General features: G+C 33.5%; 38 protein-coding genes (1 of these 38 cut by a window edge). 25 read left to right on the forward strand and 13 right to left on the reverse strand.

The features are described from left to right. From K8Z87_RS04820 to K8Z87_RS04880, 13 genes are all read left to right on the forward strand, one after another. On the forward strand, positions 1-152 hold the final stretch of the coding sequence (locus K8Z87_RS04820; protein ID WP_227476350.1) for a DUF6090 family protein. Its footprint begins 610 nt before the window's first position; the window shows 152 of its 762 coding nt (coding positions 611-762); the start codon falls outside the window, past its left edge; its stop codon occupies positions 150-152. A 90-nt stretch (positions 153-242) separates the two neighbouring features. Further along, the gene (gene pcaF, locus K8Z87_RS04825) at positions 243-1,448 is read left to right on the forward strand and encodes a 3-oxoadipyl-CoA thiolase (protein ID WP_227476351.1); all 1,206 of its coding nucleotides are present in this window, start codon (positions 243-245) and stop codon (positions 1,446-1,448) included. A 95-nt stretch (positions 1,449-1,543) separates the two neighbouring features. Continuing rightward, the gene (paaZ, locus tag K8Z87_RS04830) at positions 1,544-4,081 is read left to right on the forward strand and encodes a phenylacetic acid degradation bifunctional protein PaaZ (protein ID WP_227476352.1); all 2,538 of its coding nucleotides are present in this window, start codon (positions 1,544-1,546) and stop codon (positions 4,079-4,081) included. 1 nt (position 4,082) lies between these two features. After that, positions 4,083-4,835: an enoyl-CoA hydratase/isomerase family protein gene (locus K8Z87_RS04835; RefSeq protein WP_227476353.1), complete on the forward strand. Its 753-nt coding sequence runs from the start codon at positions 4,083-4,085 to the stop codon at positions 4,833-4,835. Between the two features lie 94 nt (positions 4,836-4,929). Beyond that, positions 4,930-5,526 carry an acyltransferase gene (locus K8Z87_RS04840; protein WP_227476354.1) on the forward strand — a complete coding sequence of 199 codons (597 nt, stop codon included), beginning with the start codon at positions 4,930-4,932 and terminating at the stop codon, positions 5,524-5,526. Positions 5,527-5,613: 87 nt separating this feature from the next. Further along, positions 5,614-6,936, forward strand: coding sequence for a dihydrolipoamide acetyltransferase family protein (locus K8Z87_RS04845; RefSeq protein ID WP_227476355.1), 1,323 nt, complete (start codon positions 5,614-5,616; stop codon positions 6,934-6,936). An 87-nt stretch (positions 6,937-7,023) separates the two neighbouring features. Then, entirely contained in the window at positions 7,024-8,082 is a 1,059-nt protein-coding gene (locus K8Z87_RS04850; protein WP_227476356.1) for a branched-chain amino acid aminotransferase, read from the forward strand. Between the two features lie 92 nt (positions 8,083-8,174). After that, complete coding sequence (locus tag K8Z87_RS04855; RefSeq protein ID WP_227476357.1) at positions 8,175-10,250, forward strand: alpha-ketoacid dehydrogenase subunit alpha/beta; 2,076 nt, start codon at positions 8,175-8,177, stop codon at positions 10,248-10,250. A gap of 62 nt (positions 10,251-10,312) precedes the next feature. Beyond that, positions 10,313-11,110: a hypothetical protein gene (locus K8Z87_RS04860; RefSeq protein ID WP_227476358.1), complete on the forward strand. Its 798-nt coding sequence runs from the start codon at positions 10,313-10,315 to the stop codon at positions 11,108-11,110. 72 nt (positions 11,111-11,182) lie between these two features. Further along, positions 11,183-12,223 (forward strand): zinc-dependent alcohol dehydrogenase family protein, encoded by a 1,041-nt coding sequence (locus K8Z87_RS13980; RefSeq protein ID WP_227476359.1) that lies wholly within the window; start codon positions 11,183-11,185, stop codon positions 12,221-12,223. A gap of 3 nt (positions 12,224-12,226) precedes the next feature. Continuing rightward, positions 12,227-13,648, forward strand: coding sequence for an amidohydrolase family protein (locus K8Z87_RS04870; RefSeq protein WP_227476360.1), 1,422 nt, complete (start codon positions 12,227-12,229; stop codon positions 13,646-13,648). A 6-nt stretch (positions 13,649-13,654) separates the two neighbouring features. Continuing rightward, the gene (locus tag K8Z87_RS04875) at positions 13,655-15,025 is read left to right on the forward strand and encodes an amidohydrolase family protein (protein WP_227476361.1); all 1,371 of its coding nucleotides are present in this window, start codon (positions 13,655-13,657) and stop codon (positions 15,023-15,025) included. A 59-nt stretch (positions 15,026-15,084) separates the two neighbouring features. After that, positions 15,085-16,335: an amidohydrolase family protein gene (locus K8Z87_RS04880; RefSeq protein ID WP_227476362.1), complete on the forward strand. Its 1,251-nt coding sequence runs from the start codon at positions 15,085-15,087 to the stop codon at positions 16,333-16,335. Positions 16,336-16,395: 60 nt separating this feature from the next. On the opposite strand, the gene K8Z87_RS04885 is transcribed toward K8Z87_RS04880, so the two are convergent. The 5 genes from K8Z87_RS04885 to K8Z87_RS04905 form a co-directional block, all read right to left on the reverse strand. Next, positions 16,396-16,587 (reverse strand): cold-shock protein, encoded by a 192-nt coding sequence (locus K8Z87_RS04885; RefSeq protein ID WP_227476363.1) that lies wholly within the window; start codon positions 16,585-16,587, stop codon positions 16,396-16,398. A gap of 128 nt (positions 16,588-16,715) precedes the next feature. Next, positions 16,716-18,362: a SulP family inorganic anion transporter gene (locus K8Z87_RS04890; RefSeq protein ID WP_227476364.1), complete on the reverse strand. Its 1,647-nt coding sequence runs from the start codon at positions 18,360-18,362 to the stop codon at positions 16,716-16,718. A 133-nt stretch (positions 18,363-18,495) separates the two neighbouring features. Continuing rightward, positions 18,496-19,092, reverse strand: coding sequence for a DUF4136 domain-containing protein (locus K8Z87_RS04895; protein WP_227476365.1), 597 nt, complete (start codon positions 19,090-19,092; stop codon positions 18,496-18,498). Between the two features lie 19 nt (positions 19,093-19,111). Next, positions 19,112-21,097, reverse strand: a complete 1,986-nt coding sequence (locus K8Z87_RS04900; protein WP_227476366.1) for a urocanate hydratase — start codon at positions 21,095-21,097, stop codon at positions 19,112-19,114. A 132-nt stretch (positions 21,098-21,229) separates the two neighbouring features. Beyond that, complete coding sequence (locus K8Z87_RS04905; RefSeq protein ID WP_227476391.1) at positions 21,230-21,388, reverse strand: DUF5522 domain-containing protein; 159 nt, start codon at positions 21,386-21,388, stop codon at positions 21,230-21,232. Between the two features lie 98 nt (positions 21,389-21,486). On the opposite strand from K8Z87_RS04905, the gene K8Z87_RS04910 reads away from it, so the two are divergent. From K8Z87_RS04910 to hemL, 3 genes are read left to right on the forward strand one after another with little or no spacing between them, the layout of a single operon-like run. Then, positions 21,487-22,398: a 1-aminocyclopropane-1-carboxylate deaminase/D-cysteine desulfhydrase gene (locus K8Z87_RS04910; protein WP_227476392.1), complete on the forward strand. Its 912-nt coding sequence runs from the start codon at positions 21,487-21,489 to the stop codon at positions 22,396-22,398. 1 nt (position 22,399) lies between these two features. Continuing rightward, positions 22,400-23,233: a glucosaminidase domain-containing protein gene (locus K8Z87_RS04915; protein ID WP_227476367.1), complete on the forward strand. Its 834-nt coding sequence runs from the start codon at positions 22,400-22,402 to the stop codon at positions 23,231-23,233. Further along, entirely contained in the window at positions 23,233-24,516 is a 1,284-nt protein-coding gene (gene hemL / locus K8Z87_RS04920) for a glutamate-1-semialdehyde 2,1-aminomutase (protein ID WP_227476368.1), read from the forward strand. Before K8Z87_RS04915 ends, hemL begins: the two co-directional genes overlap by 1 nt. A gap of 54 nt (positions 24,517-24,570) precedes the next feature. Here hemL and K8Z87_RS04925 read toward each other — a convergent pair whose 3' ends face one another. Beyond that, positions 24,571-25,017, reverse strand: coding sequence for a hypothetical protein (locus tag K8Z87_RS04925; protein WP_227476369.1), 447 nt, complete (start codon positions 25,015-25,017; stop codon positions 24,571-24,573). 185 nt (positions 25,018-25,202) lie between these two features. Here K8Z87_RS04925 and K8Z87_RS04930 point away from each other — a divergent pair, with 185 nt between their 5' ends. Both K8Z87_RS04930 and K8Z87_RS04935 read left to right on the forward strand, forming a co-directional pair. Next, positions 25,203-26,081, forward strand: a complete 879-nt coding sequence (locus tag K8Z87_RS04930; protein WP_227476370.1) for an alpha/beta hydrolase — start codon at positions 25,203-25,205, stop codon at positions 26,079-26,081. A 37-nt stretch (positions 26,082-26,118) separates the two neighbouring features. Continuing rightward, positions 26,119-26,862, forward strand: a complete 744-nt coding sequence (locus tag K8Z87_RS04935) for an alpha/beta hydrolase (protein ID WP_227476371.1) — start codon at positions 26,119-26,121, stop codon at positions 26,860-26,862. A gap of 53 nt (positions 26,863-26,915) precedes the next feature. Here the strand turns inward: K8Z87_RS04935 and K8Z87_RS04940 are convergent, their stop codons facing one another. Beyond that, entirely contained in the window at positions 26,916-29,417 is a 2,502-nt protein-coding gene (locus tag K8Z87_RS04940) for a zinc-dependent metalloprotease (RefSeq protein ID WP_227476393.1), read from the reverse strand. A gap of 127 nt (positions 29,418-29,544) precedes the next feature. Continuing rightward, positions 29,545-30,615 carry a TlpA disulfide reductase family protein gene (locus K8Z87_RS04945; protein ID WP_227476372.1) on the reverse strand — a complete coding sequence of 357 codons (1,071 nt, stop codon included), beginning with the start codon at positions 30,613-30,615 and terminating at the stop codon, positions 29,545-29,547. A 103-nt stretch (positions 30,616-30,718) separates the two neighbouring features. On the opposite strand from K8Z87_RS04945, the gene K8Z87_RS04950 reads away from it, so the two are divergent. After that, positions 30,719-31,198 carry an MORN repeat-containing protein gene (locus K8Z87_RS04950; protein WP_227476373.1) on the forward strand — a complete coding sequence of 160 codons (480 nt, stop codon included), beginning with the start codon at positions 30,719-30,721 and terminating at the stop codon, positions 31,196-31,198. A 73-nt stretch (positions 31,199-31,271) separates the two neighbouring features. On the opposite strand, the gene lysS is transcribed toward K8Z87_RS04950, so the two are convergent. After that, positions 31,272-32,963 (reverse strand): lysine--tRNA ligase, encoded by a 1,692-nt coding sequence (lysS, locus tag K8Z87_RS04955; protein ID WP_227476374.1) that lies wholly within the window; start codon positions 32,961-32,963, stop codon positions 31,272-31,274. A gap of 174 nt (positions 32,964-33,137) precedes the next feature. On the opposite strand from lysS, the gene K8Z87_RS04960 reads away from it, so the two are divergent. Then, positions 33,138-33,296 (forward strand): YqaE/Pmp3 family membrane protein, encoded by a 159-nt coding sequence (locus K8Z87_RS04960; protein ID WP_227476375.1) that lies wholly within the window; start codon positions 33,138-33,140, stop codon positions 33,294-33,296. 17 nt (positions 33,297-33,313) lie between these two features. Next, positions 33,314-34,012: a lipoyl(octanoyl) transferase LipB gene (lipB, locus tag K8Z87_RS04965; protein WP_227476376.1), complete on the forward strand. Its 699-nt coding sequence runs from the start codon at positions 33,314-33,316 to the stop codon at positions 34,010-34,012. 141 nt (positions 34,013-34,153) lie between these two features. Here lipB and K8Z87_RS04970 read toward each other — a convergent pair whose 3' ends face one another. The 4 genes from K8Z87_RS04970 to K8Z87_RS04985 all read right to left on the reverse strand — a co-directional run bounded on the left by K8Z87_RS04970 (position 34,154) and on the right by K8Z87_RS04985 (position 38,894). Next, positions 34,154-34,678, reverse strand: a complete 525-nt coding sequence (locus K8Z87_RS04970) for a hypothetical protein (protein ID WP_227476377.1) — start codon at positions 34,676-34,678, stop codon at positions 34,154-34,156. 93 nt (positions 34,679-34,771) lie between these two features. Continuing rightward, positions 34,772-35,821 carry a nucleoid-associated protein gene (locus K8Z87_RS04975; protein WP_227476378.1) on the reverse strand — a complete coding sequence of 350 codons (1,050 nt, stop codon included), beginning with the start codon at positions 35,819-35,821 and terminating at the stop codon, positions 34,772-34,774. Between the two features lie 68 nt (positions 35,822-35,889). Continuing rightward, positions 35,890-38,259, reverse strand: coding sequence for a ribonuclease HII (locus K8Z87_RS04980; RefSeq protein WP_227476379.1), 2,370 nt, complete (start codon positions 38,257-38,259; stop codon positions 35,890-35,892). Positions 38,260-38,291: 32 nt separating this feature from the next. After that, positions 38,292-38,894, reverse strand: coding sequence for a ribonuclease HII (locus K8Z87_RS04985; RefSeq protein ID WP_227476380.1), 603 nt, complete (start codon positions 38,892-38,894; stop codon positions 38,292-38,294). Between the two features lie 204 nt (positions 38,895-39,098). Here K8Z87_RS04985 and K8Z87_RS04990 point away from each other — a divergent pair, with 204 nt between their 5' ends. The 4 genes from K8Z87_RS04990 to K8Z87_RS05005 all read left to right on the forward strand — a co-directional run bounded on the left by K8Z87_RS04990 (position 39,099) and on the right by K8Z87_RS05005 (position 46,505). Beyond that, positions 39,099-42,143, forward strand: coding sequence for a SusC/RagA family TonB-linked outer membrane protein (locus K8Z87_RS04990; RefSeq protein WP_227476381.1), 3,045 nt, complete (start codon positions 39,099-39,101; stop codon positions 42,141-42,143). 11 nt (positions 42,144-42,154) lie between these two features. Further along, positions 42,155-43,651: a RagB/SusD family nutrient uptake outer membrane protein gene (locus tag K8Z87_RS04995; RefSeq protein WP_227476382.1), complete on the forward strand. Its 1,497-nt coding sequence runs from the start codon at positions 42,155-42,157 to the stop codon at positions 43,649-43,651. Between the two features lie 19 nt (positions 43,652-43,670). Further along, positions 43,671-44,471 (forward strand): hypothetical protein, encoded by an 801-nt coding sequence (locus K8Z87_RS05000; RefSeq protein WP_227476383.1) that lies wholly within the window; start codon positions 43,671-43,673, stop codon positions 44,469-44,471. A 117-nt stretch (positions 44,472-44,588) separates the two neighbouring features. Continuing rightward, a complete protein-coding gene (locus K8Z87_RS05005) occupies positions 44,589-46,505 on the forward strand; it encodes a putative porin (RefSeq protein ID WP_227476384.1) in 1,917 nt (638 codons plus the stop codon). The last annotated feature ends 159 nt before the right edge of the window (positions 46,506-46,664 follow it).

Genomic DNA, 46,664 nt, shown 5'->3' on the forward strand with positions numbered 1-46,664 from the left:
GTGAATATATTTCTAAAGTAAATGAGCCTCTTACTACGGCCACATTTGAAAATAGTTATGTTATAAAAAAGAACTTGGCTGGAAACCTTAAACAAATGAAAACCAGTTGCGATAGTATAATTGCAACTTTAAAAAAATTAGATAATGATTAATGATTGTAGATTGCTGATTTTGGATTTTAGAGATATGAGTAAGTACTTCAAAAATCAAAAATCGTTAATCTACAATCTCAAATAATAAAAATGGAAGCATATATCATAGATGGTGTTCGCACACCAATAGGAAATTACAAAGGCACATTATCTGCTGTTCGTACAGACGATTTAGGAGCAATCGTTATAGAAGAGATTGTAAAACGAAATCCTAATATTCCAAAAGAAGCCTATGATGATGTCATTATGGGTTGTGCAAACCAAGCAGGTGAAGACAACCGTAATGTAGCACGAATGTGCTCGCTTTTAGGAGGCCTACCTTTTTCAGTTCCGGGAGAAACTGTTAATAGATTATGTAGTTCGGGATTATCAGCCATTATACATGCCAACCGTGCAATAAAAGCAGGAGATGGAGAGGTATTTATTTCTGGTGGTGTGGAGAATATGACACGCGGACCCTACGTAATTGCAAAACCATCGACAGGATTTGGTGGCGATTCTAAAATGTATGATTCTACCTTCGGATGGCGTTTTATAAACCCTAAAATGCATAAATTATACGGAACTGATGGCATGGGGAATACTGCCGAAAATCTGGTAGAGAAATATAATATTTCAAGAGAAGACCAAGATAAGTTTGCGTATTGGAGTCAGATGAAAGCTGCTAAAGCACAAGAGAACGGAAGGTTGGCAAAAGAGATTGTAACGGTTGAAATTCCACAACGTAAAAAAGACCCCATTCAATTTTCTAAGGATGAATTTGTAAAACCAAACACATCATTAGAAGTTTTAGGAAAATTAAGAGCTGCTTTCAAAAAAGAAGGAGGTAGTGTAACTGCAGGAAATTCATCAGGATTAAACGATGGTGCCGCAGCAACTATAATTGCATCCGAAGATGCCGTAAAAAAATACAACCTAAAACCATTAGCGCGAATCGTAAGTTCTGCAGTAGTGGGTGTAGAACCAAGAATTATGGGAATAGGGCCAGTTCAGGCATCTAATAAAGCATTAGAAAAAGCAGGACTAACAATGGATGATATAGATGTCATTGAATTAAATGAAGCTTTTGCTGCACAAGCATTAGCGTGTACACGTGCTTGGGGCTTAGCAGATGATGACCCTAGATTAAATCCTAATGGTGGTTCCATAGCTATTGGTCATCCTTTAGGAGTAACTGGAGCGAGAATTGCGTATTCAGCAGCTTTAGAATTAAAAGAGCAAAATAAAAAATATGCTTTAGTAACCATGTGTGTTGGTGTTGGGCAAGGTTATGCTGCTGTTATAGAAAGAGTATAGAAATTAACGATTGAAGATTGTCGATTGGAGATTTAAGAAGTGAGAAGGGTTTCAAAAATCAAAAATCGTTAATCAACAATCTCAAATAATAAATGATGAACAAGATTCAACATTACGTCCAAGGAAAATGGACAACAGGAAAAGAAGAAGGAACACCAATTCTAGATGCTGTAACTGGTGAAGCATTCACAAGTATCGCTATCGAAGGATTAGATATTCCAGAAATTCTTCAATATGGAAGAACAAAAGGAGGCGAAGTACTTCGCAAAATGACTTTTCAAGAGCGTGGTAATATGCTCAAAAAATTGGCATTGTATCTCACAAAAAGAAAAGATGCTTTTTATGAATTGAGTTATAGAACTGGAGCTACTAAAGTGGATAGTTGGATTGATATTGAAGGTGGTTTTGGTAATCTTTTTGCAAATGCGTCTTTACGAAAATTGTTTCCGAATCAATCGTATCATGTAGAAGGTGATGCCATCGATTTGTCAAGAGGGGGTCGTTTTATGGCACATCATATTATGGTGCCTAAAAAAGGAGTGGCAGTACATATAAATGCTTTTAACTTCCCAGTTTGGGGAATGCTTGAAAAATGTGCGGTCAATTGGATGGCAGGAATGCCTGCTGTAGTTTTACCAGCACCTTCTTCATCCTATTTAGCAGAGGCTGTTGCCAAAGAAATTATCGATTCTGGTATTTTACCAGAAGGAGCACTTCAAATTATAAACGGAACCGTAAAAACAATATTAGATACCGTAGAATCTCAAGATGTGGTCACCTTTACAGGGTCTGCTTCAACTGGGCGTTTATTAAAAGCGCATCAAAGATTAATACAAGAAGCTGTACCATTTACGATGGAAGCTGATTCCTTAAATGCATCTATTTTAGGTGAAGATGCTGTTCCTGGCACACCAGAATTTGATTTATTTATTAAAGAGGTCAGAAAAGAAATGACCGTTAAAGCTGGTCAAAAATGTACTGCTATTCGTAGAATCATTGTGCCAGAAAAATTGGTTGAAGATGTTCAAATTCAATTAGGCAAAGCATTAGACAAAGTAACCATTGGTGACCCAAGACTAAAAGAAGTACGAATGGGTTCTTTAGTGAGTCAACAACAAGTGCAGGCAGTAAGAGATTCTGTAAACGATTTAGCTAAAGAAGCGCAAATTGTTTATGGTAATTTAGATACAATAGAAACTATCGGTGCTGATGCAGAAAAAGGCGCTTTTATAAGTCCGATTTTACTAAGAGCTGACCATCCTTTTGAAAATACAGTTATTCACGAACGTGAAGCATTCGGTCCAGTAAGCACCATAATGCCTTATAAAAATTTAGACGGAGCCATTACATTAGCACAAATGGGTAAAGGCTCACTAGTGTCTTCTATTGCTACTAATGATGATAAAATTGCAACCGATTATGTCGTAAATGCTGCGTCTCATCATGGGCGAATACTAGTACTTAATAGAGAAAGTGCTAAACAAAGCACTGGCCATGGTTCACCTTTACCATATTTGGTACATGGAGGTCCAGGGCGCGCTGGTGGAGGTGAAGAAATGGGTGGCATGCGTGGTATAAAACATTATTTGCAGCGTACGGCAATTCAAGGTTCGCCAACTACTATTACTGCAATTACAGGTATTTACCAACAGAATGCAAAATATAAGGAAGCAGAACAGCATCCATTCAAATACCATTGGGAAGACATTGAAACTGGGATGTCAATGAAAACCCATAAACGTACTTTAACAGATACAGATATACAGAATTTTGCCAATTTAACTTGGGACCATTTCTACGCACATACAGACATCACATCTTTAGATGGAAGCATTTTTGAAAAGCGAACTGCGCATGGTTATTTTATTATATCTGCAGCGGCAGGATTATTTGTCTACCCAAACAAAGGTCCAGTTGCGGCGAATTACGGTTTAGATAGTATTAGATTCTTAAGACCATTGTATCATAACGATACGATTTATGTACGATTAACTTGTAAAGAAAAAGTGGACCGTGATGTAGCTTCGGCAGAGCATCCAAGCGGAATTGTAAAATGGCATGTTGAGGTGTTTGATGCTAATTTTGAAAATAGACCTGAAAGTCAAAAAACAGATAAAGATAGTCCGCTAGTTGCAGTTGCTACCATTTTAACAATGGTTCAAAAGAAACAAGAAACATTTGTTGAAATGACTGATGAAAAGATTAATGAATGTCTATCAAAACTCACTGAAAATAGCAAAGCAAATTGGGGAATGATGACGCCGCAACATATGATTGAACATTTGGAGTATACTTATAAAATTGCTTCAGGAGAAATTCAAGATTTTGAGATTGCAACACCAGAGAAGATTTTAGAAAAGGTAAAAAATAGCCTTTGGAACTATGAGCCTTTTCCTAAAAACAGTCAATTTCCATTACTAGAAAAAGATAAATTAGACGATTTAAAACATAAAGATTTAGCAACAGCAATTGAGAAGTTTAAAGCACAAAGAAATTTATATGTAGACTATTTTAAAGAAAATCCAGATGCTATTTTAAAGAATATGGTATTTGGTGAATTAAATAAATACGAGTGGTATTTATTAGAGCGCAAGCATTTGAATCATCATTTTGAGCAATTTGAATTAATATAACATGACACAACCATACGTAAAACAAACCTTAGAAAACGAAGTAGGATACATCGAATTTTTTCATCCTGCTCATAATTCGCTACCAGGAAATGTGTTAGCTGAATTAGCACAAACAATTACTGATGCAGGACAAAACGATGCTATTAAAGTGATTGTATTAAAAAGCGGTGGAGATCGTACATTTTGTGCTGGAGCAAGTTTTAAAGAGTTGATTAATATTAATGATGCGGCAACTGGAAAAGTGTTCTTTTCAGGATTTGCCAATGTAATAAATGCCATGCGAAAATGTCCGAAGTTTATCATCGGTCGTATCCAAGGTAAAACCGTGGGTGGTGGCGTAGGTCTTGCAGCTTCAACAGATTATTGTATGGCAACAAAATTTGCAGCCATTAAATTAAGCGAACTTAACATAGGCATTGGACCTTTTGTGGTTGGACCAGCAATTGAGCGCAAAATGGGATTAAGTGCGATGTCACAAATAGCTATTGATGCAAACTCATTTTATCCACCAGAATGGGCAAAACAAAAAGGCTTATTCACGCATGTTTATGAAAGTACAGAAGCGCTAGATGAAGCGGTAAAAGCAACAGCAGAACATTTGTGTACTTACAATACAGAAGCTATGTTAGAAATGAAAAAGGTGTTTTGGAAAGGTACAGACGATTGGGATGAGTTATTAGCAGAACGTGCTGCAACTAGCGGTCGATTAGTGCTGTCTGAGTTTACAAAAGAGAAATTGAAAGGATTTAAATAATTATCGATTGAAGAATGTCGATTGGAGATTTTGGAAGTATGAGTGAGAAATTCGAAAATCAATAATCCTTAATCAACAATCTTAAATAAATAATATGATATATAGCTTTAAAGGATATACACCAGTAGTACACGAAACGAGTTTCGTACATCCTTTGGCTGCCGTAACTGGTAATGTCATTATTGGTAAAAACTGTTATATAGGTCCTGGAGCTGCCATTCGTGGTGATTGGGGACAAATTATTTTAGAAGACGGTGTTAATGTTCAGGAGAATTGTACAGTACATATGTTTCCAGGGAAATCGATAACTCTAAAAGAGAGTGCTCACGTTGGGCATGGTGCCATAATACACGGTGCTAATTTAGGTCGAAATTGTCTCATTGGTATGAACACAGTGATTATGGATGATGCCGAAATTGGTGACGAATGTATTGTAGGTGCAATGGCATTTGTAAAAGCAGAAACTAAAATTCCAAAGCGAAGTTTAGTAGTTGGTAATCCCGCTAAAGTGATTAAAGAAGTGAGTGATGAAATGATTGCTTGGAAAACAAAAGGAACACAATTGTATCAGCAATTACCTGCCGACTGCCACGAAAGTTTAAAAGAAGTAGAACCTTTGAGAGACGTACCCGATAATATGAAATTGCAAGATAGTATGTATGATACGTTACGTGATTTTATGAAAAAATAGAATTGTTATTCCGAGGGAAATGAGGAATCTCATAAAGAGATTCTCACATCATTTCATTTCTCGTAATGACAAATAGAAAAATTAAAAATGTCAAAAGTTGAATTAAAAATGCCCAAAATGGGCGAGAGTATTACAGAAGGAACTATTATCAATTGGTTGATTAATGAGGGTGATAGCTATGAAGAAGGCGATATTATCCTTGAAGTAGCAACCGATAAAGTAGATAATGAAGTTCCAGCTACTGAAGATGGAATATTGGTAAAAATACTATTTCAAGCAAAAGATGTTGTACCAGTTGGAGAAGTGATTGCAATCCTTGAAGTTTCAGAAGAAACTAAATCAACCAAGCCTAAAACAGATGTCACGTCGAGTACGGTCACTGAGCAAAGTCGAAGTGCAGTCGAGCCTTCACAAAAGAAAAAAGAAATCAAAAAACCTAAACAGGTAAAACCAGTTTCAAATTCATTTTCCGTTTCAAATTCTAATACCTTCTTTTCACCACTAATTATTTCTATAGCAAAAGACCATCATATTAGTTTTGAGGAATTGGCACGTATTCCTGCTACTGGAAATGAAGGGAGATTACGTAAAAGTGACGTATTTCATTATATAGAAGAAGGAAGACCATTTAAATTTGCTCAACCTGTTGCAGAACCAGACCCAACTGCATATCGTATACCACAATTAAATTTAGATAAAGGTAAAGGCAAGATCATTAAAATGGACCGTATGCGCCAAATGATTGCAGACCATATGGTGTATTCAAAGCATACATCACCGCACGTCACGGCATATGTTGAAGCAGATTTAACCAATATGGTAAATTGGCGAAATGCAAATAAAAAAGCGTTTCAAGATAAATATGGAGAACGTTTAACTTTTACACCTTTATTTGTTGAAGCAGTAGCGAAAGCGGTTAAAGATTTTCCTAATATCAATGCCTCGGTTGATGACACTAATATTATCGTAAAGGAAGATATTAATATAGGTATGGCGACAGCTTTACCTAGTGGAAACCTTATTGTTCCAGTAGTAAAAAATGCCGATACTAAAGATTTAAAAGCTTTAGCAGAAAATGTAAATGAGTTAGCTGGAAAAGCACGAGAAAATAAATTAAGCGGAGACGATATTCAAGGGAGTACATTCACAATATCTAATGTAGGAACATTTGGAAGTTTAATGGGAACACCAATTATCAATCAACCAGAAGTCGCGATATTAGCTTTAGGGATTATTAAAAAACGCGCAGAAGTGATTGAGAAACCTGAAGGTGATACTATAGAAATTCGAAGTATGATGTACTTGTCTTTGTCATTCGATCACCGTGTCGTCGATGGCTTTTTAGGAGGTAGTTTCCTAAAACGTGTTGCAGATTATTTTGAAGAGTTTGATGTGAATAGAAGTATATAAATTAGACTGTCATTCAGAGCGAAGTGAAGAATCTCTCGAAGAGATTGCGACGTCCTTCGTCCTCGCAATGACAAAAACAAAAATATTATGAGTTACAATATCAATATAACAAAAATCGAAAAATCAAAAGTATCAGATTTAGATTTTAATAACATCCCATTAGGAACAACATTCACAGACCATATGTTTATCTGTGATTATGATAATGGACAATGGGGCAACCCTAGGATAGAGCCTCTAGAAACAATTCCAACACATCCTGCAGCAATGGCATTGCATTATGGTCAAGCTATTTTTGAAGGAATGAAGGCTACTGTAGATAAAGATGGAAACCCTATGTTATTCAGAGCTAATAAAAATGCAGCACGATTAAATACAAGTGCAGACCGAATGGGAATGCCTAATTTTCCTGAAGATTTATTTGTAGAAGGCTTAAAACAACTTGTAGATATAGAGCGTAATTGGATACCGCCACAAGAAGGAAGTGCATTATATTTAAGACCATTTATGTATGCTGATGAACCTTTTATTGGTATGCGAGCGGCTACACATTACAAATTTATCATTATTGCGTCACCATCAAATGCTATGTACAGTAATCGCATTAAATTATGGGCAGAAAAGCAATATATAAGAGCAGCAAATGGCGGAACAGGAGAAGCAAAAGCAGCAGGTAACTACGCCGCCGCCATACGTCCAACAGAATTAGCCAAAGCAAAAGGCTACGATCAGGTATTGTGGTTAGATGCTAATGAGCATAGATATATTCAAGAAGTAGGGACTATGAATATATTTTTTATGATTGACGGAAAGTTTATAACCCCTAAACGAGATGGATCTATTTTAGACGGTATCACTAGAATGAGCGTTATAGATGTTCTAAGAGATAAAGGTTATGAGGTCACTGAAACAATGATTACTATAGATGAAATTAAAACCGCATCTCGTAGTGGAACTTTGCAAGAGGCTTTTGGTACAGGTACGGCCGTTGGTATTGCCTATATTCAAGAGATTGGTTTAGACGGTGAAGTAATACACGTTTCAGATCAAAGCCCTGTAGCAAATGATGTTAATGACACTTTAAATGCTATAAAAACAGGGAAAGTAGAGGATAAGTTTAACTGGATGACCAAAATTAAAAATTAACCTCTATTAAAGTTTTATAATCATTCTGTTAAATGCAGAATGCTTTCTGAAATATAAAACCTCAAAAATAAGTTTCTGCCTTAGTAGAAATAATGAATATGGATAAAAAAATATTAGAAAAAGGATTTTCAAACCTGTGTACAGCAAAAGCACTAACCGAGTTATACGAAGCTAATTTTAAACAAGTTTCAAAATATGTACACGCCACTTCACGTGGTCACGAAGCAATTCAAACTGCTTTAGGGTTGCAATTATTACCACAAGATTATGCATTTCCTTATTACAGAGATGATGCAATGTTGTTAGCATTAGGAATGCAACCTTATGATGTAATGTTACAATTGTTAGCAAAAAAAGAAGATCCGTTTTCTGGAGGACGCACCTACTATTCGCATCCAAGTTTAAAAGATATAGATAAACCAAAAATACCGCATCAATCTTCAGCTACAGGTATGCAAGCTATACCTGCAACAGGTGTAGCAATGGGAATGCAGTATATTGAGAAACAAGGTTTAAGTAACCCTAATGTCATTCAGAACGATAGTAAAGAATCTCAATTAAATCCAATTTCAGTATGTTCATTAGGCGATGCTTCAGTTACCGAAGGCGAAATCGCAGAAGCATTTCAAATGGCAGCATTAAAACAGATGCCTATTTTATATTTAGTGCAAGATAATGGTTGGGATATTTCAGCAAATGCAGCAGAAACAAGAGCGCAAAATGCCTATGAATATGCACAGGGATTTCACGGATTAGAAGCGATTTCTATAGATGGTGCTAATTTTACAGAAAGCTATGAAGCTCTAGAAAAAGTGATTGCTACCATTCGTAAAGAACGTCGTCCGTTTTTGGTACACGCTAAAGTACCTTTACTAAATCATCATACTTCTGGTGTGCGAATGGAATGGTATCGTGACGATTTGGAAGAAGCACGCTCTCGCGATCCATATCCTGTATTAAAAAAACAATTAGAAGACGCTGGGATTTCTTTAAAAGATATTGAAGCCATAGAAGTTGAAATAAAAGCAAAAGTGCAATCTGATTTTGAACGTGCTTTACAAGCCGAAGATCCACAACCTGAGGATTTATTTACTCACGATTTTGCACCAACACCAATTACCGAAGAGGTAGGAGAACGTTTTCCTAAACGCGACGAAAAAGTGGTGATGGTAGACTGTGCATTATTTGCTGTAGAAGAATTAATGAGAACCCATAAAGAATGTTTAGTCTACGGACAAGATGTTGGTGGACGATTAGGTGGTGTATTTCGCGAAGCTGCAACTTTAGCACAAAAATTTGGAGATGACCGTGTATTTAATACACCAATTCAAGAAGCATTTATAGTTGGGTCTACAGTTGGAATGTCTGCAGTAGGTTTAAAACCAATAGTAGAAGTACAGTTTGCAGATTATATTTGGCCAGGGCTTAATCAATTGTTTACCGAAGTAAGCCGTAGTTGTTATTTATCTAACGGAAAATGGCCTGTGAGTATGATTCTTCGCGTGCCAATTGGTGCATATGGTAGTGGAGGCCCATATCATTCATCTTCAGTAGAAAGTGTAATAACTAACATTAGAGGTGTTAAAATAGCCTACCCAAGTAACGGAGCTGATTTAAAAGGGTTGATGAAAGCAGCCTATTACGATCCTAATCCGGTAGTGATTTTAGAGCACAAAGGCTTGTATTGGTCTAAAGTACCTGGAACCAAAGGAGCAACGTCTATAGAGCCTGCAGAAGATTACAGATTACCTTTTGGTAAAGCCAATGTTTTACAAGAAATCTGGAAACAAGAAGATAAAGAAACTTTAACTGTTGTAAGTTATGGGATGGGTGTGCATTGGGCAATGAATGCTACAAAGGGAATGAGAGATCAAGTTGAGGTAATAGACCTGCGTACTTTGTTTCCATTAGATGAAGACACGATTATGAAATCGGTTAAAAAAACAGGAAAGTGTTTGGTAGTTACTGAAGAGCCTACTAATAATAGTTTTGCAAGAGCATTGTCTGGGCGAATACAAGAAGAATGTTTTAAGTATATAGATGCACCTGTAATGACTATTGGTAGTGAAAATATGCCAGCAATTCCTTTAAACTCTACTTTAGAACAAACGATGATACCGTCTACAGAAAAGGTAAGAACAAAGATTGAAGAGATATTGAATTATTAAATAGAGGACTTTGTTTTTTAATACAAAGATTTCAGTAAATTTATCTGCTAAAAGCTATATTGATGAAATCTATAATTAAAAAGTATGTTGTAGTAATTACTTTATTACTATTAATATCAAGCTGTAAACAAACACAATCTGAAAACACTTTAGAAGAAAAACAACTAAACGAAGTTTTGGTTATGGGGATGATCCACGGTGGTCACCTTACCGATAGCGTATATACTACAGCTTACGTGGAAAAACTAATTAGAGAAATCAACCCCGATTATATCTTAACAGAAATTCCACCAGATCTTTTTGAAGCTGCTATGGAAGGATTTAAACGCGATGATAGTATTTCTGAACCTCGTGTGATGCGTTTTCCTGAATATACAGATGCCGTATTTCCGTTAACTAAAGAAATGGATTTTGAGATTATTCCAACGGCAGGCTGGACCAGACCTATGGCATTAGAGCGTAGTCAAAAACTAAGAGCTATTAGTGAAGATCCAAATCGTGCAGACGATTGGGCAGCATATAGAAAAGGAAATCGTGAATCAGACTCTATATACCGAGCAACAGGAAAAGTAAACGACCCCTATTTTATTCATACCGATGAGTACGATCGTATTCAAGATATTGCATTGCAACCTTATAACAAGTTGTTTAATGTAGAGCTTGGTCTTGGAGGTTGGGAGAATATCAATATTGCACATTATTGGCATATTGAAAAAGCGCTAGAAAAACACCGCTACAAAGGAAAACGTATTTTAATTACGTATGGCGCAGGACATAAAGGTTGGTTCTTAAGACAGCTTCGTAAGCGTGACGATATCAAATTATTAGATATGAAACCTTTTTTAGATGCCATTCAGTAATTCTAAATAAAGAGATGTCTGTTCAAGCGTAGTCGAGAACTAATCAATTTTAAAAAAGAGATAATATAGCGAGTGAAAGCAGCCGTTTTTGAAAAATTCCAAGGACCAATAACGGTTCAAAATGTTAAAGACCCAATACCAAAAAATGATGGTGTGGTTATAAAAGTAAGTGCTACAGGCTTGTGCCGTAGCGATTGGCACGGATGGATGGGACACGATAGTGATATTGATTTACCTCACGTACCTGGACACGAACTAGCGGGAACTATTGAAACAGTTGGTAAGGATGTAAAAAACTTTAAAGTAGGTGATCGTGTAACCGTACCTTTTGTTTGTGGTTGTGGTATTTGCGGGCAATGTATTTCAGGAAATCATCAAGTATGTGATACACAATCGCAGCCTGGTTTTACACATTGGGGTTCGTTTGCAGAATACGTCGCTTTAGATTATGCAGACACAAATTTGGTAAAGCTGCCTAATGAAATTGATAATGTCACTGCAGCAACTTTAGGCTGTCGATTTATTACATCTTATCGTGCTATTGTAGCACAAGGAGAAGTAGCTGGTGGTCAATATGTGGTAATTCACGGTTGTGGTGGTGTAGGACTTTCAGCTATTATGATTGCAAATGCTTTAGGAGCGCAAGTGATTGCTGTAGATATTAATGAGGACACACTAAATTTTGCAAAAGAAATAGGCGCAGTAGAAACTATAAATGCTAGTAATCATCCAAGTGTAGTTGAAGAAATTAAATCCATCACTAATGGCGGTGCGCACGTTTCTATGGATGCTTTGGGAAGTGCAACTACCTGTTTTAATTCTATTTCTGGTTTGCGAAAACGAGGTAAACATATTCAAGTTGGTTTGATGACAGGAGATCATCAAAATGCTAAAGTGCCTATGGTTAAAATACTAGCAGATGAATTGGAAGTGATAGGAAGCCACGGAATGCAAGCGTTTAAATATCCCGAAATGTTAGAGATGATTAAAAACAGGAAATTACATCCAGAAAAATTAATCGAACGTACCATTAGTTTAGAAGAAGCAACGACAGAATTACCAAGAATGAATGCGTTTAAGAACAGAGGAGTATTAGTGATAGATAGTTTTTAAAAAATGAAAAACCCATTACTTTTTAGCTTATTGATGATATTGTTTTTTGGTTGTAAAACTGAAAACAAGAAGACGTTCGATATGATAGTAACCAATGGGAATATCATTAATATCGAAACAGGAGCAATTGAGCAACAAGATATTTTTATCAATGAAGGTCGTATCGTTAATATAAAACCAGCAGTAGAGTATTCTAATATCACTTCAGAAAAAATAATTGATGCTACAGGTAAATACGTCTTACCAGGGTTTTGGGATAATCACGTACATTTTAGAGGTGGAGATACCTTAATTCAAGCCAATAAAGACTTTCTAAAACTATTTATAATGAATGGCATTACAACCGTTCGTGATGCAGGTGGCGATTTAACACCATCGGTTTTAGAATGGAATACTCAAATTGCTAATAATGAATTAATGGGGCCTACAATTTTCACTTCTGGCCCTAAATTAGATGGACCTAATGCAACTTGGGCTGGTTCTTTGGTGGTAACTAATCCAAAAGATGTATCAAAAGCTCTAGATTCATTAGAAGTATTAAAAACCGATTTTGTAAAAATATACGAAAGCCGAATTTCTAGAGAAGCATACTTAGAAACAGTGAAGCAAGCGACCTCTAGAGGACTCATCACTTCAGGGCATATGCCGTTTACTGTTGAGCTTACAGAAAATATTGAAGCTGGTATAGGCGCAATTGAACATTTATATTATGTGTTAAAAGGATGCTCTTCAAAAGAGCAAGAGATTACACAAGCCATTATAAATAGAGAGTATGGTTTTTGGCAATCGATGGCTAAACTCATTGCAACCTATGATGAGTTTACAGCAGAAAATACATTCAAACAATTAAAGGAAAATAATGTTTACGTTGTACCTACACTTCATATAGGAAATGTATTGAGTTACTTAGATGAAGAGGACCATACTAATGATGCGTATTTAAAATTAATGCCAGCAGGAATTATTACAACTTACCAAGGTCGAATTAATAGCGCTTTAAATGGTTCTGAAAAAGCACGACAAGATCGAAAAGCTTTAAATTCATTTTTTAAAAAATTATCAAAATCATTAAATGATGCAGGCGTTAGTTTGTTAGCTGGTTCAGATAGCGGTGCATTTAATTCATTTACCTATCCAGGTATTTCATTGCATAAAGAATTGGAAGCTATGGTTAATTCGGGAATTTCAAATTTAGAAGCACTACAAACATCAGCGTATAATGGATCTAAATTTTTAGAAAAAGGTGAAGATTATGGTACAATCGAAACTGGTAAAAAAGCAGATTTAGTGGTTTTAAACGCAAACCCATTGATAGAAATTACACAAACTAGAAATATTTATAGAATTACTAAAAACAATCAAATATACAATCCGCAGACTATTGCAAAAACTATTGACTGTGAAGATTGTATTATTCAAAATTAAACACGAATGCGAAATTTTATTTTTTTAATAGGAACATTAATCTTGTGTTCTTGTAATCAAACACAGGTTAGTGAAACAGCAATTTTAATAACAGATACAAATGTACTTAATGTTCGAAACGGTGCTATCGTTGAGCATAGATATGTTGTTGTTGATTCAGGGAAAATTAAAAGTATTTCTGAAGCTGTTGAAAATCAAAATGCTTATAAGACAGTTATTGACGGAACAGATAAATTTTTAATGCCTGGGTTAGCAGAGATGCATGCACACATCCCGCAACCTTCAACTAGAAACCCTGAAATAGTTGATGAAACTCTGTTTTTGTATTTGTCTAATGGTATTACGACTATTCGCGGAATGCTAGGTCATCCGTCTCATTTGGAGCTTAGAGAGAAAGCATTGAATAACGAAATATTATCCCCTCGAATTTACACATCTAGTCCATCATTAAACGGTAATACTATTAGCACTAAAGAAGAAGCCGTTGAAAAAGTAACACAATATCAAAAAGAGGGTTATGATTTTTTAAAAATACACCCGGGAATTCAACTAGACGTTTTTGATACAGCTGTAGAAACAGCTAATAAAGTAGGTATTCCATTTGCAGGTCATGTACCTGTTGATGTTGGTGTACGTCACGCTATGGAAAGTGGTTATGCATCCATAGATCATGTGGATGGGTTTTTAGAAGGTTTAGTCCCACAATCAGCTAATGTAGATCCTAATGCAAATGGATTTTTCGGTTATGCATTTACACCTTTAGCAGATGTGAAATATATGGATGAACTGGTAGATATGGCAAAAGAAAATGAGGTTTGGATCGTTTCAACACAAAGTCTTTACGAGCGTTGGTTTGCGCCTATAAGTGGTGAAGAATTATCTAAGCAACCAGAAATGAAATATATGGCTGCATCTACATTAAAAAACTGGATAACTAGAAAAGCGCAATTAACAGAAACTGATGATTTTGATGTTGAACAGTGGCAACAATTCAATACAATTAGAAGACAGTTGATGAGAAAATTACAAAATAAAGGTCATGGTATGTTATTGGGTTCTGACGCACCACAATTATTTAATGTTCCAGGATTTTCTATTCATCATGAAATTGATGGCATGAGGCGAGCTGGTTTAACACCTTTGCAAATTATACAATCCGGAACTATCAATCCAGCCAAATACTTTAATGAAGAAGGTACTTATGGGGAAGTTAGAGTTGGTGTTGATGCTGATTTAATTCTGCTGAATGCAAATCCTTTACAAGATCTTAAAGCGTTAAAAGATTTTACAGGTGTTATGGTAAGAGGACAGTGGTTATCAAAAGAAAGTATCGACGCTCGTTTAACAGAAATTGCTAAAGCAAATACTAGTAAGTAGATAATGAATCCTGCAAGGTTTCAATAACCTTGTAGGTATAATAAAAAATGATTTTAAAAATGAATATAAAAGTAATAATCACAATAGCATTAGGGTTTGCTCTTTCCGCTTCTAATTCACAAACCCTGTTAAAACCAGATCGTATTTTTGATGGGAACGAAATTCATGAAGGTTGGGTAGTTTTGGTAGAAGGAAATCGCATTACACAAGTTGGACCTGAAAATCAAATAAAAATTCCTAGACACACACAAACCATAGATTTAAAAGGAAAAACGTTGATGCCAGGTCTTATTGAAGGACATTCACATATATTATTACATCCATATAATGAAACGACATGGAACGATCAAGTATTGAAAGAATCCCCTGTAGAGCGTTCAATTAGAGCAGTAAACCACGTGAAGAATTCATTGTTTGCAGGAGTCACAACCATGCGAGATCTTGGTGCTGAAGGTGCAGGATATAGTGACGTGTATGTTAAAAAAACCATTGAAGAAGGTATTATTGTTGGACCTCGTTTGTTGGTTGCAGGACCAGCGGTTGTAGCTACAGGTGCTTATGGACCAAAAGGGTTTCACGATGGTGTACATGTACCTCTTGGAGCAGAAGAAGCTAGTGGTAATGATGTGATTAAAACGGTACGTCGTCAATTGGGTAATGGTGCAGATTTTATAAAAATCTATGCAGATTACCGTTGGAAACCTGGAGCACCATCAAATCCTACATTTTCTTTAGAAGAAATAAAATTAATGGTTGAAGCTGCAGAAAGCGCTGGTAGTTATGCTGTGGCTCATGCAAGTACACCAGAAGGCATGCGTCGTGCCATTCTTGGTGGTGTAGAGACCATTGAGCATGGTGACGGGGCAACAGCTGAGATTTTACAACTTATGAAAAAGAATAAGGTGGCACTTTGTGCAACTGTAGCAGCTGGTGATGCTATTTTGCAATACAATGGTTGGAATAAAGGAAAAGATCCAGAACCAGATAGAATTATACAAAAGAAAGAATCATTTAAACTTGCTATGGAATCTGGTGTTGATATTGTATTTGGTGGCGATGTTGGTGTGTTTCCTCATGGTGAGAATTATAAAGAATTAGAACTTATGATTGATTATGGGATGAAACCAATACGAGCTTTACAATCGGCAACATCTGTAAACGCACGCGTGTTTCATTTAGATAATTTGGGTAATATTAAAAAAGGGTTTTTAGCAGATATTATTGCTGTTGATGATAATCCCATCAAAGATATTAAAGCAATGCGAAATGTGTCTTTTGTAATGAAAGATGGTGTGATTTATAAAAATTAATTAAAAATAAAGAGCCTATCGAATAGATAGGCTCTTATTAAAAAGATTGAAGATATATACTTATATAACTTTAACATTAATTGCATTTAATCCTTTTTTTCCTTCTGCTAAATCAAATTCAACATTGTCTCCTTCTCTAATCTCATCAACTAAACCAGAAATATGTACAAAATGCTCTTTGTTGTTTCCTTCTTCTGTGATGAATCCAAAACCTTTAGAGTCATTAAAAAATTTTACTGTACCAGTACTCATATTAAAATATATTAAATTAAGCTGCGAAAGTAGTCTAATTAATTGATATTCAATTAATTTTAAATCTTTATTATGAAATAAGTAGCTAATTAGCTAAACCTTAGTAATTAGGGACAATAATTATTGAACTAAATTTTATATTCAGATAAAGGTTTTGTGAATTTTTCAGGGTTAGCAGCCAAGTGATAGCGAGGATCATCAATGTCTTCGATAATTACTTCTTCAAATTTAGGGCTAGCTTTTCGTAATAAAACTTTACAATCTTTACTTAAATGTTTTAATGTAATAGATTTACCTTCGGCCTCATATTTATTGACTAAATTAAAAATAGCTTCTAAAGCAGAGTGATCACTAACACGAGATTCAACAAAATCAATTTCAACCTTATCAGGGTCATTTTTTACATCAAACTTTGAATTAAAATTTTGAATAGAGCCAAAAAATAATGGTCCCCATATTTCATAAGTCTTAGTACCATCTTCTTGCATACGCTTGCGTGCCCTAATCATTGTTGCATTTTTCCAAGCAAAAACTAAAGCAGAAATAATAACGCCAGCAATAACAGCAACAGCTAAATCTTTCCATACAGTAATTGCAGAAACAGCAATTAAAACAATAGCATCTGATAAGGGGATCTTACGAATAATTCTAAAACTAGACCATGCAAATGTTCCGATAACGACCATAAACATTACACCAACTAATGCGGCAATAGGAATTTGTTCAATTAAAGGAGCTCCAAACAAAACAAAGCAAAGTAATGCTATTGCAGCTACAGCTCCAGATAATCGTCCTCGGCCACCAGAATCTACATTAATAATAGATTGCCCAATCATAGCACAACCTCCCATACCACCAAATAAACCGTTTAATATATTAGCTCCACCTTGAGCAATACATTCTCTGTTTCCATTTCCTCTGGTTTCGGTCATTTCATCTATAAGATTCAATGTCATTAATGACTCTATTAAGCCTACTGCAGCTAAAATAAAAGCGGTTGGAAGAATGACACTTAAAAAATGACCATCTAGCGTACTAAATAATCCAAAAATTTGATCTTGAAACGATGGTAATCCACCTTGTAAACCTTTTCCGCCACCATCAGTTATAAAAGAACCAACAGTACTAACATCTAATTTTCCTAGAATTGTAATTGCTGCAACAACTATTATGGCGGTTAAAGCAGCAGGTATTTTTTTTGTGAGTTTTGGCAAGCCAAACATTATACCCATTGTTAATACTACTAAGCCTAGCATAATAAGCAATGGTGTGCCAGACATAAATACTTTTTCCCCATTTATATTTTCTTTGAAAAGGCCAAGTTGTGATAAGAAGATAACAATAGCCAATCCGTTAACAAACCCCATCATTACAGGATGTGGAATTAAACGTACAAATTTCCCTAGTTTTAATACTCCAGAAAGAATTTGTATGCCACCAACAATTAATAAAGTAATAAATAGCCACTGTAACCCTAAATTTTCTATTGGTATATCTAAAGTTAATCCAACTTCATTTCCTTTTTTAATTAAATGAACCATAACAACAGCCATAGCTCCTGTAGCACCAGAGATCATACCAGGGCGTCCACCAAATAGAGCAGTAATAATACCCATCATAAAAGCACCATATAACCCAACTAATGGATCTACACCGGCAACAAAAGCAAATGCAACTGCTTCAGGAACTAATGCTAATGCAACGGTTAACCCAGATAGAATATCGTTCTTTGGGTTTTGTGTAAAATTCTTCCTTGTAGTATGGCCTAATATCATAATTTCTATCTCTGAAAGTCGGCAAAGATAGTTTATTATAATGGATACTTAAAAATGTAGATTAAAATAGGGAATAGAAACAAAAAGGGCACTCAATTTTGAGTGCCCTTTGGATATATTATGGTTTGTAATTCTATTTAGTCTCAGGTTCTGGAGGAAACTGAGTCATCATTTCTGTAACAAATGTTTTAATGCGAGCTTCTTTCTTTTCTACATTTTTAGTTACCAAATGTCCTGTACCTGATCCTTGCCAGATTAATTCTTTTTTATCAGTGTCTATAAAATCTATAAAAAGAATACCTTCAGTTCTAGTAGATACATTATTGCCAAAACCGCCGCCATAAGGACCGAAACCTCCAAAGCCTCCAAAACGACCAAAGCCACCAAAACCTCCGAATCCATAAGGGCTAAAACCTCCAAAACCAAAGCCGAAGTTATTGTAAAGATCTACACGTTGGTTTGATTTTGTAAATATGCTTATTAGCATATCTGGATCTTCAGATTTTGTTAAACCTTTAGCTAATAATTCTGTTTCAATAGCCTTTAGAATACGTCTTTTGTCTAAATCACTAATTTCAGCTTTGTCAATTCCGGGTTTGAAAAAGGCAAAGGTTTTATAGTTGTCAAAAGAAGTTTCTTGGTCGTAGTCTGAAGCTACACGCACGGAGCTACAGGAAGATACAATTGCAAAAAGCATTGCAATAGGTAAAAGTTGTACTAATCTTTTCATAATAAACATTTTTTTTGAGTTAGTATTCATTTAATAAATCGTCATTGACAATATTCGGTAATGTAACTTTTAAATTAGGTTCATTGGCCATAGCACGTTTTATAGCAAAAATAGCTTCATCGTTTCTAGCCCAACTACGTCTAGCAATTCCGTTATTTACATCCCAGAAAAGCATTGATTTTAAGTTATCTTCCGATTCTTTACTACCATCAAGAATCATACCAAAACCACCATTTATAACTTCTCCCCATCCAACACCTCCGCCATTATGTATACTTACCCATGTTGCTCCTCTAAAACTATCACCGATAACATTATGGATAGCCATATCCGCAGTAAAGCGAGAACCGTCATAAATATTACTAGTTTCTCTATACGGAGAATCAGTTCCAGACACATCATGATGGTCACGACCTAAAATAACCATACCAATATCGTAATTTTTTATGGCATCATTAAACGCTTTTGCAATTTTAACACGTCCTTCGGCATCTGCATATAAAATTCTGGCTTGAGATCCTACCACAAGTTTGTTCTCTTGAGCACCTTTTATCCATTGAATATTATCAGACATTTGTTGTTGAATTTCTTTAGGAGAACTCTTTTTTATTTCTTCAAGAACGGCACAAGCTATAGCATCTGTTTTCTGTAAATCTTCAGGTTTTCCCGATGCACAAACCCAACGGAACGGACCAAAACCATAATCAAAACACATAGGTCCCATAATATCTTGTACATAACTCGGATATTTAAAGTCAGTACCATTTTTTGCCATGATATCAGCACCAGCTCTTGATGCTTCTAATAAAAAAGCGTTTCCGTAATCAAAGAAATATGTGCCTTTTGCAGTATGCTTGTTTATAGCATTAGCATGTCGTCTTAACGTTTTTTGTACTTCAGTTTTAAAATCTTCAGGGTTATTTGCCATCGTCTGATTGGCCTCTTCAAAAGAAAGGTCAACAGGATAATAACCGCCAGCCCATGGATTGTGTAATGAGGTTTGATCGCTTCCTAAATCGATATGAATATTTTCTTTATCAAACGTTTCCCATACATCTACAATATTTCCTAAATATGCAATTGATACAGTTTCTTTGTCAATTATAGCTTTTTTCACACGATTTACTAAAGCATTTAAATTTGTGATTTTTTCATTAATCCAACCTTGATCTAATCGAATTTGAGTAATTTTTGGATTAACTTCTGCACAAACTGTAATACAGCCAGCTATATTTCCTGCTTTAGGCTGAGCTCCACTCATACCTCCTAAACCAGAAGTGACAAACAAGCTGCCTTTAGGGGATTTCTTTATTTTTCTAAATCCATTTAAAACTGTAATTGTGGTGCCATGAACAATGCCTTGTGGGCCAATATACATGTAACTTCCTGCGGTCATTTGTCCATATTGCGTTACTCCTAATGCATTAAATTTTTCCCAATCGTCAGGTTGAGAATAATTAGGAATCATCATGCCGTTAGTCACAACAACTCTAGGAGCTTTTTTATGAGATGGAAATAATCCAAGAGGATGACCAGAGTACATTACAAGTGTTTGCTCATCGGTCATTTCGCTTAAATATTGCATGGTTAAGCGATATTGCGCCCAGTTAGAAAATACTGCTCCATTGCCACCATAAGTTATAAGCTCGTGTGGATGTTGAGCAACTGCCGAGTCTAAATTATTCTGAATCATTAACATAATACCGGCTGCATGTCGAGACTTTGCTGGGTATTCATCAATAGGTCTTGCATACATTTTGTAATCTGGACGAAAACGATACATGTAAATACGACCATACTTTTCTAGTTCATTTTTAAATTCAGGAAGAAGCGTTGCGTGATGCTTTTTATCAAAATAACGAAGTGCGTTTTTTAAAGCCAATTTCTTTTCATCAGTATTTAAAACAGCTTTTCTTTTAGGGGCATGGTTTACTTCAGTGTCGTATGTTTTTGCTACGGGGAGTTTATTTGGAATACCTTCTTTAATTTGAGATTTAAATGACATAGTTGCATTTTTAATTTAATAATTAGTGCTTTTAAAAAATCTAATTACATATATTTAAAAGATGATGAGTTGAAGCTATTGATCGATGTGTTTTGAAAAAACATCTCAAATTCACTTTTAAGTATTTGATTTTTATTTGCGCTTAGTTGAAGAATTATAACCGTATGGGCAATGTCTACAGCCACTTTCGCAACAATAACCGCGTTTTAAATGGTATTGTTCTGTAAAACAACGATAACCTTCTGGGGTTACATAATAATCGCCATCTTCAACAGGTATAAGCTTTTTCATATGTGGCAAAGATAGTACAAATTGGAATAATAGTGCTAAGCCTTTAATTGCCATTAAGCATGAGTTTTGAAATTATATGCATTATTTTTGAAGTTAGAATGGAAGCATTACAAACATCGTTTATTCAGAAAATAGATATACAGCATAAATTAGGAATTGAGCTTTATATGAAGCGCGAAGATGTATTGCATCCGTTTATTTCTGGGAATAAATTTAGAAAATTAAAGTACAATATTCTTGAAGCTAAAAAACTGAGAGAACATACACTTCTTACTTTTGGAGGCGCATACTCAAATCATATCGCAGCAGTAGCTTATGCAGGGAAAATAAATGGTTTTAAAACCATAGGAGTGATTCGAGGAGAAGAATTAGAAACCAAGTACATGTCTAATTCTACCTTACGTTTTGCTTATGATTGTGGTATGCATTTTTATTTTGTGACAAGAACATTGTATCGGCAAAAAACAGATGCAGATTTTAAAACACATTTAAAAATTAGATTTGGTGATTTTTATACTATTCCAGAAGGTGGAACAAATGCATTGGCTATAAAAGGCTGCGAAGAGATTTTAAATAAAGAAGATAATCTCTATGATTATATCTGTTGTTCTGTTGGAACAGGCGGAACATTTTCAGGCATAATAAACACTTCAGAGAAACATCAAAATATATTGGGATTTCCTGCGTTGAAAGGTGATTTTTTACAAAATGATATTCGTAAATTTGCATTGCAAAACCATTGGAAACTTATTACGGATTATCACTTTGGCGGTTATGCGAAAATAAATGAAGAATTAATAACGTTTATTAATGATTTTAAATCGAAATATAATGTACAGTTGGATCCTGTTTATACAGGAAAAATGATGTATGGGATATTTGATTTATTGGCTAAAGGTTATTTTCCTAAAAACTCTAAAATTTTAGCCATCCATACAGGTGGTTTACAAGGGATAAAAGGGATGAATGAAAAATTAAAAATGAAAGATTTGCCTTTAATAGCAGTATAAAATGAAGATACGAATAATACTTATAATTTTTGCAGTTATGTTATCAAGTTGTGGCTCTAAAAAAGGAATTGTAACTAAGAAAAAAAATAACACTACAAAAACAGAATCTACTACCATCACTAAGTCTTCAGAAGAAGAAAAGGTAAAGGATGAAATTAAAGAAGAAATTACAACAAAACCAACTCCGTCAAAAGTAAGAACATCAGTAGAAAAATATATAGATCAATATGCATCTATTGCTATGGATGAGATGCGTAAATCAAAAATACCTGCAAGTATTACGTTAGCTCAAGGTATTTTAGAATCGGGTTCAGGAAATGGCCGCTTGGCAAAAGAGGCAAATAATCATTTTGGTATAAAATGTCATGGTTGGAAAGGAGCTAAAATATATCATGATGATGACCGCTCGCAAGAATGTTTTAGAAAATATAAAGAAGCTGCATCGTCTTATAAAGATCATTCCGAATTTTTAACCAGTAGAAAACGGTATTCAAAATTATTTGAACTTAAAATAGATGATTACGGAGGTTGGGCTAAAGGTTTAAAAGCGGCAGGTTATGCTACAGATCGAAAATATCCTCAAAAGCTTATAGATCTTATTAAACGTTATCAATTGTATAGGTATGATGATGAAGTTTTAAATAGAGTGGCTTATGGTTCTGGAAAAGGTCCTGTAATAGTTATTAAAGGAATTCGCCATATTGTTTCTAAAGGAGATACGCTGTATTCAATATCTAAGAAATTTGGAATTACTGTTGAGCAGATAAAAAAAGACAATAATTTAACTTCAAATGACTTGTCTGTAGGACAAGTTTTAATAATAAACAAAAATTAATGCTATACCAAAGAAGTAGTGCTTTATTTAAAGAAGCGCAAGAGGTGATTCCTGGTGGTGTAAATTCACCAGTAAGAGCTTTTAAAGGAGTAGGAGGCACTCCTATTTTTGCAAAATCGGCAAAAGGAGCTTATGTGTATGATGAAGATGGAAATCGTTTTATAGACTATATCAATTCTTGGGGGCCAATGTTATTGGGTCATGCGTTTCCGCCAGTTGTAGATGCCGTAATTGATAAAGCTAAAGCAGGAACATCTTTTGGTATGCCTACAGCATTAGAAACGGAAATCGCTGAATTGGCTGTTTCTATGGTGCCAAATATTGATAAAATTCGTTTTGTTAACTCTGGAACAGAAGCATGTATGAGTGCCATCCGTTTAGCGAGAGGTTTTACGGGAAGAGATAAAATTATAAAATTTTCGGGCTGTTATCATGGCCATAGTGATTCTTTTTTAATCGCTGCTGGTAGTGGTGCTAGTACATTTGGTACACCAAATAGTCCGGGAGTAACACAAGGTACAGCAAAAGATACACTTTTGGCTGATTATAATAACCTAGAACATGTTGGGCAGATTATAGAAGCTAATAAAAATGAAATTGCAGCTATTATTATAGAGCCAGTAGCTGGCAATATGGGTTGCATTCCTCCAGGAGGAGGTTTTTTAGAAGGATTAAGAGATTTGTGTGATGCAAATAATATGCTACTGATTTTTGATGAGGTAATGACAGGATTTCGTTTAGCAAAAGGCGGAGCACAAGAATTATTTGCGATTAATGCAGATATTGTTTGCTTTGGAAAAGTTATAGGCGGAGGATTGCCTGTTGGTGCTTTTGCGGCACGTAATGAAATAATGAACCATTTAGCGCCATTGGGTCCAGTATATCAAGCAGGGACTTTAAGTGGTAATCCATTGGCTATGGCTGCAGGACTTGCCATGCTAAAATCTATTGATGCAGATAAAGAATTATTTAACCGATTAGAGGAAAAAACGAAGTATTTACATAAAGGTATTGAAACCATTTTAAATGATTCTGAGATAGCGTTTACTATAAATAGAATAGGATCAATGATCTCAGTACATTTTCATGAAGGTGAGGTGTTAGATTTTAAAACAGCTGCTAATGGTAATAATGAGACATTTAAAAGATTCTTCCATAGTATGCTCAATCAAGGTATTTATATAGCGCCTAGCGCATTTGAAACATGGTTTATAACAGATGCTTTGAGTTATGAAGATATAGATGAGACTATTAAAGCTGTTTCAGAGTTTGCAAAATCATAATAAAATAAAAAGCGTGCTTTAAGCACGCTTTTTATTTTACGAAAGACTAACTAACTATTTTCGTTTACCACCTTTTCTCTTTCCTCTAGGACCTTTATTGTTTTGTCTAACCAATGAACGTTCATATTTTTTGTACTGTTCGTCATTTAATATGTTTTTCATTTCTCGTTTTAAGGCAATTTGAGTATCAACTCTTTCTAACCGTAATTGCTTGCGTTCTTCTATTGTAGGCTTTTTTTCTGAAGCTTTTAATGTTTCTAATTTAGCTTTACCTTCAGTTAAATGTTTTACTAATACAGCTTCAACTTGTTGCTGTTGCTGATCAGATAGGTCTAAACGAAGTGTCATCTGTTTAGATTGAAACTTTGCCATGTCTTCAGGTGATAAATTGGCACGCTTTTCTTTATTTTGTTTAGAATGATGTTGTCCTTTTCTATGTCCTTGCTGTGCTATACTGGTTAATGTAAACAGTGAAATAGCGATAACTAATAATTTTTTCATGATGTGTTTGTTTTATTTGCTATTAAGACTAGCAAACATTTAAATCGTTTAAAAGAGTTGTCGCTTTTAACACAATTTTTAACAATCGTTAATTGCTTAATAATGATAATGAAGTTCCTATTGCAGATTACATTAAAAAAGAAGATAATCAATAATTTGTATCTTGTTAAGATAAATAACTTTTAATGACCTATTGGGTTTCAACACTTTTAACACTATTAGCAATATATGCAGGTATTAGTATTGCCTTGTATTATTTGCAAGACTACATGTTGTTTAAACCAGAAAAGCTATCTAAAGATTTTCAGTTTAATTATGAAAATCAAACCTATGAAGAGCATAACCTTGAAACTAGAGATGGTGCCACTATAAATGGCATTCGGTTTTTTCCAAAAGGAAAAAGCAAAGGTGTGGTTTTGTACTTAAAAGGAAATTCTAAAAGTATAAAAGGTTGGGGAAAGTTTGCTGTAGACTTTACGCGTTTAGGCTATAATGTGATTATGGTAGATTATCGTGGTTTTGGCAAAAGCACAGGGAGACGCTCGCAAAAGGCAATTAAACGCGATTTGCAGTTAGTTTACAATAAAATCAAGGAAGTCACTTCAGAAGATAGAATAGTGCTGTATGGACGCTCTTTAGGCTCGGGTTTTGCAGCAAAATTAGCTTCTATTAATAATCCTCGTATGCTCATTTTAGATGCGCCATATTATAGTTTAACGAAAGTAACATCACGTTATATGCCTTTTATGCCACTATCTCTGTTAATAAAATACCCATTACCAACATATAAATGGTTAAAATATGTGCGATGCCCAATCCATATTATTCATGGTACACAAGATAAATTAATTCCTTTTAAATCTAGTGTAAAACTATCTCAGGTCAATCCTAAACTAACTAAGCTGCATTCGGTCATAGGAGGTGGTCATAAAAATTTAAATAATTTTGAAGCCTATCATCAGATGCTAGACGAAATTATAAATTCTAAACCTAAAGAAATAGATTTAAAAAGTACAAGTATAAATGTCATTCACAGTTCAAAAAACGCAAAGAAACAGAATTAAAAAGTTCGTATATCTTATACTTGGATTATATATTATTATGGGAATTTCATTATCCTTTTTTCAAGAAAAATTATTGTTTCTCCCTACGGTTTTAGAACAAGATCACAAATTTAAATTCTCTCAACCTTTTGAAGAATTATTTTTAAAAGCTAATGATGGTTCACAACTTAATGCTTTGCATTTTAAAGTAGAAAATTCTAAAGGTGTGATTTTGTATTTTCATGGAAATGCTGGTGATTTACAACGTTGGGGTGAAATTACACAACATTTCACACGGTTTAATTATGATGTTTTGGTTATGGATTATCGTGGTTTTGGAAAAAGTACAGGAGCTATTAGTGAAACTGCTTTGTATGAAGATGCTCAGTTGTTTTACAATTATGTTTCAAACATATATTCAGGTGACGATATTATAATCTATGGGCGTTCTTTGGGTACAGGAATTGCAACTAAAATAGCTTCAGAGAATAAAATTAAGCATCTTATTTTAGAAACTCCTTATACAAGCATTACTGATATAGCTAAGCATCGTTTTCCGATTTTCCCTGTAAAACTTCTATTAAAATATAAAATGCCAACATATCAATTTATACGAAATGTAGATAGCCCAATAACAATTTTTCATGGTACTGAAGATAAGGTAGTGCCATATAAATTCGGAAAAAAACTAGATGATTTAAACTTGCCTAATCTAAATTTTGTAACTATTGATAAAGGTGAGCATAATAATCTTATAGAATTCAATTCATATCAACAAAAAATTGAAGAACTTCTAAAATAAAAAAGGCTTCAAAATTATTTTGAAGCCTTTTCTGTGATTTAAATTTTAGAATCTTACTTAGGGTCTAAAATATCATTTACACGCTCTATAGCATCTGCAATATGGATTCGAGTTAATCGATCTCCACCACCTGAAGAACGTAAAGCAGAACGTAAAGATTTTAATTCAGCTCTTACTACGGCTCTAATGTCAGATTGACTTACATTAACTTGAGTGCCAAAAGAGAATCTAAATCCACCAGGTGCTGCAGCTCTAGCAGGAGGAGGATTCATTATAGATGCCATACGATCTATGTAAGCACGTTGTAAATTTCTTCTGTACGTATCGATAGAGCGACCTCTAGATAATTCGCTAAACACACCACGTCTTAAATCTTGCATCATATTTAAGAATGTATAGGCGTCTCTACCATTAATAGTTTCGTTTTCTATAAGACGTTGCATTCTTCCAGTATTAAGAATGCTGTTTAAAGTTCTTGTTTGCGTACCTCTAAGGCGTTCTATAGCTCCAGCATTTTCAATCTTATTAAAGATGTTATTGTCCATTAACCATTCAGGTGTAGTAAACAATTCTTTTTGAAGGAAATCCATAGCTCTTTTTTGAGTTGCTTTATCTACATGCGTAAATACAGCACCTTCTTGATCATAAGTTTTATTCATCTGAATGACACCACCGATGTTTCCTGTTACGTGACCCATATATCTGTTGTATTGTCCTAGTACTTGACCATACATTGTACCTAAATCACTATAGTTTTTACCATCTTCAGCAGTCCATTCAATTAAATTAGGAACGATACGCTTAAGATTTAAAATTCCGTAATGACTTGCTAACATAGAATCATCACCTAAATCTTCAGTTTGAGATGTAGGATCGATAACTCCAAATTGCTGTCCGCCAAAACGGTAATTAGGATCTCCAGCATGTTCAAGAATCCAGCCATCTAATGTTTTCTTTTCGTCTTCTGCAGTTTTAGCATCTAAAATAGGACGGTATCCCCATGAGATAGAATATTTATCATAAATACCAATATTAGGCATTAAAGCAACATCACCATCACCTGGTTGCGCAACGTAATTAAAACGGGCATAATCCATAATAGAAGGAGCAGTACCATATTTCTTAGTAAACTCAGGATCTCTTAATTTTTCAACCGGATAAGCAACACTACTACCCATATTATGAGGTAAACCTAATGTATGACCAACTTCGTGAGAAGATACAAAACGAATTAAACGACCCATAACTTCATCTTTAAATGCAACACCACGAGCATCAGGATTGATGGCAGCAGTCTGTACAAAGAACCAGTTACGTAATAATGTCATTACATTGTGGTACCAGTTAATATCACTTTCTAAAATTTCGCCAGAACGTGGATCACTTACGTGAGGTCCATTTGCATTAGGAATTGGAGATGCTAAATAACGTACTACAGAATAACGTGCATCTTCAGGAGACCATTCTGGGTCTTCTTCTGGAGTAGGTGGAGTTTTAGCAATAATTGCCTCTTTAAAACCAGCAGCTTCAAAAGCGACTTGCCAATCTTCAATACCTTGTTTAATATATTTCACCCATTGTTTAGGTGTAGCTCTATCAACATAGTATACAATTTGTTTTTTAGGAACTACAAGCTCTCCTCTTTTAAACTTAGCAATATCTTCATCTCTAACTTCTAATCTCCAACGATCCAAGTATCTTACAGATTTACTTTCTTGTGCGTCTAAACCATAATCTGTTTGACTACGCGCAAACCAACCTACACGTTGATCAAAATAACGACGTTTCATTGGTACTTTAGGTAGTAAAATCATAGAGTTATTGATCTCTAAAGTAATAGCACCTGTATTTGCATTAGATGGAGGACGACCCGCAGCATAAGTTTTTACGTGACGAGACTCAACATTTGTTGGGTAACTTTTTAAACTTTCTATGTATGATAATTGAGGATCAACTCTTGTAATTCTGAATGGTGTTCTTCTATTTTGAGGAAGACCTAAAGCTTTTACATCTCTTGTAAATAAGTTAGTAACATCAATTACAGTTTTAGTAGAATCTTTACTAAAGGCTTTAATTGGGAAGGTCGCTAAAACAGGTTCAAGATTAGAGTTTACAACAGCTTCATGAACAGGGAGTGAATCTGCAGCAACAACTCTGTGAGATACAACTCTTAATAATACTTTTTTACCTTTCTTTTGCCAGCGTAAAACTTGCTCGCTTAATTTACCTCCACCGAAGCCTAAACCAGAAGCAGTTTTAGCAATACGGCTTACCATAAGCATTTCGCGTTCAAAAAGAGAGTCAGGAATTTCATAGAAATACGTGTCGTCTATTTGATGAATATCAAAAAGACCTTTATCAGTCTTTGCTTTTTTAGTAATGACCTTACCATAAGGTTGAATATCATTTTTTCCAGGACGTTTTGCTGGTGGCTTTTTAGCAGCAGCTGATGGTGCTGGAGCTTTTGATTTGCTTGCTTTTTTTGCTGTAGAACATGAAAATGCTACAAAAGCAGTAACTACAAAGAGTAGTTTAATAGTTAGGTTTTTCAAAATAAGTCAGTTTTTAAAAATTTTCCGTGAAAATAAGCAATACATATAGAAATACTTAGATTGTACAATAATATTTAGTATATATTTAACGCGTATATTATGCGTGCATAATATTATGTGAAATTAAGAATCATCTCAGTGCTTTTTTAGCTTTGAGAATTACTTCAATTTCTTCAGGAGAAAGATTATTTCCAATCACATTTCCGTTTTCATTAACTAAATAACTAGCAGGTATAGCTTGTATAAAATAATCTGTAGCTGTTTTACCATTGAAACCACCTGTGTCAATAACATTACTCCATGTAATACTATCTTTAGTAATTGCTTTTATCCACGGCTCAGTAGACGTATCTATAGATACACTTAAAATGTCAAAACCAGCATCATTGTATTCGTTGTATAATTCTCTGTATTTTGGGTGTTTTATTCTACAAGGTTTACACCAAGATGCCCAAAAATCTATAAGTGTAATCTTACCTCTAAAAGTAGTTGTACTCAACATGTTTTCGTTAATATCAGGTAATTCAAAATCTAGAATGGGCTTACCAACAGTAATTTTTTGTAATTTTTCTAGACCAGATTTTATCATCATCAAATCATCTGTACTTTGATATGAGGTATCTATAAGTTTGTATATCTCTAGAGCTTGGTCATATGAAAAGTGAGAAGACATTGAAGCTGTTTGACCAAGTATTTTGCCAATTAAGCTGTGTTGCGGATGTTCATTAGCAAATCGTTTAACTTCATCAAAAAGCTGTGTTTTAAAATCAGCATCATTCTGATGTGTTTGATAAAAAGAAGCAAAATTATCTTGTAAATCTTGAGACTTAGAGCCTGTTATACTATCAAATGTAATATATTTTATAGTTTGATCACCTCTATTTGCAAGCGAGTAAGTTGCTTTAATATCTATATTATTATTTTCTAAATAGAGCCATTCAACTGTAGAGTATAGTCCTAAATCTAACCATGCTTGAACAGGGAAATCAACTGAACCTTCAAAAGAAAATGTTCCATTTACAACCTTAACACTATCTTTTATTGTATAAACGCTATCTCTGTAATTTGGGTAACTTAGATAGATAAAATCAGTATAATCACCATCTAATGTACCGCTTATGGTGAATTTTTCTGAAGACTTTTCAGAATTACAGTTCAATACTAATACAAACAAACATAGGAGAAGATATTTTGAATTCATTTTTTTGAAGGATTTTTATCAAATATAATTGTTTTTATAAATTTTAATGTAAGTATTTAACATTCTTTTTCGACTCAATCAAAAACTAAAAAAACTTAAGACGATGAAAAAGGTAATTAGTATTCTAGTAGTATTAATAAGTATAAATTTTGCAAGCAATGCCCAAGAGATAAATGGAATTCCTCCAGGATCGGCAAGAAACTTGCCAGATGGTTGGCATGTATTTCAAAATCAAGGTGCGACTTTTGATGTTGAAGTATTGGGAAAAAAATTAACTCAAGGAACTATTGTTTGGTTTGATAAATCTAAATATTCTGGTACACTTTCAGGTGATAATATTACTGGAAAAGGTACCTATGTGTGGAAAGACGGTCAACGTTATGAAGGTTATTTTAAAGATGATAAGCGTCACGGAAAAGGAACAATGTACTATGCAGATGGAACTAAGCATTATGGAAAATGGAAAAACCATGTAAAACATGGAAAAGGACAAACCTATGCTAAAGATGGATCTTTAATTACTGATGGTGTATGGGAAAATGGGAAACTTGTTAAAGAAAAGACCAAGAAAAAGAAAAAATAATATAGAATTGTTATTAAATGAAAACGGCATTATTCTCAAATAATGCCGTTTTTTATTTTTGTATATAAATGTGTTATAAGAGTTCTACAAACAATCCTTCATCAGTTTTTTCAACTTTGGTTAAACCATGTTTTCCTAAACCTTTAAGACCTTTGTCCCATGCTTTGTTGCTTAATCCAGCCTGAGTTTTTAAATCGTTAAGCGGCATGCTTTTTTGCGTTTTTATAATTTCAAAAATCGCCTTTTCATTATCGCTAAGCGCAATTGCTTTTTTCTCAGGTCGCATTTGAGGGAAAAACAATACTTCTTGTATAGACTGATTGTTAGTTAAAAACATAATTAAACGATCCATGCCTATACCCATGCCAGAAGTTGGTGGCATACCGTATTCTAAAGCACGTAAAAAGTCAAAATCAATAAACTCAGTAGCTTCATCATCTCCTTTTTGTGCAAGTTTTAATTGATGTTCAAAACGTTCGCGCTGATCGATAGGATCATTTAATTCTGAATACGCATTTGCAATTTCTTTACCACAAACCATAAGTTCAAAACGTTCAGTAAGTTCAGGGTTTTCTCTATGTTCTTTGCATAAAGGACTCATCTCTTTTGGGTAATCAGTAATAAACGTTGGTTGTATATAATTACCTTCACATTTTTCCCCAAAAATTTCATCAATAAGCTTGCCTTTTCCCATAGTGTCATCAACTTCTATGTGCATGTCTTTAGCAGCTTTACGAATTTCATCTTCAGACTTTCCATTGATATCAAAACCTGTAAATTCTAATATAGAATCGCGCATGGTAATGCGCTTATAAGGAGCTTTAAAATCTACATGATGTTCTCCAAAAGTAGCTTCTGTCGTTCCGTTTACAGCCATTGCACAATGTTCTAATAAACGTTCGCAAAACTCCATCATCCAATTGTAATCTTTGTAGGCGACGTAGATTTCCATTGCCGTAAACTCTGGGTTGTGTGTACGATCCATACCTTCGTTACGGAAGTTCTTTGAAAATTCGTAGACACCATCAAATCCACCAACAATAAGGCGTTTTAAATAGAGTTCATTTGCTATACGCATATACAAAGGAATATCTAAACTATTATGATGCGTTATAAATGGACGTGCAGCAGCACCTCCTGGAATAGGTTGTAAAATGGGTGTTTCTACTTCAAAATAACCAGCATCATTAAAAAACTGACGCATGGCGTTAAATAGTTTTGTACGTTTTACAAAAACGTCTTTTACGTGTGGATTGACTGCTAAATCTGCATAACGTTGACGGTAACGCATTTCAGGATCGTTAAACTCGTCATAAGTGTTGCCTTCAGCATCTTGTTTTGGTAACGGTAAAGGCTTTAACGCTTTACTTAACAATGTGAAGTTTTTTACCATTACGGTTTTTTCACCAACTTGCGTAGTGAATAACTCTCCTTCAACACCAATAAAATCACCAATATCTAAGAGTTTTTTATAAACATCATTGTATAGCGTTTTATCTTCACCAGTACAGATTTCATCACGATTAAAATATACTTGAATACGACCTTCACTATCTTGTAATTCAGCAAAAGAAGCTTTTCCTTGTATACGACGAGACATTAAACGGCCAGCAATAACCACAGATTTACCTTCATTAAAATCTGCTTTAATATGTTTAGAATTTTGATTAACAGGATATAAATCGGCTGGGTAAGGATTAATACCTAAACCTCTTAATTTATCTAACTTTTCGCGTCGTATTAATTCTTGTTCTGAAAGCTGCATTCGTGTTATTTTAGAACTGCAAAATTACATTATTTATTAGCAATAAAAAACAAGATATTTAATCTTAAAAAGCAGATTATTTTTTTGGGAGTTTAGTTATAGAATGTTTACTGCGTGTAACAATTTTATAGAAGTTGCGTCACATATGTAATCATCAATCTATTCTATTTTATTATGAGCATTTGGCGTGTTATTCTTTCTATTTTATGTCCACCTTTAGCAGTATTAGATAAAGGCTGCGGTTCTATACTTATTGTTTTTCTTTTATGGCTTTGTGGTTGGGTGCCTGGTGTTATTGCAGCTCTGGTTATTTTAAATAATCCTAATAAGTAAATACGTATCTTTGAGGCATGAATAAAGTCGTGCAATTAGAGGATTTAGGTTCTAAAGATTTTAAAGCCACATGGGATTACCAAGAGCAACTCTTTAAAGGGATTTTAGATACTAAAATTAAAAATCGAAGAGAGGAAACTCAGTTAAAAACAAATAATTATTTTCTGTTTGTAGAGCATCCGCATGTGTATACTTTGGGGAAAAGTGGAGATTTATCTAATTTGTTACTTTCTGAAGCGCAATTGACTGAAAAAGGAGCTACGTTTTATAAAATAAATAGAGGTGGAGATATTACCTATCATGGTCCAGGACAAATTGTAGGTTACCCAATTTTAGACTTAGATAATTTTTTTACAGACATCCATAAATACCTTCGTTTTTTAGAAGAAATGATTATTCTTACCTTGGCAGAATACGGGTTAAAAACAGAACGAAGTCCTGGCGAAACTGGTGTTTGGTTAGATGTTGGTACTCCTTTTGCGCGTAAAATTTGCGCCATGGGAGTTAGAGCAAGTCGTTGGGTAACCATGCATGGTTTTGCACTTAATGTAAATGCCGACTTAGGTTATTTTGATAATATTATCCCTTGTGGAATAAGAGGAAAAGCGGTAACGACTTTAAATAATGAATTGGGTATTGATAGCGTAAGTGAAGATGAGGTAAAGCAGAAGTTACTAAAGCATTTTAAGATGCTTTTTGAAGCTGAGTTTGTTTAATGATTTTGTTTATGATGTGCTTCGTTGGCTAGCTTAAAGATAATAACTATCACGAACTAGAGGAAAGTCCGTAGGATTTTCCAAATAAGCACTTGTCAAAACAATTGATTATACACGTCTTAAGTTAGGAAAAGTTTTTATCTAGTTGTATTTTTGAATTTTATTTATTGAATGCGAGTGGTTCAATCCATTTCTTTCTTTATTTGTTGTTGTTATAACTATCCAAGAATTTCTTAAATCTATATATTTACTATAATAAGGTATTTCAAATTTTAACTTTGAGATATCAATAGAATCTCTCAATGAATTAATTTTTTTGTCAATATTTATTGGTTTACTATGATTATAAATTCTCCAATTTTTTTCCTCCTTATCAGTATATCTTCCTAAACTTAGAAAGATTTCTCCAATAGTATAAGTTGGGTTATCAAATTTTGGATTAATTTTTATACTACCTTTTTCAATCGTTATTTTTAGTTTTTTTTCGTAAACATCTATTTTTCCATTTCCATTTATTAAGGTTGCTAAGCAACAATTGGCAAAATCAAAGGAGACATTTTTAGAGATTAGTTTCCTTCCATTTATTTTGGATGTTGAACAGTTTGTTAGAATTGTTATAAGAATCAAGTTGATGAAAACATATTTTAATCGCGATATTTTTCCCATTTTAATTTTTGCTATCTTAGAAGATATGAGGCTGTTTTAATAACTTACATCAATCATTAAACGAAGTTAGTTGAAAATTATCAGAAAGTCAAACTAAGCTTCAGCATTAAAAAACACCTTGTAGTAATGCATTTTTTTGTTTTCGTCGTAGCCGCGCTCTAAATATTCTGCAGAGGCATCTGGTGCATCAACATCTAATTTTATCTGTATGTTGGTGTCTAGTTTTATTTCGGTTTTAATCTTTTGTTTTTGCTTTTTTAGTGCAATTTCAGAAACATCAAACTGATTTCTAATGAGAATACTATTTTCAGTTTCGTAAACTTTTTTATAATCTTCAAACTGACGGATTTGATCTTCTTCTTCAAAAATTTCCTCTTTAAAAGTTTCAATATTTACAATTTCATTTTCTTTAAAAAAATCAACCGTTTTTGCTAAAAAATTACTTTGTTCTTGCCCGCCAAAATTTGGTTGTAAAACCTCTTTAGAAAACTCTCTACACAACTCAATATAGTTTTTAGTATGTTGGTTACTATCGTCGGGGTATTTAATGTTTAAAAAGCTATTTATCCAATATTGTGCATCGTAATTATTGTTATCTACACTAAATACAATTTTACCTTCTAAATCAGAACTATTTAATATTAAACAGCCTTTGTCAACTTTCTTTGCTTGGATGCCTTTTTGTACTAAAATATCATAGCTATTTTGCTCTAAATACGTCTGAAAAAACTCAGTTTTATTTTCAATTTTAAAAATACCAATAGCATCTGTAAAATAATCTTGGTATTGTATATTTTCAAAATAACAAACCATAACATCTCCTGTTTTAATTTGAGCAGAATTGCTTTGCTCAAAAAGATGTGTAACCATATGTTTAGAAACATCTACAAATTCTGAATCGTCATTAAAAAGCTGGTCGCTATAGGTGTTGATTTCATTTAAACTAACATCTGAGTGATGATTAAATCGGTACGTTTCAGCAGCGCTCACAAACGGTTTTAAAAGATAGGGTAAAATAAGATTGTAAGTAGCTTCATCAAAATCTACGCTAGCGTTAGAAAATGCGTTTTTTGTATCGTTAAACTTATTGCCAACTTTATGGATAATTAGTTTTTTTATAGAGGCTTTTTGACGTTTAATCATAGTTATAAATCTCCTGAAAATTAAGAGTTACAATAGTACAAAATTGAATAATAAAGCGATAGGTATATTTAATTCAACTTATAAACAATAATGGTTTTGTCATCACTTTGAGTTATAAGTTCTAAACCTCTGTTTTTATCAATATTGTTTAGTGTAGCAGCAGATGTGCCATAAACAGGAAAGTTGGGTATTGGTTTTGCTTGGCTGTCAAACAAATACACCTTTTTAGCTTGTAAATCCGTGGTGCTTATATAGATTTTATCGTTGAGGTAAAATATTTTTGGATTTGTATACTCACCAAAATCTAAATCTATAGATCTACTTTTTATATGAAGCGTATTGTTAGACAAGTTAACAAGTGTTTTGCTCGTAGCTTCAACACTATGATTGTTGTCTGTTGTTAATGGTTTTATATTAATTTTGCCTTTGGTATCTACCTGTACTAACTGACCTGAAGCATTAGTCGTTGTAAACTTGTTTTGATACAAAAAAACAGCATTACCCGAAAAAGAAATATCTTCGTTTACATGAACTCGAGTTTTGCCTTGACGATTAAGAACTTCTAGTGTTTTACCTTGAGTAAAAACAATATAATCTTTACGGCCAATTCTAAAATGTTTAGGCTGTGAAGAAATGGTATTTGTAGCTTTGGCATACTTAAAACCATTGATGCGCTTTCCTTTAACATCATACATTAATAGGTTTTTATTTTGCGTCACTAAAAGTCTGTAGTTCTTTTTGTTATCATAATCAAAAACAGAAAGTGGTTGTGTAATTTGATCATTAAATTTTAAAGGGAAAGTATCGACGTCTTTTCCATTACGGTCAATAACATAAACTCTATTTGTAGTTGCAAATGCTAATTGTAATCTGCCGTTTTTATAAATATCAATTTGTTGAATATCCCCAAGTATTTTTCCCTGCAATTGTTTTTTCCAAAGAATATTACCATTATTAGAAATTTGATATAAGATATTGTTGACGTCTTGCACAACAATATCTTGAGCTTTTGTAATATGATTTTTCACAGTTTGTGGAGCAATAATAAGTTCTGAAGGTAATATTGTAGAAAAATCTTCGGTTATAGAATTAGCAACGCCTCGTTTTTTATAGGCTTTAAAAACTCCATTAATATGTGCAAAATTAGTATCATAAATAAATTGAACAACATTGGTATTGAACGGGCTTGATGTATTATCTAATAATGCATTTAAACCTTCTTCATTTTTATATACTAAGTATGAAGATTCATCAGCCAAATCATCAGCTATACTTTTAAAACTATCAGAATTGCTTAACGTATTGTTGTTTAACTTATTTGTAATTATAGATTTAAGAGATTCTATAGAGTTAGAGAAGACAGCGAAGTTTTCTAAAACAAAAAAATAATCTGTTTGAGAGTATGAAATAAAAGGTTCTAAAAATTGATTAAAAAAATTAGAATCTTCAAAAGAAAAAATATTTACCGTTTTATAAGTCTCAATACTTGGGTTAGAAACTAATGTTTCAAAGATTAAATCAGAATCTAAGCCGTATAGAGCAAGCGCATTTTGGTTTTCAAACTCAATGAAACCAATTTCAGTACTATAGTTTAAAATGCTAGAGACAGAATCTTTAGGTGTTAGTTTGATAGTTGAAAGATTTGTGGCAAATGTTTCATAATCATCAAAAGCAATACGTTTTATAGAAGAAGCGTTTGCAGGAATAATCTCAGCAAGTTTAAATTCTTGAGGAATCGTGTTTTTAAAATTATTAATTAAATGCAAGGTGTCATTGCTTTTTGTAATGCCGTTATATTTGGAAGCATTACTTTCAAAGACAAAATCTAAAATTGAATATTCTGTAAAATTTGATAGAATTGAATTTAAAAATAAGGTGTTTTCCGTTTTTGGTTGCTCCTTATATATATAGGTAACAGTTTTTTTAGAATCAGAAATTTCTAATAAATCAGTTAATGCTTCATTTTTGTAATTCGGCGAACTATTTTTTACTAGCTCTAAACTAGAAGAACCAAAAAACAAACTGTCTATTAGAGTATGATATAGTGTATCCTTATTTATAATTGATTTATAGATTTGAGACTGAGCTAGTTTTTTTGTTGAATTATTAGGTGTAGAATCTAGAATGACTAATCCAATAGAATTTTTTGTAATATAAGAGATGTTGTAATCAGCATTAGAAGAGTCAATAGTGACAAATAAATCTTCTGTTGGGTTTAAATGATTTAAAATGTTGGATATGCTTTCAGTATAACGATTATCAATTTCTGAAAGTATTGAATTCCCTTCTAGCGCATTTTTAAAATCATTGATAGCATTAACTTTAATTATAAGACTAGAATTGCTCGGAATTAAATCGACAATTTTTATGTCGGTATTATAATTGTCAGAACAAGACAAAATCAAAACACCTATAATAAGGAGTATACATTTTTTCATTCAACACAAAATTTATTACAAATATAAAATAGTCATAAATCTAACTGGTATTGTTCTGGTAGTAATTTAAATGATTTTCGATGATATTTTGTTGTGCCATATTTTTTAATGGCTTCTCTATGTTCTTTAGTTGGGTAACCTTTATTTTGTTTCCAATTATACATCGGAAACTCTAAATGTATTTTCTCCATGTATAAATCTCTATAAGTTTTGGCTAAAATTGAAGCCGCAGCTATGCTTAAGTATTTACTATCTCCTTTAATAATGGTTTTATAAGGGATGTTTTTATATGGTTTGAACTTGTTACCATCTACAATAATATAATTAGGTACTGGTTTTAATTTCTCAATAGAAAGGTGCATCGCTTTAATTGAAGCATTAAGTATATTAATACTATCTATATCTTCTTGAAATATATTTGCTACTCCATAACATATAGATTCTGATTCTATAATAGGTTTTAATAATAATCGCTTTTTCTCAGAGAGTTGTTTAGAATCGTTAAGAATATTGTTTTCAAAATTCATTGGTATTATTACTGCAGCTGCAGTAACTGGTCCAGCCAAACAACCTCTGCCAGCTTCGTCTGTGCCGCATTCTAAATCTATTTCAGAAAATCTGTTTTTTAGTGCCATATTATATAGTGTAGAAAATTAATTCTAATTATTAAAAAACCAGTAGAATTGACTGGTATATTTTTATTCAACAACATAATAAATATAAAATTGCCAGATTATTAAGTTTTATGCGAGTTTCTTTAACATTTTTTTATGTGAATCACTTGGATATTTAATATTTTATTAAGATGTTTGCGCTAGACTAACTCAAATAATTGTTTTATGAAATTAAAGTTAACATGGTTATTAACGCTATTTATGGCGTTTGTAATGCAGCTTTCTTTTGGACAAGAGAAAGACATTACAGGTACAGTTACTGCAGCTTCCGATGGTTTACCATTGCCAGGAGTTACAGTGCTGATTAAAGGTACCGCTACAGGTACATCAACAGACATTGATGGTAAGTATTCTATCAAAGCAAAAGCAGGGGACATTTTAGTGTTCTCATTTGTCAGTATGAAAACTACTGAGAAAACAGTAGGATCTAGTAGTACAATTAATGTTGCAATGGCGGATGATATTGCTTCATTAGATGAAGTTGTAATTACAGGTTATTCTACAACTACAAAAGCAAAATCAAGTGTGTCATCTGTAAGAGTCTCTAGTGAGACAATAGAAAACAGACCTAATGCGAGTTTTGTTCAAACGTTATCTGGTCAGGTGCCAGGTTTGAATATTACTACAAGTAGTGGGCAGCCAGGTGGTAACTCTTTAGTGCAGCTTCGTGGTGTAGGTTCTATTACAGGTGATACAGAACCATTATTTATTATAGATGGTGCGCCAGTAGATCAGGATAATTTCCGTTCATTAAATCCACAAGATATTTTATCGGTGGATGTATTAAAGGATGCGGGTGCAACAGCAATTTATGGAAATAGAGGTGCAAATGGTGTAATTGTTATTAAAACACGTCAAGGTGGTTTTAACGAAGGATTGAAAATCAATTATAACGGTTTTGTGGCATATAGTTCTTTACAAGATGATGATTATGATGTTTTAGGTGCTCAAGACTTATTACGTTATGAGCGAAGTAGAGGTAATGGTGCAGGTGCAGGTAACAGTAATAGTTTGTTTAACCCTGGTAATGGTACGCCATTGACTGATGCGCAAATAGCAGCAGCACCAAACTTTAACTGGACAGACTTTTTCTTCCGTACAGGTGTTACGCAAAGTCATACCGTATCTTTAAGTAGTGGTGGAGAAAATTCATCACAGTTTACTTCATTTGGTTTTAATGATACAGAAGGTATTTTAGTACAATCATCATTAAAGCGTTTTAACATTCGTTCAAATATTACAGGGAAATCATCAAATGGAAAGTTTAATTATGGAACTAACTTAACGTTAAACTATTCTGATTCAGGTGAGCCAAATAATATTGGTGGCGGTGCGATTAACCGTAACTTTGTATTAGGAGCGTTACAATCAGTGCCATATCTTACACCAGAAGATTACACTAATGGCGCAGCATTATTAGCACCACTATCTTTTACTAATACACCATTATTCTTATTAGATCGTGTAGAAACGTTTACTCGTGTTGATGAAGAGGTGAGATTAATAGGTAGTGCTAACTTTAGTTATGCACTTTCAGATTGGTTAACTGCTAATTTATTAATGTCTGGAGATTATCAGGCAGCACAGAATTTACGAGCAGAGGGACCAACATCATTTAATGCATTATTATTTGGTGGTGCTGAAAACCCAACTTCAGGATTCCAACAGCAAAATAACCCAAGAACGTTTGCTTACAACCAAGTAACTTCATTAAATGCTAGTAAAACTTATGGTAAGCATTCTGTTGATGTAGGATTATATACAGAATATTTTAAAACACATTTTAGAACATTTGGATTCTTCCAAAATGGATTAGATCCAAGAACGTTCTCGCCAGGTGATGGTTCAGGTTTTATACCTGTTGCTCTTGATCCAGCTTCAGGTGGTATTATTTTTAATGATAACCCTAATGCTGATATTATTAATACAGGATTATTCTCATACTTTGCATCAGCAGATTATGATTATGATGAGCGTTTTGGTGGTTCTGCAACAATACGACGAGATGCTTCATTTAGATTTGCTGCATCTAATCGTTGGGCAACATTCTGGTCTGTATCTGGGCGTTGGAATATTTCTAATGAAGCTTTTATGGAGAATTCAGTATTCAATAACTTAAAGTTAAGAGCATCATGGGGTACAGCAGGTAATCAAAACATTGCAGCTCCAGTTGATGCAACTGAAGACTTTTTTGCTACAGGATCAGGTTATGGTAATGCCAACTCAATATTCTTAGCACAGATAGGTAATAGAGATTTACAGTGGGAGACTACTGAGCAGGTAAACATTGGTGTTGACTTTGGGGTATGGAATAATAGATTAAGAGGGTCATTAGATGTTTATGAGCGTGAGACTTCTGATTTATTTCAACAGACACCATTATCAGCAACTGTAGGTTTTACTTCACAGCCAGCAAACACAGGTTTATTAACTAACCGAGGTTTTGATTTACAGTTAGATTATGATATCATTCAAGCTAAGAATCAAGGTGATTTAAGAGTTTCTGTAGGTGTGGTTGCTAACTTTAACGAAACTGAATTAGATGAACTTCCAAATTCAGAAGGTGAAATTATTGGTTTAGGTAGAAACGGAGGTCGTTTAGGTGAATACTTCACTTTACGTTATGCTGGTATCAATCCAGCTAATGGGGAATTATTATTCTTAACAGCTGATGGAGATGTTACAGAGAACCCAAATGCTGATACAGATCGTGTATGGTTAGGCAAGAATATCATTCCAGATTGGAATGGTAGTTTTAATCTTAATGTAGATTACAAAAACTTTTTCTTTACTACTCAGTGGAACTATGTCTTAGGTGTTGATCGTTTTGATAATGACTATGCAGGTTTTATTAATGAGGATAATGTTGGTCAATTTAACTTTTCAGCAGATATCTTAAGAGCATGGACACAACCAGGTGATATTACAGATATCAATTCGCCAACGGCAACGAACAGAAATACATTTGCATCAACTAGATTCTTAAGAGATGCGAGTTACTTACGCTTGAGATTTGCATCATTTGGTTATAATTTCCCATCTAAATATTTAGAGAACACAGGAATATCAAGTGCAAGAGTATTTATCAATGGTGAAAATTTATTCACTTTCACAGAGTGGAGAGGATTTGATGCTGAGACAAGAAGTAATGGATCAAGAGAATTCCCTACACCAAGAACAATTTCCTTTGGTTTTGAATTAGGAATATAAAAAAATAGAATATGAAAAAAATAAATAAAATAATATTTGTCGGACTCTTAGCAGTGCTAATGGGTTGTAACGACGCAATAGATATCAGACAACCTGGTCGTTTAGATGCTGCAAATGCATTTACTAATGTGGAAGATCTACAGTTAGGTTTGTTAGGTATATATGCACAATGGGATTTAACCCCAGAGATCGCCTTAGCCTCTAATTTTTGTGATGAGGTTTCTATTGGATTTGACAGTGGTGGGCAAGGTTTAGCATTATATGGATTTCAGTTGAATCCAGCAAGTGCAGCAGGGTCTAACTTCTGGGTAAGGAACTTTGCATTTAACAATAGAGCATCGATTTTAATTGAGGCTGCTAATAGTTTATCATCAGAGATTGATGCAGCAGATCAGGCAGAGTTTAATAATATCTTAGCACAAGCACATTTTTTAAGAGCTTATGCAAACCACGAGTTGTTATTATATTTTAGTACTGATGTAAGAGATGATTCAACATTGGCAGCGCCAGTGATTGATTTTGTTCCAGGATTAACATTCCAACCGCTTAGAGATACCACAGGTGATTTATGGGCATATATCAATTCAGATTTAGATTTGGCATCAAGTTTATCTAATGTACAATCAGATGTAACTTTTATCTCAAGAGATGCTATTACAGCATTTAGAGCACGTTTAGCTATGGAAAGAGGAGATTATCCTACTGCAGCTTCATTAGCTCAAGGCCTATTGAATTCTTATCCAATAGCAGACAGAGATCAATATCAATTAATGTTCTTAGATGCAGATAATACAGAAATTATTATGAAGTTGGAAAGAACTCCTAATGACCCTTTTGATGGACAAGGAGCTACAGGATCAGTAAATGCAGGTGGCTGGGCAGGAGCTCGTTTTGCATTTGTTGATGCAACATTAGCAGGTTCACCATATTTTGAAATGGATAGAAATGTATTTAATATGTTAGATCCAGCAGATATTAGATTTGATGTTAACGTAGCACCAACTTCAGTGATTAGTGGAGATTTTGATAATGATCCAGATCCTGTAAATAATGATATTTTAGTAATTCAAAAATATCCAGGTTCAGAAGGACAACCATTAATGAATGATTTAAAAGCGTTTAGATCTTCAGAGATGTTATTGATCTTGGCAGAGTCAAGAGCAGCTATGGGTAACTTTAGTGGTGCAGCAGAATTAATACAACAATTACGTACAGCACGTTTTGGATCGGCTCAACCGCTTCCTGTTTATAATTCAATGCAAGAAGCTTTTGCAGGTGTTTTAGATGAGCGTCGAGTAGAATTAGTATTTGAAGGACACCGTTATAAAGATTTAAAACGTATAGGTGTAGCAGCAGGACGAGGTATTGATAGAAACATGATTGATTGTTTAGGGCAAGGAAATGCTTGTACTTTATCAGCAGATGATTTTAGATTTACATTACCAATTCCAATTGTAGAAATTAACGGTAATCCAGCTATAGGTGCTGAACAAAACCCTGGTTATTAATTTTTAAATAACAATAATTATGAAAAAAAACATATATAAATTATTTATACTGTGTATTCTCTCTTTGAGTTTCACAGGATGTGATGAAGATTTAATAGTATTTGATGTAGATAATGGCCAAACTTTGGTAGCTTTTGCTTCAGCAAGTGCAGATTTACCTATAGAAATTAACAGTACAGGTAGTGTATCAATACCAATTAATTCTACAACTAGATCTTCATCTGATAGAACTATTATGATTAGTGTTGATCCTAGTTCAACAGCTAATCCTAATGCATACAGCTTTAATAGTCAAGTTGTAATACCAGCTAATGAGTTTACAGGAACCTTGGTTATTAATGGTGTTGATGATATGGTTGAAACGACACCAGAATCTTTAGTATTATCTTTATCTGGTGGTGATATTAATGGATCTAACATTAATATTAGTGTATTTCAAGTTTGTCCAGTGCCAGAAACATTTGGAGTCGGTAATTATATGTTAACATCAACAGGAAATCTTCTTTTTGGTACTGATGTATTACAGCCAGGTTCAGTTTTTAATGTTACGGCCAGTGGTTTAACTAGACAGTTCTCTTCTCAAGATTTTGCTGGTTTCTGTGCGGGTACTTTAAATACATTCTCATTAAACCTTGTGTGTAATGAAGTATTAGTACCAGATACAGAGACGACTTGTAATTGTGCAGATAACAATTTATTTACAAATGGTAGTGTTAATGGTACGTATGATCCTAATGATGATTCAGTTCTAACTTTTTCGATGATAAGAAATTGTGGAGGAAGTAGTGTAGAGAATACATTTACATTTACTAGACAGTAAATAATAACATATTATTATATTAAAAGCCTTACTATTTTAGTAAGGCTTTTTTTGTTTATAATAGAATGGAATAATTTTCGTTTAAAAATCATACTTTTGTTGATTAAGAATATATAAATGAAATTTTTTAAATCGAGAATAATTTTTATTGCTTTTTTATTGGTTCATGTTTCGTTTTATGCGCAGCCCAGTAATGTAAAAACATTACCAAAAAACAATAAAGCTAATATTGAATTATATAATATTGTAGATTTAAAAAACGATTCTACATACGTAGATACTACACTAACAATTAAAAAAGATTATAAATATAATTATCTTAGAAAAGATAATTTTAATCTTATCCAATTTGCTAATATCGGGCAAACCTATAACACTTTAAGTTTTGATGCTTCTTCTAATAAAACGTTACCATTATTTGGTGCAAGAGCGAAGCATTTTAATTATATGGAAGTGGATGATATAAATTATTACCATGTGCCAACACCATTAACAGAATTATTTTATAAAACAGCTTTTGAGCAAGGACAAGTTTTAGATGCTTTTTTTACAGTTAATACGTCTAAACAATTTAATTTTTCAATAGCCTATAAAGGACTAAGGTCTCTAGGAAACTATGAAAATGTATTAACAAGTACAGGTAATTTTAGATTTACAACAAATTATAAATCTAAAAATAATCGATATAATATGCGTGGGCATATTGTAACTCAAGATCTATCTAATCAAGAAAATGGAGGTCTTAGTGATGCAGATGTTGAGCGCTTTATTAATGGTGAAGAAGAAGTTTTAGATCGCTCAATATTTGAACCTAACTTTGATAATGCCGAAAATATATTAGAAGGAGAAAGATTTTATTTAAACCATCAATACAGTCTAATAAATAAAAAAGATTCTCTGTCTAACAATAAATTATCTATTAATAATATTATTTCTTTTGAAGACAAATTTTATCGATTTACACAGTCTAATGTAGAAAGTAGTTTCTTTGGTAATGCATTTACTAATGAAATTAATGATGAAGTGACATTAGAACACTTTTATTCAGAGTTCGGAGCTATATATAGTAACAATATATTGGGCAATTTTGCATTTAACATCAATTATACAGATATTAATTATGGTTATGACAGCTTAGTATTATTAGAAGGAGAATCTATCACTAATAGAATAAAAACGAGTTTCATTGGTTTTAATGGCTCATATTCTAAACAAATTGGTAAATTAAAAATTGATGGAAGCATAGGTGCTAACCTCTCTAATAATATAGAAGGAAACTATTTAGATACAGCTATTAGTTATAATTTATTTGAAGATATAAAACTAAGAGGAAGTATAAATATAAATTCAAGGCTTCCTAACTATAATCAATTATTATATCAAAGTGATTACATAAATTATAACTGGGATAATCAATCTGAGTTCGATAATATAAATACGCAACAGATATCATTAAGTCTTTTGTCTGATAAATACCTTAACGCTAATATAGATATATCTAATATTGACAATTACACGTTTTTTAATCTAGTAGATACTGTAGAAGGTGTTAATGTTATAAGACCTGAACAGTATAATGAATCACTTCAATATTTAAGAGTTAAATTACAAAAAGAATTTAAGCTAGGTAAGTTTTCATTAGATAATACTATAATGTATCAAAATGTTACTAGTAGCTTAGATGTGTTAAATGTGCCTGCATTTATAACTAGAAATACATTATATTTTACAGACGATATATTTGATAAAGCATTAAAATTTCAAACAGGTATTACGTTTAATTATTTTTCTGAATATAATGGAAATGGTTACGATCCATTATTAGCTGAGTTTTATACTCAAAATGAAACTGAAATAGGAGGTTTCCCGCGATTAGATTTTTTTATTAATGCAAAAATTCGTCAGACAAGAATATTCCTTAAAGCAGAACATTTTAATTCGTCATTTACAGGTTTTGACTTTTTCTCAGCTCCGAATAACCCATATAGAGATTTCAATGTGAGATTCGGACTAGTTTGGAACTTTTTCATATAATTTCTTTACTTTTTAATAAAACCTCCATTTAAGTTTTTCACTGATATTCTAAATGTTTCACTGATACATTTATGATTTTTTGATTGATAAAAGTATTAGTGTATGAGGGATTAAAGTGTAAGAGGGTATTGAGTTAAGTAGGTGTGTTAGGTTTATATT

The sequence above is a fragment of the Winogradskyella immobilis genome (assembly GCF_021887715.1).
Taxonomy (GTDB): domain Bacteria; phylum Bacteroidota; class Bacteroidia; order Flavobacteriales; family Flavobacteriaceae; genus Winogradskyella; species Winogradskyella immobilis.

Excerpts from the sequence above, each read along its gene's own strand:
- pcaF (WP_227476351.1), top strand. The coding sequence starts at position 243 with ATGGAAGCATATATCATAGATGGTGTTCGCACACCAATAGGAAATTAC.
- paaZ (WP_227476352.1), top strand. The coding sequence starts at position 1,544 with ATGAACAAGATTCAACATTACGTCCAAGGAAAATGGACAACAGGAAAA.
- K8Z87_RS04835 (WP_227476353.1), top strand. The coding sequence starts at position 4,083 with ATGACACAACCATACGTAAAACAAACCTTAGAAAACGAAGTAGGATAC.
- K8Z87_RS04840 (WP_227476354.1), top strand. The coding sequence starts at position 4,930 with ATGATATATAGCTTTAAAGGATATACACCAGTAGTACACGAAACGAGT.
- K8Z87_RS04845 (WP_227476355.1), top strand. The coding sequence starts at position 5,614 with ATGTCAAAAGTTGAATTAAAAATGCCCAAAATGGGCGAGAGTATTACA.
- K8Z87_RS04850 (WP_227476356.1), top strand. The coding sequence starts at position 7,024 with ATGAGTTACAATATCAATATAACAAAAATCGAAAAATCAAAAGTATCA.
- K8Z87_RS04855 (WP_227476357.1), top strand. The coding sequence starts at position 8,175 with ATGAATATGGATAAAAAAATATTAGAAAAAGGATTTTCAAACCTGTGT.
- K8Z87_RS04860 (WP_227476358.1), top strand. The coding sequence starts at position 10,313 with ATGAAATCTATAATTAAAAAGTATGTTGTAGTAATTACTTTATTACTA.
- K8Z87_RS04870 (WP_227476360.1), top strand. The coding sequence starts at position 12,227 with ATGAAAAACCCATTACTTTTTAGCTTATTGATGATATTGTTTTTTGGT.
- K8Z87_RS04875 (WP_227476361.1), top strand. The coding sequence starts at position 13,655 with ATGCGAAATTTTATTTTTTTAATAGGAACATTAATCTTGTGTTCTTGT.
- K8Z87_RS04880 (WP_227476362.1), top strand. The coding sequence starts at position 15,085 with ATGAATATAAAAGTAATAATCACAATAGCATTAGGGTTTGCTCTTTCC.
- K8Z87_RS04885 (WP_227476363.1), bottom strand. The coding sequence starts at position 16,587 with ATGAGTACTGGTACAGTAAAATTTTTTAATGACTCTAAAGGTTTTGGA.
- K8Z87_RS04890 (WP_227476364.1), bottom strand. The coding sequence starts at position 18,362 with ATGATATTAGGCCATACTACAAGGAAGAATTTTACACAAAACCCAAAG.
- K8Z87_RS04895 (WP_227476365.1), bottom strand. The coding sequence starts at position 19,092 with ATGAAAAGATTAGTACAACTTTTACCTATTGCAATGCTTTTTGCAATT.
- K8Z87_RS04900 (WP_227476366.1), bottom strand. The coding sequence starts at position 21,097 with ATGTCATTTAAATCTCAAATTAAAGAAGGTATTCCAAATAAACTCCCC.
- K8Z87_RS04905 (WP_227476391.1), bottom strand. The coding sequence starts at position 21,388 with ATGAAAAAGCTTATACCTGTTGAAGATGGCGATTATTATGTAACCCCA.
- K8Z87_RS04910 (WP_227476392.1), top strand. The coding sequence starts at position 21,487 with ATGGAAGCATTACAAACATCGTTTATTCAGAAAATAGATATACAGCAT.
- K8Z87_RS04915 (WP_227476367.1), top strand. The coding sequence starts at position 22,400 with ATGAAGATACGAATAATACTTATAATTTTTGCAGTTATGTTATCAAGT.
- hemL (WP_227476368.1), top strand. The coding sequence starts at position 23,233 with ATGCTATACCAAAGAAGTAGTGCTTTATTTAAAGAAGCGCAAGAGGTG.
- K8Z87_RS04925 (WP_227476369.1), bottom strand. The coding sequence starts at position 25,017 with ATGAAAAAATTATTAGTTATCGCTATTTCACTGTTTACATTAACCAGT.
- K8Z87_RS04930 (WP_227476370.1), top strand. The coding sequence starts at position 25,203 with ATGACCTATTGGGTTTCAACACTTTTAACACTATTAGCAATATATGCA.
- K8Z87_RS04935 (WP_227476371.1), top strand. The coding sequence starts at position 26,119 with ATGGGAATTTCATTATCCTTTTTTCAAGAAAAATTATTGTTTCTCCCT.
- K8Z87_RS04945 (WP_227476372.1), bottom strand. The coding sequence starts at position 30,615 with ATGAATTCAAAATATCTTCTCCTATGTTTGTTTGTATTAGTATTGAAC.
- K8Z87_RS04950 (WP_227476373.1), top strand. The coding sequence starts at position 30,719 with ATGAAAAAGGTAATTAGTATTCTAGTAGTATTAATAAGTATAAATTTT.
- lysS (WP_227476374.1), bottom strand. The coding sequence starts at position 32,963 with ATGCAGCTTTCAGAACAAGAATTAATACGACGCGAAAAGTTAGATAAA.
- K8Z87_RS04960 (WP_227476375.1), top strand. The coding sequence starts at position 33,138 with ATGAGCATTTGGCGTGTTATTCTTTCTATTTTATGTCCACCTTTAGCA.
- lipB (WP_227476376.1), top strand. The coding sequence starts at position 33,314 with ATGAATAAAGTCGTGCAATTAGAGGATTTAGGTTCTAAAGATTTTAAA.
- K8Z87_RS04970 (WP_227476377.1), bottom strand. The coding sequence starts at position 34,678 with ATGGGAAAAATATCGCGATTAAAATATGTTTTCATCAACTTGATTCTT.
- K8Z87_RS04975 (WP_227476378.1), bottom strand. The coding sequence starts at position 35,821 with ATGATTAAACGTCAAAAAGCCTCTATAAAAAAACTAATTATCCATAAA.
- K8Z87_RS04980 (WP_227476379.1), bottom strand. The coding sequence starts at position 38,259 with ATGAAAAAATGTATACTCCTTATTATAGGTGTTTTGATTTTGTCTTGT.
- K8Z87_RS04985 (WP_227476380.1), bottom strand. The coding sequence starts at position 38,894 with ATGGCACTAAAAAACAGATTTTCTGAAATAGATTTAGAATGCGGCACA.
- K8Z87_RS04990 (WP_227476381.1), top strand. The coding sequence starts at position 39,099 with ATGAAATTAAAGTTAACATGGTTATTAACGCTATTTATGGCGTTTGTA.
- K8Z87_RS04995 (WP_227476382.1), top strand. The coding sequence starts at position 42,155 with ATGAAAAAAATAAATAAAATAATATTTGTCGGACTCTTAGCAGTGCTA.
- K8Z87_RS05000 (WP_227476383.1), top strand. The coding sequence starts at position 43,671 with ATGAAAAAAAACATATATAAATTATTTATACTGTGTATTCTCTCTTTG.
- K8Z87_RS05005 (WP_227476384.1), top strand. The coding sequence starts at position 44,589 with ATGAAATTTTTTAAATCGAGAATAATTTTTATTGCTTTTTTATTGGTT.